The sequence below is a fragment of the Burkholderia sp. A2 genome, from assembly GCF_001729305.1.
In the GTDB taxonomy this organism is placed as follows: Bacteria; Pseudomonadota; Gammaproteobacteria; order Burkholderiales; family Burkholderiaceae; genus Burkholderia; species Burkholderia sola.
The window spans coordinates 56,466-108,092 of the sequence record NZ_LZXX01000088.1 but is presented as its reverse complement, the minus strand read 5'-3'; the positions used below and the strand labels follow the sequence as shown (position 1 = coordinate 108,092).

The window sequence follows — 51,627 nt, the reverse complement described above, 5'->3', positions numbered from 1 at the left end:
CGCCGCCGTAGCGCGCGACGATGTCGGCGGGCCGCCGCACCGCGCCGGCCAGTGCATTCGCGACGGCGATCAGGCACGCATCGCCCTTCACGTGACCGAACGCGTCGTTGTACGCCTTGAAGTGATCGACGTCGACCATCAGCAGCGACAGCGGTTCGCCCTGCCGCCGCGCCTGCAGGAACAGCGTGTGGAAATGATCGTTGAAGTGGCTGCGGTTGAACGCGCCCGTGAGCCCGTCGCGCGCGGACGAGCGGATCAGTGTCGCGTGCGCTTCGAACAACTGCTGATACAGCATCGTCACTTCCCACGCGAGCACGCACACGAGCACGCCGGGCGTGAACATGCTGAACACGCGCGCGACATACCAGCCGACCGTGAAGCGGTTGGTGCTCAGCAAGTTCAGCGTCGTATCGGTGAGACACGCGAGCACCGCGATCGCGAGCCACAGGTCGAGTGTCGTGCGCAGCCGGCCGGTGACCACGACGGCCACGAGCGCGAGCAAATTGAGGATCCACACGACGAGCGCAATGCCGTTGACGGGCAGCACGGCAGCGTCGCGGGGCGGATGGAACGCGGGCGGCAGCGAGACGTTCAGCGCGAGCGCGCACAGGAGCGCTGCGGTGATCGCCGGGCCGCCGACGAGCGCAATCGTCCAGCGGCGCGTCTCCTTTGCGCCGATCGGGGTGCGCGTCAGTCGCTCGCGAGCGAACAGCGCGGCCATCACGAAGCACGGAAAGCCGGCATGCCAGAAGATCCACATCCATGCGGCGCTTTGCGGGCGTGCGCCGAGCAGGCCATGCGGGGCGAACACGCCGGGAAAGGTGAGCAGTTGCAGCGCGACGGCGAGCGCGGTGAACGCATAGGCGCCGCCGAGCGCACCGAGCACGGGCTGGCGCGTGACGGTGAATTGCGCGCCGAGGAAGAACGCCGCGATGCTCGCGGTCGTGAACACGGTGAGCGCGCACATCGGCATGAACGGCTCGACGGGCGGCAGCGCGACGTTCGCGTGCGGCGCGGCGATCCCGAGGGTGAGCAGGATGACGAGCGCCGTCAGCGCGCCGAACCACAGCTGACGTTGCGTCGTGTGCTGGATCAGGATGCCTTCCATGGGGTCCCCCGGACACGCGTGCGAAGCACCCGATCTTGCGCCGGGCGGCACGCATCCCGATCGCGGCGCGACCGGTGCGGCCCGATCCTATCGCGTTATTGGCATCCGCTCAAATGCCGAGCCCCGGGCCGAAGTTGCCGGCGACGCAGCGCGTGACGGCATCGACGTCCGCGTAGTCCTGTTCGGGCAGGCCGTCGAGCATCGACAGCACCTCGTTACTGGCGCCGGCGTCGCGCGCGGCATCGACGATCGCATCCTTGTTCGCCGGATAGCGGACGGCCGCCAGCACATCGGCGATCTGCAGATCGATCGTTTCGTTCGGGATATCGTGCGGAGGAATGGCGGGCTTGTCGTTCACGTCGGTGTCTCGCGGGTTGGGCGGGAATCGGATCGCGCGCAAGGGCTGTACCTGCATCGCATATTACCGAGCCCAGGTGGCCCGGCCGGCGCGGGTAGCGAATCGCCGGTGATCGAAGTCAGTGCCCGCGTCGCACGCGGCGCCACGGATGCTTCCAGTCGATGTGCGGGGCGTTCTCGTCGCGCGGATGCTGGCGACGATGCTCCTGCCAGAGTTCGTCGGAAAACAGCGCAGCCACGATGACGAGCGGCAGCACGAGGAAAATTCCGAGGATGACTTGCTCGATCACGATAGCCTCCTTGCGGTGGCAGGAACCCTTGCTCCCATTCTAGGCTCTGAACTGCGCCCGCGTTCAAATTCTTACAGTGCGAAACGGGCCCGAACGCGGCCGCTCCGCGCGGGCGTTCCGCACGTGCGCCGGCCTCAAAAAGGACATGACCATGCAACTCCAGAACGACACCAACACGCTCGCGCTGCGGCCGCTGGAGCGCCAGGACCTGCGCTTCGTCCACGAGCTGAACAACGACGCGAAGATCATGCGCTACTGGTTCGAGGAGCCGTACGAAACCTTCTCGGAACTGTCGCAACTGTACGACCGCCACGTGCACGACCAGCGCGAACGCCGCTTCGTCGCGGTCGACGCGCAAGACGAACTGGTCGGCCTCGTCGAGCTGATCGAGCTCGACTACATTCACCGCCGCGGCGAGTTCCAGATCATCATCGCGCCGCAATGCCAGGGGCGCGGCTACGCGGGCCAGGCGACGCGCCTCGCGATCGAGTACGCGTTCAAGGTGCTGAACATGCGCAAGCTTTACCTGATCGTCGATACGTCGAATGCGGCGGCGATCCACGTGTACGAAAAATGCGGATTCCAGCACGAGGCCGAATTGAAGGAAGAATTTTTCGGGAATGGCGCGTATCACAACGCTTATCGCATGTGCATTTTCCAGCGCGATTATTTCGAGCGCCAGCAAATCGGGCTGAATAAGGCAGGGTAAACACCACGCGGACGAAAGGCGCTTGCGATAGGGCTTCAAGGCGCCGAATGGATGCGGGAACTACGGATAAATACGGATGCGCTTATACCTGGCATTTTTCTTGTATCGGGTAAATGCGATTCCGCACCGCGGTAAAGTCGAATCGTTTCGGACGACTTTATGTGCAACGCATCAAAATGATCCGGATAGCAAAATGGATTATCCAAACCGTTCAACCGCAGCATTGTAACTTTGATGAAAGCCTTGCCGGATAACGGTTTCCGCCCGGCGGCGAAGGCCCATCCGCAATTCGGTGGCGCTTGCCACTCGCGCGCGTCGCGCCAAAAGCAGCTTGCGCACGGGGTGCGACAATCCGCCGCTATTGCAGTCGCACAACAAATGTGCTTGCTATCGTTTGCCGGTCTTCTAAAGTGAAAAACGCGGGTTCACGATCACCTTTAAACACATAGCTAACCCAGCCTGGTGCCCGCAAGCCTGGAGACAGAACATGACGAAGCGTACCGGTGTCCTTTTTGCCCTTGTCGGCGCATTTTGCGCTGTGTCGATTGCCCAGGCCGGCGGCGATTCGGCCGTCAAGCCGAAGCAGGAAATCCAGCTGACGAAGAATGCATGGGGCTGCTTGTCGAAAGACAATCTGGACTCCGTATTGAGTCACGAACGTGACGGCAAGTCGCAGGCGAAGCAGCAGTACTTCGACGACTTCCGCTGTCTGTCGGTGCCGGAAGGCCAGCGCTTCCGCGTGGTGGCGGTCGACCAGGGCGACGTGCAATTCGTCAGCGCGGACAATAGCGACCAGCAAGGTCTCTGGACCGATTCGCGCTTCGTCAAGCAGTAACCGTCCATTCGCCGCGCCGTCGTACGACGCGCGAGCGCGCCGGCCCGACGAGCGGGCGGCGCGAACCGAACACGGCCCGGCGCATGCCGGGCCGTTGTGCTGTGAACGGCGCATGACGCACGCCGGGCGGCGCGCATTCGGTATCATCACGGCCCGACCGAACCGAATGCCCGCCCGGGCCGTATCCGCATGGCGCTGAAATCCACGATCTACAAAGCCGAACTGCAAATCGCCGACATGGATCGGCATTACTACGCCGATCACGCGCTGACGGTGGCGCGCCATCCGTCGGAAACCGACGACCGGATGATGGTGCGCATCGTCGCGTTCGCGCTGTTCGCGCACGAGCGGCTCGAATTCTGCAAGGGACTGTCGGACGTCGACGAGCCCGACCTGTGGCAGAAGGACCTGACCGGCGCGATCGACGTGTGGATCGAGGCCGGCCAGCCTGACGAACGGCGCATCTCGAAGGCGGCCGGCCGAGCCGGGCAGGTCACGGTGATCGCGTACGGCGGCAAGACGTCGGATATCTGGTGGCAGGGCGTGCGCAGCAAGGTCGAACGGCTGCGCAACGTGCAGGTGCTGTCGCTCGCCGACGGCGTCGCGGCCGCGCTCGGGCGGCTCGCGGAGCGCACGATGCGCTTGCAGTGCACGGTGCAGGACGGCGCCGCGTGGATCTCGAGCGCCGATCACGATCCGGTCGCGGTCGAATGGACGGTGCTGAAGGCGCGCGAGGGCGCGTAAGGGCCCGCGCGCCGGCCGCGGTCAGCCGAGCGCGGCCGGCGGCCCCTTGAATTCGACCATGTTCCCTTCGGGATCGAACAGGTAGATCGACGGCCCGTAGCCGCCGGCGCCGTAGCGTTCGGCCGGCGCGCCCGGCCGCGCGCCATGCGCGGCGAAATGGGCGATCAGTGCGTCGGGATCGAACGGCTCGACGCGCAGGCACAGGTGATCGAGATTGCGCCCGGTGCCGGGCGGGCCGCTGTCGGGACGGTCGATCGGGCCGCCGACCATCAGCAGGTCGATCAGCGCGTCGCCGGCGCGCAGTTGCACGAGGCCCAGGTCGGGCTGTTCCTTCTCCACATGACAACCGACGGCATCGCAGTAAAAGCGCGTCATCGCCGCCATGTCGGTCACGCGCAGCACGATGTGATCGATTCCGCGGATGGTGGGTTTCATGAGCGGGGGACTCCTTCGCAGTCGACGAGCATCGAGTGTAGACGCATCGCGCCTGCACTGCCGGCCGGCGCGCGGCACAATCGACGGACGAAAAAAAGCCCGTTCACGCAGTGCGGAACGGGCTTAATCCATATCAGGAGGAGACATGGAGGAGACAGTTCCAACTATACACACGGCGATGGTGCGACGCAATATTCCGATTGCAAAAAAACGTCAGGACGGCGATTTGTCGCATCCGCACTGCAGCAAAACGGTGACGGGACGATGACGAAAACCGCGCTGGAGCGGCCGCCGCGCGCGTTTCTTCGGCGCTATTTCGATCGATGCGACCCCGATTTTCCGGCACGAATCACAGAGCAAGATTCAGGGCGCGACGGCATATGCCGATGGCTAGAGTAGGCACCATCTACACTAGAGCGTGCGAGGTTCAGATGAAAACCGCCTATCCGACCGACGATGCCCGCTGGGGCGCCGTGACCAAGCGCGATCCGCATGCGGATGGCGCGTTCTTCTATGCCGTCAGCACGACCGGCGTGTTCTGCCGCCCGACTTGCGCGTCGCGGCAGCCGCGTCGCGAGAACGTGTCCTTTTTCGCCGATCCGGCGGCCGCGCGCGCGGCCGGCTTCCGGCCCTGCAAGCGTTGCCAGCCGGAAGGGCTGCCGCGCGAGCTGGAGATCGTCAATCGTGCGTGCGCGGTGCTCGACGCGCAGGCCGAGCGGCTCACGCTGCAGCAGTTGAGCGACGCCGTGCACGTGAGCCCGTTTCATCTGCAGCGGCTCTTCAAGCGCGTGGTCGGCGTGTCGCCGCGGCAGTACCAGGCCGCGCAGCGCGGCGCCGCGTTGCGGCAGGCGCTGCAAAGCGGGCAGCCGGTCACGCAGGCGGCCGTCGACGCGGGGTTCAACTCGCCGTCGCGGCTCTATGCATCGGTGCCGCGCGAGCTGGGGATGGCGCCGTCCGCGTTCCGCCGTCAGGGCGCCGGCCTGCGGATCGACTATGCGACTGCGTCGACGTCGCTCGGCACGGTGCTCGTCGCCGCTACCGAACAGGGCATCTGCCGGATCGCGTTCGGCGACGACGCGGCGTCGCTGGTCGGCGAGCTGAAGGACACGTTCGCGCGGGCCGAACTGGTCGAATCGTCCGCGCGGCTCGCGCCGTTCGTCACGCAGATCCGCGCGTACCTCGACGGCACGCGGCATGCGTTCGACCTGCCGCTCGACATCGCGCCGACCGCGTTCCAGCAGCGTGTATGGGAAGCGCTGACGCATATCCCGTACGGCGAAACGCGCAGCTATTCGGAGATCGCCGAGGCGCTCGGCTCGCCGCGCGCGGTGCGGGCGGTCGCGTCCGCGTGTGCGTCGAATCCGGTCGCGCTCGCGATCCCGTGCCACCGCGTCGTGCAGAAGGGCGGCGCGCTCGCCGGCTATCGCTGGGGCGTGCGCCGCAAGGCGACGCTGCTCGCGGCCGAGGCGCGTCATGTTCACAACGATGAAGCCGAGACGGAGGGCAGCGCGGTTTGAGCATCGAGAAAACAACGATTACGTCCCTCGCGAACGGCGGCCCTGTGCCGCCGTCCGCGCAGATGGAACTGCGCTACAAGGCGCCGTACGACTGGGCGCGCGTGCTGCGCTTCTTCAGCGGGCGCGCGATTCCGGGCGTCGAGCAGGTTGCCGACGGCGTGTATCGCCGCATCGTCGATCTGCACGGCGAGGCAGGCCGCCTCACCGTCAAGAAACATCCGCGCAAGCACTGCCTGATCGCGACCGTCGAAGGGGCGGTCGCGCGTCACGTCGACGATGCGTTCGCCGCGCGCGTCGCGACGATGTTCGACCTCGGCGCCGATCCGGCCGCGATCGGCGGCGGCCTCGCGCGCGATCCGTGGTTTGCGCCGCTCGTCGAGGCCGCGCCGGGGCTGCGCGTGCCGGGCGCGTGGTCGGGGTTCGAGCTGGCCGTGCGCGCGATCGTCGGCCAGCAGGTGAGCGTGAAGGCCGCGACGACGATCGTCGGCCGGCTCGTCGAACGGGCCGGCGAGCGCGTCATTCCGGAAGACGACGGCGCGCCCGCGTGGCGTTTCCCGACGCCCGACGCGCTGGCCGCGTGCGACCTCGACAAGATCGGGATGCCCGGCAAACGTGTGGCGGCGCTGACCGGCGTGGCGCGCGCGGTGGCGGCCGGCGACGTGCCGGTCGATCGCGCGCATGCCGACCTCGCGACGCTGCGCAGCGCGTGGCTCGATCTGCCCGGCATCGGCCCGTGGACCGTCGAATACATCGCGATGCGCGCCTGGCGCGACCCGGACGCCTGGCCGGCATCCGATCTCGTGCTGATGCAGTCGATCGCCGCGCGCGACCCGGCGCTCGACCGGCTCGCCACCCAGAAACGCCGCACCGAAGGCTGGCGGCCGTGGCGCGCGTATGCGGCGCTGCATCTGTGGAACGAAGTGGCCGACCGGGCAGGCGGCGCGCGCGGCGGGTAAGCGCGGCGGCCCGCGGCCGGGTGCGACCACGAGGCGGCCGTGCCGCAACCCGTCGCGCAAGCGGTGCCGGCCTGCGGCAAGCGTTGGCGTGACGCGGCCCGTCACGGCGCTTCCACGCCTCCGGCGCCGGCCGGACGTCGGGCGCGCGATGTCGGCGCACGCGTCGTTTCGCGATCCGTTCGGCCGCCCGTTGCATCTGCCGCCACGCGTTCGCCGTTCACGTTTCATCCGACGAATTCCGCCGACCTGCGGGCCGCTCGGCCTCGTCCGGAATCGGTGAGGCGGCCCGCGGCTACCGCGCCCGGCCCCGCCCGATCGCCCGCTCAGGCCCGCGCGCCGTGCCCGCGGCCACCTCAAGCGCGGCTTTCGGCGAGATGTTAAAGTGCCCGCTACCAACGAAGCGACCAACAATCCAGCCGGCCGCGCGCGGCATTCTGCGCGCGGCCGTCACGCACTTGCGTCTCCATGTCGAACACCATGACTCACCGCCAGTCCGAACTGCTGCTGAATCGCCTCGACGCGCTGAGCTCGGGCCCGACGCGGCAGCATCTGCCCGACGGCCTGCGCGGCATCGAAAAGGAAAGCCTGCGCGTGACGCGCGACGGGATGATCGCGTTCACGCCGCATCCGCGCGCGCTCGGCTCGGCGCTCACGCATCCGGCGCTGACGACCGACTATTCCGAAGCGCTGATCGAACTGATCACGCCCGCGGAGCGCGACGCCGCGCTCACGCTCGAGCGCCTCGACGATCTGCATCGCTACGTGTATGCATCGCTCGGCGACGAGATCCTGTGGAACGACTCGATGCCGGGCCTGCTGCCGGCCGACGACGAGATCCCGATCGCCAACTACGGCACGTCGAACATCGGCCGCCTGAAGACGGTGTACCGGCGCGGCCTCGCGTACCGCTACGGCCGCACGATGCAGTGCATCGCCGGCATCCACTACAACTACTCGCTGCACGAGGAAGTGTGGCGGCGCCTGCACGCGGACGAAGAGTCGACGGCAACGCTCGTCGATTACCAGTCGGAACGCTATCTCGCGCAGATCCGCAACTTCCGCCGCCGCAGCTGGCTGCTGATGTACCTGTTCGGCGCGTCGCCGGTGCTCGACACGAAGTTCCTGCGCGGCAAGCCGCACAAGCTCGACGCGTTCGACGCCGATACGCTGTACCGGCCGTATGCGACCAGCCTGCGGATGAGCGATCTCGGCTACTCGAACACGACGGCCCAGGCCGCGCTGCACGTCGACTACAACACGCTGCCCGGTTATCTCGACGCGCTGTCGAAGGCCGTGAGCGAGCCGTATCCGGCGTACGAGGCGATCGGCACGCATCGCGACGGCGAGTGGATCCAGATCAACACGAACGTGCTGCAGATCGAGAACGAGTTCTACTCGACGATCCGGCCGAAGCGCGTCACGTATTCGGGCGAGCGGCCGCTGCATGCGCTCGCGTCGCGCGGCGTGCAGTACATCGAGGTGCGCTGCCTCGACATCGATCCGTTCGAGCCGACCGGCATCGCGCTGGAGACCGCGCGCTTCATCGACGCGTTCCTGCTCGCGTGCGCGCTCGACGAAAGCGCGCCGCTCGACTGCGACGCATACAAGGAAGCGAACGCAAACTTCGGCAACGTGACGCTGGACGGCCGCAAGCCGGGGCTCACGCTGACGCGCGACGGCCAGCCGGTCACGCTGCAGCAGTGGGCCGACGAGCTGATGGCCGATATCGAGATCGTCGGTCGCCGGCTCGACGAAATCCGCGGCGGCGACGAACATGCGCGCGCGATTGCCGCGCAGCGCGAGAAGCTCGCCGATCCGGAGCGCACGCCGTCCGCGCGCGTGCTGCGCACGATGCGCGAGAACGGTCAGTCGTTCCTCGCGTTCGCGCTCGCGCAGAGCGAAGCGCATGCCGCGCATTTTCGCGCGCGCCCGCCGTCGGCCGAGACGCTGCGGACCGAGCAGGCGCTCGCCGCGAAGTCGCTCGCCGAGCAGGCCGAGCTCGAAGCGAAGGAGGCGGGATCGTTCGACGCCTTCGTCGCCGCCTATCGCGCCTATACGCTGAACCGCTTCAGCGTGTGACGATCGCGCATGCGGCCGGCGCCGGGTGCGCCGCGCCGCTGCCGCGTGATCCATCCGGTTCCGTCAGTGATCCGGTCAGTGATGCGCATACGTGCCGCGATCGACGGCGTGCGGCAGCGCCGGCTTGCCCGATGCCGTGTCGGCCCGCCCGTCGCTGCCGTAACCGGCGGCGTCATCCCCACCGCGCGCCTGCGCGGCACGCTGCATGACCGCCTGCATGTTCCGCGGAAAGTCGGGACTGCTTGCGAGGCTCGACCGGTAGCCGGCGGCCTGCAGTGCCACGAGTTCCTGACGGACCTGCGCGCGCGTGAGCGTCGACGCGGCTTGCGCGTGAGCGACGAGCGCCGCGCCCATCAGTACGCATGCGCATGCCGCGTGTTTCATCGTCTTCATCGTGTTGGCTCCGTGCGTTCCCGGTGCGCGCCATCGGCGGCGTGGGCGGAAACGATGCAGCCAGTCTAGGCTTCAGACGCCAAACGAAACATCCACGTGGCTGGCAGTCACCTTTTCCGGTCGCGCAACATTGCGCGCGCCGGTGAGCCGTCACGACGGGTTGCCTGTCGAACGCGACAGCGGCGCGCCATCTGCCGGCCATCGTGCGGCGGCCGGTTCGCATCGGCTCGCCCGCATCGGGCTTCTCCCCCTTGTACAAGCGCGTTGCGCCTCCTAACCTCTTTTAAGCGACCGATCGGTTGGCCGCGCAGCGTCGTTGCGTACGCAAGCGCCCGAGCGTGGTCGTGACCGCAGGACATCGCCTTGTACCGAATCCGGCGCATCGACACGCGAACCCGGGTCGACCGCACAAGGCATGGGCCCGAGTACGCGCTGAAGCGCCAACCCGGGTCGACCGCACAAGGCATGGGACCCGAGTAGGCGCTGAAGCGCCAACTCGGGTCGACATCTGGAGACACGATGAACCCCACCGACGCCCTCCCGCCCGGCATCGTCTTCGCACAACCGTTGACGCCCGTCGCGCACTCGCTGCTCCTGTCGTTCCTCGTCGCCGCGATCCCGATCGCGGTCGCGCTGGTCGCGCTCGGCGTGCTGCGCCGCCCCGCGTGGCAGGCGTCGCTCGCCGGGCTCGTCGCGGGCCTCGCGGTCGCGATCGGCGGGTGGGGGATGCCGGCCGGGCTCGCGTTCAACGCGGTCGGCGCCGGCATGGCGCTCGCGGTCGTGCCGGTGATGTGGATCGTCTTCAACGCGCTGCTGCTGTACAACATCGCGGTGAAGTCGGGCCGCTTCGACCAGTTCCGGCAGTGGATGCTCGACAACCTGCCCGACGACCGCCGCCTCGTGCTGCTCGTCGTCGCGTTCTCGTTCGGCTGTCTGCTCGAAGGGATCTCCGGATTCGGCACGCCCGTCGCGATCACGAGCGCGCTGCTGATCGCGCTCGGCTTCCCCGCGCTCGAAGCGCTCACCTATACGCTGCTGTTCAACACGGCGCCGGTCGCGTTCGGCGCGCTCGGCGTGCCGATCACCGTGCTCGGCGCGGTCACGTCGCTGCCGCCCGCGACGCTCGCGCAGATGGTCGGCCGCCAGTTGCCGTTCTTCGCGCTGCTGCTGCCGTTCTACGTGGTCGGCGCGTATGGCGGACTGCGCTCGATCGCGAAGCTGTGGCCGGCGCTGCTCGTGTCCGGCGGCAGCTTCGCGATCGCGCAGTTCGTCACGTCGAACTTCCTCGGCTACCAGCTCACCGACGTGCTGTCGTCGCTCTCGTCGCTGATCGTGACGATCGGCTTCCTGCAGGTGTGGAAGCCGCAGCCCGATCCGCAATACGCGCTCGCGCGCAGCGTGCCGGCCGCGGCTGGCGCCGCGCGCGCGGGCTTCGGCGGCTGGCTGCCGTGGCTCGTCGTGTCGGTGGTCGTGATCGTGTGGGTGCACGCGAACATCGCGGCGATCGGCGACGTGAAGATCAAGTGGCCGGGCCTGCACAATGCCGTGTACGTGTCGCTGTACCACAAGCCGTATGCGGCGATCTGGGATTTCCAGCCGCTCGGCACGGGCACCGCGATCCTGCTGTCGGCGATCATCACGGCCGCGCTGACGCGCACCGGGCCCGGCGCGTTTGTCGAATGCGTGGTGAAGACGTGGCGGCAGACGTGGATCGCGATCGTCACCGTGATGATGATCGTCGGCCTCGCGTACCTGCTGAACTACTCGGGCATCAGCTACACGCTCGGCACCGGCGTCGCGTCGACGGGCGCGCTGTTCCCGCTGGTGTCCGCGTCGCTCGGCTGGATCGCCGTGTTCCTGTCGGGCAGCGACACGTCGGGCAACGCGCTGTTCGGCAACCTGCAGGTCGTCGCCGCGCGGCAGCTCGGCCTCGATCCGGTGCTGATGGCCGCGACGAACTCGTCGGGCGGCGTGATGGGCAAGATGATCTCGCCGCAGAACATCGCGACGGGCGTGTCGACGACGGACCTGAAAGGGCAGGAAGGCGTCGTGTTCGCACGCACCTTCTGGCACAGCGTGATCCTCACGCTGCTGCTCGGCGTGCTGGTGTTCCTGCAGCAGCACGTGCTGACCTGGATGATTCCGGCGCTGCCGAAGTGACGCACGGCGCCACGACAGAAGGAAGGCACGAGGAAAACGACGGAAGGCGCGGGAAAAGCGCCCGTCAAGTGCGGAACCGGCGAACGCGCGGCAGTCAGCGTGCGTTCGCCCGCCGCGCCGGTTGTCCTTGATCGGCCACGTCGGCCGCTGCGCCGCCGCCCGGCAGGATGCACGCGAGGAACGCGTCGATCGCAGGGCTTTGGCGGCGCGCTTTCAGGTAGTACACGTATTCGTCGATCGTCGTGTCGACGCCGCGCAGCGCGATCACGCGCAAGTCCGGATGGCGTTCGGCCTCGCCGAGCGGAAAGAGGCTCCCGCCCACCCCGTGCAGGATCGCCTCGCGAATCGCTTCGCGGCTGCCGATCTCCGCGACCGACGCGGCCGCGACGCCGGCCGCTGCGAGGATCGTCTCCGTGCAGCGGCGCGTGACCGACCCTGCCTCGCGAATCAGCAGCCGCACGTCGGCGAGCCGCGCCGCGTCGATCGAACCGCGCGAGCGGATGATGGCGGTGCACGACGAGCACGAGCGGATCGGTCGAGATCACCTTGCGTTCGAGGCCGTCGGCATCGTTGCGCTGCGACGAGACCGCGAGATCGATGCGGAAATCCTGCAGCGCCTGCAGGATTTCGTCGGAGTTGCCGATCCGGCACGTGAGCGCGATCGACGGGTGCGCGCTCGAGAAGCGGCCGACCGCGTCCATGATGTAGTACGGGCCCGTCGCGCCGATCCGCAGATGGCCTTCGAACAGGCCGCCGACGTTGCGCAGCATGATGTCGGCCTGCGCCTCGAGCGCGATCATCTTCTCGACGAGCGGCAGCAGCTCGATGCCCGTCTCCGTCACTTCGAGCTTGCGGCCGCTGCGGTAGAACAGCTCGACGCCGTACACCTGCTCGACCTGCCGGATCTGCGCGGCGATCGTCGGCTGGCTCACGCCCAGGTGGCGCGCGGCGCGCGTGATGCTGCCCTGCCGGACGGTCGCGTGGAACGCCTTCAGCTGATCGAACACGACTCCGCTTCTCCCCCCTCTTCATCGCGCGTCAGCGTAGCGCGGGCGTGTGTCGGCCGGATGAAAGGCGCGTCGGGGGCGACTTCGAAAAAAAGCTGGGGGTGACCGCAAGAAACCTGCGGGAACCGGTCACGGCAGGGACATGCCGGTGCGGGGTAATAACGGCGACGCCAGATCGCCGGCCCGCTCGCCCGGCGCCCCTACTCCCACCGACCACAGGGTGCTCTTCATGTCCTCGAACAATCGACGCGATTTCCTGCGCCTCGCCGCGCAGTCGGCCGGCGCGATGGCCGCCTACGCGGGCTTCCCGCCCGCGATCCGCAATGCGCTGGCGATGCCGGCCGCCTATCGCACCGGCACGATCCGCGACGTCGAGCACGTCGTGATCTTCATGCAGGAAAACCGTTCGTTCGACCACTACTTCGGCGGGCTGCGCGGCGTGCGCGGCTTCGACGACCCGCGCCCGCACCTGCTGCCGAACGGCGCGCCGGTGTGGCAGCAGCCGCCGGCGTCGGTGTTCACGAAGAACTACCATTCGCGCGGGCTCGATCCGTCGGCGCCATACGTGCTGCCGTTCTATCTCGATCCGAAGCAGACGACCGAATTCCAGCCGGGCACCAACCACGGCTGGAGCAGCGGCCACCTGTCCTGGAACAACGGCCAGTGGGACCAGTGGGTGAACCAGAAGCAGGACGTGCTGACGATGGGCTACCTGAAGCGCCAGGATCTCACGTACCACTACGCGCTCGCCGACGCATTCACGATCTGCGATTCGTACTTCTGCTCCGCGCACGCCGACACGGCGCCGAACCGCATCTACCTGTGGACCGGCACGGTCGACTCGCGCAATGTCTACGGCAGCGCACCGAACGGCCCGGGCATCGGCGAGCGCAACGACGTGAACGGCTACACGTGGACGACCTACGCGGAACGCCTCGAGAACGCGAGGATCAGCTGGAAGGTGTACCAGGGCGGCACCGGCATCCCGGGCGACCCGACCGACAACTACACCGACAACTCGCTGATGTTCTTCAAAAGCTTCCAGGTGAAGGAAGGCGCGAGCGGCCCGCTGGTCGACAAGGGCGCGTCGGACCACACGCTCGCCGAGCTGAAGGCCGACGTGCAGGCCAACCGGCTGCCGCAGGTGTCGTGGATCGTGTCGCCGTACAAGTACAGCGAGCACCCGCAGGCGTCGCCGACCGACGGCGCGTTCTACATCAACATGGTGCTCGAGGCGCTGACGTCGAACCCCGAAGTGTGGGCGAAGACCGTGTTCATCCTGAACTACGACGAGAACGACGGGCTGTTCGACCACGTCGTGCCGCCGGTGCCGCCGGTCACGAGCGGCGTGGGCGGGCAGGGCATCGTGTCGTCGAACTTGCTGTCGAATCTCGGCGACGAGCTGCTCGACCTGAACAAGTACCCGGGCGAGATGAGCCCGCTCGTGCCCGGCGCCGACCCGGGCGGCATCCAGCCGATCGGCCTCGGGCCGCGCGTGCCGCTGATCATCATTTCTCCGTGGACGAAGGGCGGCTGGGTCTGCTCGGAGACGTTCGACCATACGTCGGTGCTGCGTTTCCTCGAAGCGCGGTTCGGCGTGAAGGAGCCGAACATCAGCGCGTGGCGCCGGTCGATCTGCGGCGACCTCACGTCGGCGTTCGACTTCTCCGCGCGGCCGGATACGCGCCCGGTGAGCTTCACGGTGCCGCAACACATCGCCACCGCCGGTCAGGCGTACCAGGTGCCCGCGCAGCAGTCGATGCCGACGCAGGAGCCCGGCACGCGCCCGGCGCGCGCGCTGCCGTACGAGCTGTTCGTGCACAGCCGCGTGGGCGCGCATGACGACACCGTGTCGCTCGACTTCGCGAACACCGGCGACGCCGGCGCCGCGTTCTACGTGTACGACCGCCGCAACCCGGCGACGCCGCCGCGCCGCTACGCGGTGTCCGCGCGCGACCGTTTCGTCGATACATGGAGCACGTCGGCCGCGCGCGGCGACTACCATTTGGCCGCCTACGGCCCGAACGGCTATCTGTGCGAATTCCAGGGCAACACGCGGCTTGCCGCGGATGGCCGCCACGCGAACCCCGAAGCGAAGATAGGCTACGACGTGCGCAATCGCCACGTGTATCTGCAACTGCGCAACAGCGGGCGCGCGACGTGCCGCGTGACGGTCGGCAACGCGTACAGCCATGCGCATGCGCGCACCTACACGCTGGAGCCGGGCGAGCGCGTCGAGGCGCACTTCGAGCTGTCGTCGAGCCACGGCTGGTACGACCTGACGATCACCGCGACGACGCTGCGCGGCGGCGGCGACAAGGTCGTGCGCCGCTTCGCGGGCCACGTCGAGACGGGCCGGCCGAGTCACAGCGATCCGGGGCCGGTGAAGCACACGGCCTGACGGCGGTGCAGGCGGCGCGCGACGTGGGAGGCTTCGCCCGCACCGCGCGACCGCCGCGTGCCGGTGGCGCTGCGATTGCGGAGCGGTACGCCGGATTGGCTTTTGGAAACTGAAAACTGTTGACGATTTGGCGGGGCGAGGGGTATACAACGATCATTCGCCGATATGGCGCCCGCGTTTTCACCTCTAGCCCGCTGCCAGCCCGCCCATGACTGCCCCGAACGCCCTCAGCGCCATCGAACTCCTGCAAAGCCAGTCGCTCGCGATGATCGTCCAGGACATGCTCGAGCGCGCAATCGTGTCGGGCGAATACGCACCGGGCGAAAAGCTCAACGAAGTCGATATCGCGACCAAGCTGAACGTGTCGCGCGGCCCTGTGCGCGAGGCGTTTCGCGCGCTCGAACAGGCCGGCCTGCTGCGCAACGAGAAGAACCGTGGCGTGACCGTGCGCATCGTGCCGCTACGCGAGGCCGAGGAGATCTACGAAGTGCGCGCGATGCTCGACGAGTCGGTCGCGCGCGCGCTCGCGAAGCGCATCTCGCCCGATACGCTGAAAGTGCTGAAGGGCATCATCCAGTCGATGAAGGATGCGGCGAAGACGCATGACGTCACGCGCTATACCGAGCTGAACGTGCAGTTCCACGACGCGATGGTGGTCGGTGTCGGCAATACGCATCTCACCGATACCTACCGGCGGCTCGTGCGCCAGCTCGGCTTGCTGCGCCAGGCGGCGATCGAGGCCGAGGAGGATGCGATCGCGGTGTCGGCGGCCGAGCACGACAAGATCGTGCAGGCGCTCGCGGCCGGCGACGAGGACAAGGCTGTCGCGCTCGTGCGCGAGCACGTCGCGCATGGTCTCGCGCGGATGCGCCGCATGCATGAGCAGGGGCTGCCGGTGACGAGCAAGGCGGCGCGGGAGAAGGCGGGGGCGTAAGGGGATACGGTGCGTGTCGTCGCATATCGTTCGGGTACGGGCCGTCCCCTCGTTATGCCGGGCGGGCTTAGCCTCGCTTCGAATCGACGTGGCCCGGGCCAAATGCAACGATCGCCCGCAGGCGATTATTTGCGGTGTCGTTTATCGAAGGCATCATCCAGCACCCAGCCCGTGCCGGATTTACAGTCCACTTGCGTGTATGCGTAGATTTTGGCGACACGATCCGTCAGTGGAACACAAGACTCGCCTTTCCTGATCGTAAAGATCGGCTGGGTCCTGTCGTCGTTAGGTTCGGCAAACGCAGGCATATCCTGAAGTGCCGTCCATTCCTCGTCTTTGTATTTCGAGCACGCGCTGATCATCACGGCGAGTGCGGCCAATAGCAGGAGGCGTGTCATTTCTTCGGATATCGTCGGATTCCAATCAGGCGTTTCGAATGGCGCAGACCGGTCATCAAATCCGCGGGGGGTATGATGCCCGGGAGTTGCCACCTTGGGTCGTAAGCCAGGATGCCAGCCTTGCCGAGTATTTCGGCTATGTTCGATGAGCAATTATTGTCGACGAGAGAGTATGGCCTGTTTTCGTGTCGCCGTCTTTCTATTTCGGAAACGATGATCCTTTTCTCGTCCTTGGATGTATGGAGGAGATAGCTGATCGTATCGCGTTGCATCTTGGTCTGCTGGCGGTTTAGGTCGTTCGCGATGTTATCGACGTCCCATCCTGGGTGCGCTCTGCCATATACGATTCCATCGACTGCAATCGCGGTATGTCCGAACTGCGACCCTCTTGAGATGGAGCGGGAGTCGCTAATCAAGATTTCAATGGTTGTTGATGCGTGCATGGAGGGAGAATGGGATTCCTGTTTTTTATGTCATTGAAATCCTATCATGTCGTTTCTTATAATAAAATCGAGATAATGAAATGACAAAAATAAAATGCGTAGTGCAGTATGCTGCTTTATAAGTTTTATTTTCGATGGAACTTGTCTTATTGGTACGTGATTGTTTCCGTGGGGAATGTCTAGTTTCGGAGCAAACGCGGCGTCAGGGATTGGACTTGTTCTATAGAAGCTGGCGACGTGATGGTGCGGGCGAGCCGCAGGCCTTTCCTGCCTCCCACCGCATTGCGCTCGCCAGTCACGCCTTATCCGCCTTCCCCGCCGCGCTCGCAAACTTCGCGAGCCACGTATCGATAGCCGACGGCTGCCGGCTCTCGTCCTCCGCGCGCTCCTTGCGACGAATCGCGTTGCGCACGACGTGCGCGCCGACATAACGGATCGGCTCCGGCGGGAAATGGCCGAGCGGGCCGCGCACGATCGGGCTGCGCGTCCACGCGTTGTCGAGGCCCAGCACCAGCGACGACAGGATCTGCCCGCCCATGTAGGTCGGCCCGACGCCGTTGCCCGAATAGCCGAAGCCGTAGAACACGTTCGGCGCGCCATCGAGGCGGCCGAAGAACGGGAAGCCCGTCACCGAGCGATCCGACGGCCCGTTCCAGCTCGCGGTGATCGGCACGTCCGCCAGCGACGGGAAGAATTCGCGCAGGCTGCGCGTGAGCTGCGCCTCGTACGGCGAGCGGCGGTCGAACACGGGCGCGATGCGGCTGCGCCACGAGAACGTGTTGCCGCCTTTGCCGAGCATCAGCCGGCCGTCGACGGTCGTGCGGTAGTAGTGCACGAAGATCCGCGAATCGAGCACCGACACGCCGTCCACCAGCCCGGTCTTCTCCAGTAGCTCCGGACATTTCTCGGTGATGACCATGTCGCTCGACACGACCGCGATCGTCCGTTCGAACTGCGGGAAGCGGCTCGCCATCCACGCGTTGATCGCGAATACGAGCCTGCCCGCACTCACGCTGCCGGACGGTGTGTGCACGACGGCCGGCTGGCCGGGCGTGAAGTCGAGCATCGGCGTGCGCTCGTAGATCCGGATCCCCATCGCAAGCGCGACGCGGCGCAGCCCGCGCACGAGCTTGCCGGGATGCACGGTCGCGGCGATCGGCGAATAGACGCCGTCGAGATTGCGCACGGAGCCCGAACGGCGCGCGACTTCGGCGGGCGGCAGCGGCTCGTAGCTGTGGATGCCGCACGCGGCCAATGCGTCGAGCACCGGTGCGAGCGTGCCGAGCTGCGCGCGCGACGTCGCGGTGTACAGCGTGCCGTCGAGCCGCAGCTCCGCATCGATGCCGTGCGCGCGGCAGAAATCGGCGATGTGCTGCACGGCCGCTTCCGACGCCTTCACGAGCCGGAGCGCCTCGGCTTCGCCGAACAGGCGCCGCAGCGTCAGGAATTTCGCGGACCACGTGAGCAGGCAGCCGCCGTTGCGTCCGCTCGCGCCGGCGCCGCACAGGTCGGCCTCGAGGATCGCGATGTCGAGCGCCGGGTGCTGCTGCTTTGCCTGGATCGCGGTCCAGAGGCCCGTGAAGCCGCCGCCGACGATACACACGTCGGCCTGCGTCGCACCTTGCAGCGCGGGGGCGAGGTCGCCGTCGTTGAACAGCGCTTGTTCGATCCAGAAGGGTCGCATCGGATGTCGTGCCAGTGAGGGTGAGGTTGCCGTGCCGCACACGGCGCGAAAAAGAAAACCAGTGCGAACGCGAAATCGGCACCGCCGCACCGCGATGCACGGCAGCGTCGCAGCGCGGCCCGATTCGTCGAGTCGGGCCCTCGCTTCCGCGAACATGCGGCGCACGCCCGTCGCCTTCAGCGTATCGACGATCGCTCCCCGAATACCGGCTTCGTCGAAGTGGCCGATGCAGCGGACGCGGAACGCGTCGACCTCGCGAGCTTGCCCGATACCCAATGTAGCCGCGCTTTTTGACCGCCTGATAAAAACCGCGCCGCGGCACGAGGCCCGCTGGGTGGTCCTCCTTTCGTGGACGTCAGCCGTCAGTCTTTGCTTGCTGTTCTCTGCATGTTGTTGACAATCTACAAATCATCCCTTTTAATGTCAAGCCTGGAAATACTTCCCATCGGCGCGGCGCGGGCGCCGACGGCTCACCCCTTCGATCGGAAAGGACTGAACGTCATGACTGAAATGCCGGTATCCGTGGAAGTGAACGGCCGCCGCTACAACTGGATGCGCCAGCCCGTGGTGGTCGTCTGCGTCGATGGCTGCGCATACGAATATCTGGAAGAAGCGGCCGCGGCCGGCGTCGCGCCGTTCCTGCGCACGCTGCTGAAGCCGGGCACGGCGCTCAAGGGCGAGTGCGTGGTGCCGAGCTTCACGAACCCGAACAACCTGTCGATCGTCACCGGCGTGCCGCCGGCGATCCACGGGATCAGCGGCAACTACTTCTACGATCGCGACACCGGCGCCGAGGTGCTGATGAACGATCCGAAGTACCTCGTCGCGCCCACCGTGCTCGCGACTTTCGCGGAACAGGGGGCGCGCGTCGCGGTCGTCACCGCGAAGGACAAGCTGCGCCGCCTGCTCGGCAAGGGGCTGAAGGGCATCTGCTTCTCGTCGGAAAAGGCCGACGAGGCGAACATCGCCGAAAACGGCATCGACCACGTGCTCGAGCTGGTCGGCAAGCCGGTGCCGAGCGTGTACAGCGCGGATCTGTCCGAGTTCGTGTTCGCGGCCGGCGTGCGCCTGCTCGAGACGCGCCCGATCGACCTGATGTACCTGTCGACCACCGACTACGTGCAGCACAAGTGCGCACCCGGCACGCCCGGCGCGAACGCGTTCTACGCGATGATGGACATCTACCTGCAGCGCCTCGACGAACTCGGCGCGATCGTCGCGATCACCGCGGATCACGGGATGAACGCGAAGCACGACGGCGCGACCGGCGAGCCGAACGTGATCTACCTGCAGGAGCTGTTCGACGAATGGCTCGGCCCCGATGCGGCGCGCGTGATCCTGCCGATCACCGATCCGTACGTCGTGCACCACGGCGCGCTCGGTTCGTTCGCGACCGTCTACGTGCCGGCGACGGCCGATGCCGAGGCGCTACGCGCGCGGCTCGCCGCGGTCGACGGCATCGAGGTCGTGCTGACGGGCGCCGAAGGCTGCGCGCGCTTCGAATTGCCGCCCGCGCGGATGGGCGACCTGATCGTGATCTCGAAGCACGACGTCGTGCTCGGCACGCGCCGCATCAAGCACGACCTGTCGGGCCTCGACGTGCCGCTGCGCTCGCACGGCGGGATCGCCGAGCAGATCGTGCCGCTGATCTTCAGCAAGCCGGTTGCGCCAGACGTCGCCGGCCGCGCGCGGCTGCGCAACTTCGACATCGTCGACATCGCGCTCAACCATCTGCAGTGACGCGGACGCATCCGCCAGGAGACAGTCATGAACGCCACTGCAGTATCGACGGATGTCCGCGAGCTTCGTCGCGAAGCACTGCGAATCGATGGTGAAAAGATCTACCGCGATGCGGTGATCGACGTGCGCAACCCGTACGACGGCGCGCGGGTAGGCACCGTGCCGAAGGCGACGCTCGACGACGTGCGCCGCGCATTCGCGGTCGCGCGCGCGTACCGGCCGGCGCTCACGCGTCATGAGCGCGCGGCGATCCTGCGCCGCGCGGCCGACATCGTGCGTGCGCGTACCGCGGCGATCGCGGCGTTGATCACGGCCGAGGCCGGGTTGTGCATCAAGGATTCGACGTACGAGGCCGGCCGCGTGGCCGACGTGCTGACCTTCGGCGCCGGCGAAGTGCTGAAGGACGACGGGCAGATCTTCTCGTGCGATCTGACGCCGCACGGCAAGAAGCGCCGCGTGTATACGCAGCGCGACCCGCTGCTCGGCGTGATTTCGGCGATCACGCCGTTCAATCACCCGATGAACCAGGTCGCGCACAAGATCGTGCCGTCGGTCGCGACCAACAACCGGATCGTCGTGAAGCCGTCGGAGAAGGTGCCGCTGTCGTGCTACCTGTTCGCGGACATCCTGTACGAAGCCGGCCTGCCGCCGCAGATGCTGCAGGTGATCACCGGCGACCCGAAGGAGATCGCCGACGAGCTGATCACGAACCCGGCGATCGACATGATCACGTTCACCGGCGGCGTGTCGATCGGCAAGTCGATCGCCGCGCGGATGGGCTACCGGCGCGCGGTGCTCGAACTCGGCGGCAACGATCCGATCATCGTGATGGAAGATGCCGATCTCGACGAAGCAAGCACGCTCGCGGTGTCGGGCTCGTACAGGAATTCGGGGCAGCGCTGCACGGCGATCAAGCGGATGCTCGTGCATGAGGCGGTGGCCGATCGCTTCACGGAGCTGGTCGTCGAGAAGACGCGCGCGTGGTCGTACGGCAATCCGTCCGATCCGTCGGTCGACATGGGCACGGTGATCGACGAAGCGGCCGCGAAGTTCTGCGAGCAGCAGGTGAACGACGCGATCGCGCGCGGGGCGCGGCTGCTGGCCGGCAACGTGCGCGACGGCGCGCTGTATTCGCCGACCGTCGTCGATCGCGTGACGCCCGACATGCCGCTGGTCAAGCACGAAACCTTCGGCCCGGTGTCGCCGATCATGCGCTTTCGCGACATCGACGAAGCGATCCGGATGTCGAACAGCACCGACTACGCGCTGTCGTCGTCGGTCTGCACGAACCGCTTCGACCACATCACGCGCTTCATCACCGAGCTGGAAGTCGGCAGCGTGAACGTGCGCGAGGTGCCCGGCTATCGGCTCGAACTGACGCCGTTCGGCGGCGTGAAGGATTCGGGCCTCGGGTACAAGGAAGGCGTGCAGGAAGCCATGAAGAGCTTCACGAATACGAAGACGTATTCGCTGCCGTGGTAAGCGATGTGTAAGGCGCCCGCGCCGGCATGGCGGCCGGTGCGGGCGTTATTCGATCGGCTCATATCGTTAGCCGATTTGCGTTTTTGCCGGGCCTCGACGCATCGGTAGAATTCGCGGACCTCTCGCACGGCGCAGGCGCGCAGGCGGGACGATCCTCTCCAATCATTCGGGGTCCGCACCATGAAATTCCTCCGCTCCATCCTGGTCGTCGCGCTACTGCAGGCCGTCGCGGCCACCAGTGCGCTGGCTGCCGACGACCTGTCGCAGATCAAGTCGTCCGGCGTGTTCCGCGTCGGCACCGAAGGCACCTACGCGCCGTTCACGTACCACGACGAGACCGGCAAGCTGACGGGTTTCGACGTCGATATCGCAACCGCGATCGCGCAGCGCCTCGGCGTGAAGCCGCAGTTCGTCGAAGGCAAATGGGACGGGCTGATCGCGGGCCTCGACGTGAACCGCTACGACGCGGTCGTCAACGAAGTGTCGATCACCGACGCGCGCAAGGCGAAATACGATTTCTCGACGCCGTACATCACGTCGCATGCTGTGCTGATCGTGCGCGCGGACAACACGACGATCCGCTCGTTCGACGACCTGAAGGGCAAGAAATCCGCGAACACGCTGACCAGCAATTTCGGCAAGCTCGCGGCCGCGCACGGCGCGGACGTGGTGCCCGTGCAGGGCTTCAACGAATCGATCGACCTGCTGACGTCCGGGCGCGTCGATGCGACGATCAACGATTCGCTGTCGTACCTCGATTTCCGCAAGCACAAGCCCGACGCGAAACTGAAGATCGCGGCGACCGACAAGACCGGCGCGGGCGATGCGTCCGGCGTGCTGCTGCGCAAGGGCAGCCCCGCGCTGGTGGCCGCGATCGACAAGGCGCTCGCCGACATCAAGGCGGACGGCACCTACGCGAAGATCTCGCAGAAGTACTTCGGCCGCGACGTGTCGCAGCCGTGACGCGAGACTGAACGATGCCGGCCTGGCTGCACCTGATGGTGGAATCGCTGCGTCCCCTGCTGGTCGCGGGGCTCGTGTTTACGGTTCCGCTCACGCTCGCGTCGTTCGCGATCGGCCTGTTGCTCGCGTTCGGCGCGGCGCTCGTGCGGCTGTTCGGGCCGCGCTGGGCGCAGGCCGTCGTGCGGTTCTATATCTGGCTGTTCCGCGGCTCGCCGCTGCTCGTACAGTTGTTCGTGATCTTCTACGGGTTGCCGAACGTCGGCATCGTGCTCGATCCGCTGACGGCCGCCGTGATCGGCTTCTCGCTGAACGTCGGCGCGTACAACGCCGAGGTGATCCGCGGCGTGATCGAGTCGATCCCGAAGGGGCAGTGGGAAGCCGCATACTCGATGGCGATGACGCGCGCGCAGGCGCTGCGCCGCGCGATCCTGCCGCAGGCCGCGCGCGTTGCGCTGCCCGCGCTGTCGAATTCATTCATTTCGCTCGTGAAGGACACGTCGCTCGCGGCCGTGCTGACCGTGCCCGAAATCTTCCAGGCCGCGCAACGCATCGCGGCCGTGACCTACGAGCCGCTGATCCTCTATACCGAAGCCGCGCTGATCTATCTGCTGTTCAGCTCGGTGCTGTCGTCGCTGCAACGCCGGCTGGAGCTTCGCTTCGGCCGCCACGCGCTGTTCCACGCGGAGCTGCGATGATCCGCCTCGAACGCATCGACAAGTCGTTCGGCGCGCATCGCGTGCTGAGCGGGATCGACCTCGCACTGCAGCCGGGGAGCGTGACGGCGCTGATCGGCCCATCCGGCAGCGGCAAGAGCACGCTGCTGCGCTGCGTGAACCTGCTCGAAGTGCCGGAGGCGGGTGCGCTCGTGGTCGGCGATGCGCGCATCGACTTCGTGCCTGCGTACCGGCCGTCGCGCGACGCGGTGTTCGCGGTGCGCAAGCAGACCGGCATGGTGTTCCAGAACTTCCAGTTGTTTCCGCACCTGAGCGTCGTGCAGAACGTGATGGAGGGGCTCGTGACCGTGCAGCGCTGGCCGCGCGAACAGGCGCGCCAGCGGGCGCTCGCGCTGCTCGACAAGGTCGGCATCGCGGACAAGGCCGACGCATGGCCGGCCACGTTGTCGGGCGGACAGCAGCAGCGTGTCGCGATCGCGCGGGCGCTCGCGCCGTCGCCGCAGGTGCTGCTGTGCGACGAGCCGACGTCGGCGCTCGATCCGGAGCTGTCCGTCGAAGTGGTCGAGGTGCTGCGCCAGCTGGCACGCGAAGGCACGACGATGCTGATGGCCACGCACGACCTGCGTCTGGCCGCGTCGATCGCGCACGACGCGGTGTTCCTTGCCGATGGCCGCATCGTCGAGGCCGGCGCATCGCGCGACGTATTCGGCCGGCCGCGCGACCCGCGCACCGCGAAGTTCGTCGCGACGCTCGCGCAAGGCGTGCCGGTGTTCTGACGCGATACGCGATGCGGTGATGCTCAGCCCGGTGCGTCCCCATCGAGCACGGCGGCGACGATCGCTTCCGGCGCATCCTCCTGAACCAGATGACCCGCGTTGGGGACCCGGATCAGCGTGCCGTTCGCGATGCGATCGGCCAGCGCCTGTCCTTGCTCGAGCGGAATCCACACGTCGTCCTCGCCCCACACGATGCGCACCGGAAAGTCCGGCGGCGCGTAGCGGGCCTCCGCTTCCTCGATGTAGCGCTGGCGCATCTGCGCGATCTGGCGATAGAACGCGGCTTGCCCGGCCGGCGTGAGCCACGGCTCGCGGTAGATCGACAGCACGTCGTCGCTCAACGGCCGCGCGACCGCCTGGCTGATATAGGCCGACAGGAGCGCGTGATGCGCGTACGCGGGCAAGCCGGTGAACGCGGCTTCGTGCTGCGCGACGTGACGCACGAACGGCGACCCTTGCGGCGCGATCGCGACCGGGTTCACGAGCGTGAGATCCGCATACGCGATGCCGTCGAGAAAGTGCGCGCGAAGCACGGTAGCGCCGCCGTAGTCGTGCGCGAGCACGCGCGGCCGCAACAGTTTCCATTCATTCAGCAGCGCGCCGAACAGCGCGTTCTGGCGGCCCAGCGACACGTCCGCGTCCGGCATGTCGGACTGGCCGTAGCCGAGCAGGTCGTAGAAATACACGCGATGGCGCCGCGCGAGCCACGGCGCGATCCGGCGCCATACCTGCGACGAAAACGGCGTGCCGTGCACGAGGACGAGTGGCGGGCCTTCGCCGAGCGTGCCCCATGCAATCCGGTGGCCTTCGAAGTTGAGGCGGTTCGCGAGTTCGAGCATCGGCTTCTCCGTGATAACCTGTTTCGGTTGTTAACAGGTTACGCCGGATTGTCCGGATGTGAAACCGATAGGTGAAAATAAATGGTTACTCGATCCCACCCGGCGCGACATGAGCACGAATGGAGCGCGGCCGATTTCGTCGGCGGTCATCCGGCGCTCGACTTCCTCAACACGGTGGCCGACACGGGCAAGACACGCGACGAGGAGAAGCTTGTCGACTGGCCGGCCGTGCGCGCTTGGGCAGGGAAGGCGGGATTGCTGACGCCGGACGATCTGGCGCGGTTGCTGCGTCATCCTCGGCAGGACGGCCCCGACGAGCTGGCGGCGCTGCACCGCTTTCGCGACGACGCGTACGCCGCGATCACGCACCTGACGACCGAAGGCGGCGGCAGCGCGGGCGCGCGTGCGGCGGACCGGCTCGCGGTGGCGATCCGCGAAGCGATCGGCCGCAGCGCGTTCGACGCGGTCGGCGGCCGCTTCGCGTGGCGGCCCGACGCGCGTGTCGCGTCGCGCTGGATCGACGCAGTCGCGCTCGGTTTCGAGCATCTGATGCGCAGCGACGATTTCGCGCGCGTGCGGCAGTGCGGCCGGTGTACGTGGTTCTTCGTCGACCGCGGCCGCGGCGTCGGGCGGCGCTGGTGCGACATGCGCACGTGCGGGAATCGCGCGAAGGTGGCGGCGTTCAGGGAGCGGTGACGCGCGCGTCGCGACGGTTGCCGCGCCGCGCGTGCGTCATTGAGCGGCTTCGTGCGGCCGCTGGTGGTCGGGCCATAACGTCGCGGCGATGAACAGCCCCGCTGCAAGGAACGGCGCACCGATCGCGAACAGGATGGCCGTGAGGCCCCAGCGATCCCAGAAGCGATCGACGAGCGCACGCTCGGGGGTGACGGGGTCGTACAGCACGTTGACTGCGTCGCCTTCGTGCAGGCCCGGGCGCGACGACGCCGAGCCTTGGGCGAACGTGATCAGCCGCCCGCTGTCGGTGGTGAACGCGACGACGGCCGAATACGGCGTCGTGCGCGACCGCGACGACCGCCCGTTTTTCGCGATCTCGACCACATGGCCGGTCGAACGCGCATAGTGGTGGACGATCTGCCACTGACGCAGGCCGGCCGCGCCGGCGCCGGCGAGAAAGCCCGTGCCGATCGCGATCGGAATCAGCACGACCGCCACATCCCAGCGGCGCCGAGCCGGCTTGCGTGCGGTGCGGGGCGGTGCCGGGTCCGATTGCCGGCGGCGACGCTCGCCGGCAATCAGCAGGCCGCCGATCGCGAACGCCGCGACGGCGAGCAGCGCGGGCACGGCCACCGGAAACCAGCGTTGCGTGAAATCGTCGATCAGCGCGGGGCGCTCGGGGTGGTCGGGGTCGAGCAGGACGTCGACGTTTTCGCCGATGTCGTAGGCGGGAACTGGCGATGCGGTATTGCCGGCGACTTCGCGGCGCTGGCCGTCGTTCGCGAGGTACGCGACGATCGGGCGGTACGCGCGCATCGCATCGCTGTCCTGGACGATGCGCACGACCGTGCCCGGCGCGCGGACCAGGTGGCCGGGTTCCCGGCTTGCGGTGATGGCCAGTACGCCGGCCAGCACGAACAGGACGACACCGATCATCAGTGCGACCCGCGCGCCCTTACCCGGCATGACGCGATCCGGTTCGTGCGTCGCGCGGATTCGGGTGTGCCCGGGTGAGCGGCCTATCGCGACGGACGGGCCGATATTGGCGCAACCGTGCCCTCTGAATGGTCGCGCGTCGTTCACATGCTTCCATGTCTGACGTCCCATGCTCTCTCAGTGCCGGCGGGCCAACGACGATGCTTGGCGCCGGTCGTGTGATATTTGTCGGACGATTCTAGCGGAAACGATGCGCGCCGGGCGTGCGGTCGTGTACCGCCGTGAAAGGCGCACGCCACGAATGCGGCGCGCCAGAACGGAAAAAGGCCGGTCAGCTTTCGCTGACCGGCCTTTGGAATTCCTGGTGGGGCGTGAGTGACTCGAACACTCGACCTACGGATTAAGAGTCCGCTGCTCTACCAACTGAGCTAACGCCCCCAACAGAAGAAAGATTATGCCGGTGTTTTCAGGACATGGCAAGCCCTTTCTGCAGATTTTCTTAAAATATTTCGTCAAGGCAAAGGCGGCCGTCCGCGCCGTAACGAGCGGTCGTAGTTTGCGCGCTCCCGGTATGATGACGCCACACGCGTTGCGCGGCGGTCGCGCAACGTTTTCTGGACATTCGAAGATGGACGAAAACGCAGTCCGCGAATTGCTGGATCGCCTGCTGGCCCCGTGGGTCCGCTCGCTGGGTCTGGTCCCCGTGTCGATCGGCGACGACAGCGTCACGCTGCGCCTGCCGTTTTCCGGCGAGTTCCGTCATTCGGGCGGCGTGATCTGCGGCCAGGTGTTCACGGCGGCCGCCGACACCGCGATGGTGGTCGCGATTTCGGCCGCGCTCGGCGAATTCCGGCCGATGACGACGGTGTCGCTGAACACGAACTTCATGCGTCCGGTGCGCAAGGGCGACGTGCTGGTCACCGCGCGCGTGCTGCGGATGGGCCGCAACCTCGTGTTCGGCGAAGTCGAGCTGTTCGACGAGGACGGCAAGATGGCCGTCCACGCGACGTCGACCTACGCGCTCATCGGCTGAGCGGCGCGATGTTCGACCAGATCGTCTTTGCGGGCGGCGGCAATCGCTGCTGGTGGCAGGCCGGCTTCTGGGACGTCGCGCAGCCGGCCCTCGGCCTGCGCCCGCGCGTGATCACCGGCATCTCGGCCGGCGCGGCCACCGCATGCATGCTGTATACGCGCGACGCCGCGTGGGTGATGCGCTATTACGAAGAGGCGCTGCGCCACAACCGGAAGAACGCGTACTGGGGCAACCTGTTCGGGCGCGAGCCGGTGTTTCCGCATTACCGGATCTACCGTCAGGCGCTGCTCGACATCTACGGCGAGCCGTTCGCGAAGCTCGCCGCGGCGCCGGAGATCCGCATCGGCGTGTCGCACGTGCCGCGCTGGCTCGGCGCGCGTAGCGCGGTCGCCGCCGGCCTCGTCGCATACAACATCGAAAAGTACGTGCGCAAGACGCTGCACCCGACGCTCGGGCGCACGCTCGGCTTTCGGCCGGAATTCGTGCGCGCGCAGGCCTGCACGCAGGTCGACGAACTCGCCGACCTGATCCTGCAGTCGTCCTGCACGCCGCCGTTCACGCCGGTGCTGCGGCGCGGCGGGCGGCCGGTGCTCGACGGCGGGATGGTCGACAACGTGCCGGTCGATGCGCTCGATCCGTCGCCGGGCGACGTGCTGGTGCTCGTCACGCGGCTGTATCCGCGTCCGCAGATGTTCACGGTCGCGCATGGCGAGCAGCGGCGGCTGTATGTGCAGCCGTCGAGCAAGGTCCCGATTTCGAGCTGGGATTACACGAGCCCGTCGCAGATGCGGCATGCGTACGATCTCGGGCGGCGCGACGGCGAGCATTTCCTCACGCGCGTCGGCGCGATGACGGGCGGCCGCCCGGCCGCCTGACCAAAGGGGGCCGCGCGACGTGCGCGGCCCGTGCGATCAGCGCTTGCGGATCGGCGTCAGCGCTTCCGGGTTGGCGACGCTCGACATGTCGCCGTCGTCGAACGCGAGAATGTTGCGGAATGCGGCACTGAAATACAGCTCGTAGCTTTCGCGTTCGACGTAGCCGATGTGCGGCGTGCAGATGACGTTTTCCATCCGCAGCAGGCTGTAGCCCTGCAGGATCGGTTCACTTTCGAACACGTCGATCGCGACCATCCCCGGACGGTTGTGCGACAGCGCGTTGACGAGCGCGTTTTCCTCGAGCAGCTCGGCGCGGCTCGTGTTGACGAGCAGCGACGTCGGCTTCATCCGCATCAGGTCTTCCTGCTTCACGATCCCGCGCGTGTCGTCGTGCAGGCGCAGGTGCAGTGACAGCACGTCGCTCTGCTCGAACAGCGCTTCGCGGCTCTCGGCGGCCGTGTAACCGTCGGCGCGCGCGGCTTCGAGCGAATGCTCGCGGCCCCAGACCAGCACGTTCATCCCGAACGCCTTGCCGTAACCGGCGACGAGCCGGCCGATCTTGCCGTAGCCCCAGATGCCGAGCGTCTGGCCGCGCAGCACCTGGCCGAGGCCGAAGTTCGGCGGCAGCGCCGACGTCTTCAGGCCCGACTGCTGCCACGCGCCCTGCTTCAGGTTCGCGACGTATTGCGGAATGCGGCGCTGGGCGGCCATCACGAGCGCCCAGGTCAGTTCGGCCGGCGCGACCGGCGAACCGGTGCCTTCGAGCACCGCGATGCCGCGGTCGGTACACGCGTCGAGATCGATGTGACTCGACACGCGGCCGGTCTGGCTGATCATGCGCAGGTTCGGCAGCTTGGCGAGCAATTGCGACGTAATCGGGGTCCGTTCACGAATCAGCACGAGCGCCTCGACTTCCGCCAGACGGCTGGCGAGCTGTCCCAGGCCGCGCACCGTATTGTTGAAGACCTTCACGTCGTGGCCGGCGAGCATCTCGAAGCAGTTCAGCTTGCGGACGGCGTCCTGGTAGTCGTCGAGGATGGCAATTTTCATGGTGAACGGGGTGTCGCGCGTTGAAAGCGGCAGGGGCGGCGGCGCAGCTTGCGCGGCCGTCTCGCCCGGCCGGGGCCGACATGATGCAACGTCGGCCGCCTTCATGGTGTCTTTTTAACAGGTTGTTACGCTCCGCCGCAATCGGCCCCCGCCATCCCGGGCGCTCCTCCCGCGCCGTGCGAAGGGGCGCGCTGTTGTGTCGCATCAAATACGTCTTTCCTGATTCGGCCGCTTACTCGACGAGGTTCACCCAATTGTTGCTTCAAGCAGAATAATTGGATCAAGTATCCGCAGAAGGCGAGGATTTTTGACTATTTTTATCGTCAACCGGCCCCTTGTTGAGCAACTCTGCATCATTTCCGCTGTCGTAGGAGAATTACGCATTTGCTTCATCTTTTTGAAGTTGTAACAGCGGCAGGAGTCGTTTATGGATCATTTGCAGTCGATGCGCGTGTTCGTCAAGGTTGCAGATCTCGGCAGTTTCGCGCGGGCCGCGAGCGCAATGGATATCTCCAACGCGGTCGCGACGCGCCACGTCGCCGATCTGGAGGGCCGGCTCGGCACGCGTTTGCTTAACCGCACCACGCGCAGCCTCTCCCTGACGGAGTCGGGTCAGGTCTATCTGGAGCGTGCCCGCCAGATCCTCGACGAGCTCGAGGATGTCGAACAGATGGTCGTCGCGCGCAATCACGAGCCGGTCGGCACGCTGCGCATCGTCGCGCCGGTCGTGTTCGGCCTGCACAACCTCGCCCCCGTCCTGCAGTCGTACACGGAGAATTTTCCGAAAGTGGTGCCGGATCTCACGCTGGTCGACCGGCAGGTCGATCTGGTCGAGGAAGGCTTCGACGTCGGCATCGTCGTCACGCGCCAGATGCGTAGCGCGAGCATCGTCACGCGGCGCCTGACCACCGGCTGCATGACCGTGTGCGCGACGCCCAGCTATCTGGAGAAGCACGGCGTGCCGATTCATCCGGAGCAACTCGCCGAACACCCGGCCCTGAGCCTGCCAACCGAATACTGGGGCGACGAGCGCGTGTTCACGGGGCCGGACGGCGAAGTGCGCGTGCGCCCGACCAACGTGATCGTCGCGAACAACACCGCGATGCTGCGCCAGTTCGCGTTGCTCGGGATGGGCGTCGCGATCCTGCCGAGCTACCTGATCGGCAGCGACATCGCGCGCGGCGCGCTCGTGCGGCTGCTGCCGGATTTCCGGCTGCCGCAGGTCGAGATCAACATCGCGTACCCGAGCCGGCGCCATCTGCCGGCGAAGGTGCGGACGTTCATCGACCACCTCGTCGAGCATTTCAGCCACTCGACCGACGCGACGATGGGCGAACAATGGGCCGCGCAGAGCGCGACGGTGCCGCCGATCGGCGTCGAGATGCGTGCCGAGCAGCCCCCCGAATCGACCGGTCCGAACCTGCAGCCGCGCGTGGCGCGCTCGCCGCGCCCGCGCGTGGCGGTGCCGTCGCCGCTGTAACGGGGCGGCGCCCGGTAGCATTACGGCCGGCGCAAATAAAAAACGCGGATCGATCGATCCGCGTTTTTTTATGGCTGCGTGCCGGCGCCGGGCACGCCCGAAGCGGCGCCCGGCGGTCGGGCCGTCACGAACCCGTCTTGCGCGCCGTCGTCTTGCGGGCGGCGGTCTTGCGCGCCGGCGCCGGTTTCTCTTCGGCGCCTTCGGTCACGGTTTCGGCATCCTTCGTCGCCGATTTGGCCGTCTTCTTCGCCGCGGCCGCCTTCGGTTCCTTCTTCTCGAACTCGAAGCCGATCTTGCCGTCCGGCTGCTTCACGAGGAACGCCTTGAAGTTGCGGCCGGTACGCGACGACTTGAAGCCCGGCAGCAGATCCGTGCGGCCGTCGGCCAGCAGCTTGCCCATCTGCTCGCGCGTGATTTCCTGCTGCAGGATCACCTTGCCCGAGCGGAAGTCGCAGGTCTTCGGGTTCGCGACCGAGTGCTCGCACACGTAGCTCATCCCGTGCTCGAACACGCGGCCCTTGCACTTCGGGCACGCGCCGACCGGTTCCTGCGCGGAGAAGTCGGGCGCTTCGCCTTCCTCGCCGCCCTGGTCCTGGCCGAAATCGAACTCGAGCTTGTAGTTCTTCGTCTCGTCGTCGAAGGACAGCTTGAGGATCGCCGAGAACGGGCGGCCCATCTTGCTGCGGAACCCGGACAGCGGCCCGATTTCCTTTTTCTGCAACAGCTCCTCGACTTCCGGGATCTCGAACTGCCGGCTACCCGGGATCTTCGAGATCGAGAAGTCGCACTTCGTGCACGCGAAGCGGCGGTAGTTTTCCTTCACCTGGCCGCCGCAATTCGGGCACGGCGTCTGAAGGGTCGCGTAGTCGCCGGGAATCGTGTCGGAATCGTATTCCTTCGCGCGCTTGACGATCTGCTGCGTCATGCGGGCGATTTCCTGCATGAACGCGTCTCGGCCGAGATTGCCGCGCTCCATCTGCGACAGCTTGTATTCCCATTCGCCGGTGAGCTCGGGCGCGGTGAGTTCCTTCACGCCGAGGCCGCGCAGCAGCGTCATCAGCTGGAACGCCTTCGCGGTCGGGATCAGTTCGCGGCCTTCGCGCAGCAGGTACTTCTCGCCGAGCAGGCCTTCGATGATCGCCGCACGCGTCGCCGGCGTCCCGAGGCCCTTCGCGGCCATCGCCTCGCGCAGCTCGTCGTCCTCGACCAGTTTGCCGGCGCCTTCCATCGCGGACAGCAGCGTCGCTTCCGAGTAGCGTGCGGGCGGCTTGGTCACGAGCGCGACGGCGGCGATTTCGTCCGTCTTCACCTTCTCGTCCTTCTGCACCGGCACGAGGTTCGCGTCCGCGCCTTCGGCATCGCGGCCGTACACCTGCAGCCAGCCTGGCTCGACGAGCACCTTGCCTTCGGTCTTGAAGTGATGGCCGGCGACTTCGGTGATCCGCGTGGTGACGCGGAATTCGGCTGCCGGGAAGAACACCGCGAGGAAACGCTTCACGACCAGGTCGTACAGCTTCTGCTCCGGCTCGGACAGCGATTTCGGCGCCTGCAGCGTCGGGATGATTGCAAAGTGGTCGCTGATCTTCGAGTTGTCGAAGATCCGCTTGTTCGGCTTCACCCAGCCCTTGTCGAGCACCTGCTTCGCATGCGGCAGGTAGTTGTGGCTCTCCTTGAGCATCTCGAGCGTGGACTCGACCGTCGACAGGTAGTCTTCCGGCAGCGCGCGCGCGTCGGTACGCGGGTAGGTCAGCACCTTGTGCTTTTCATACAGCGCCTGGGCGAGGCCGAGCGTGTTCTTCGCGGAGAAGCCGAAGCGGCCGTTCGCCTCGCGCTGCAGGCTCGTCAGGTCGAACAGCAGCGGCGACAGTTGCGTCGACGGCTTCGATTCCTCGGATACCGTGCCGACCTGGTCGCGGCAGGCGGCGACGATCGTTTCGGCCGCCGGCAGGCTCCACAGGCGGGAGTCGCGTTTTTCCGGATCGAACTCGTCGCGCTTGAATTTCGGGTCGTACCACTTGCCTTCGTAGAAGCCGGCCGCGCACGCGAATTCGGCTTTCACTTCCCAGTAGTCGCGCGGGACGAAGCGGCGGATTTTCTCCTCACGTTCGACGACGATCGACAACGTTGGCGTCTGAACGCGGCCGACGGTGGTCAGGAAGAAGCCGCCGCCCTTGCTGTTGAACGCGGTCATCGCGCGGGTGCCGTTGATCCCGACGAGCCAGTCGGCTTCCGAGCGGCAGCGTGCGGCGTCGGCGAGCGGCTGCATGTCCGAGTCGCTGCGCAGGTTCGCGAAACCGTCGCGGATCGCCTGCGGCGTCATCGATTGCAGCCACAGTCGTTGGACCGGCTGCTTCGCCTTCGCGTGCTGCGCGATCAGGCGGAAAATCAGCTCGCCTTCGCGCCCCGCGTCACATGCGTTGATCAGGCGGTCGACATCCTTGCGCTTCATCAGCTTCGTGAGCACCTTGAGGCGCGACTCGCTTTTTGCGATCGGGTTCAGGTCAAAATGCGGGGGGATGACGGGCAGATGCGCGAAGCTCCATTTCCCGCGCTTGACCTCGTATTCCTCCGGGGCGGCGATTTCCAGCAGGTGGCCGACAGCGGACGAAAGGACGAAATCGTCGCTCTCGTAATACTCGTCATGCTTGGTAAAGCCGCCCAAAGCGCGTGCGATGTCGTTCGCGACAGAAGGCTTTTCCGCAATGATCAGTGCTTTGGACATGACAGGTGTGTGTTGGTAGACCGGGTTCGCCGGTGTGGGTCCCTTTTACGACCGCTTTATAGCACACGCCGCAGCGACGGCGGCTCAGCGTGTAAAAAGCGGCTCATCATAGTGGGGGGCCGCAACGGCGGCAAGCGCCGGGCGCGGCGGGGCGCGCAAACCTGCGCCAAACCGCCGCGCCGGCCCGCGAATTCAGGCTTCGACGTTCAGGACGTCGCGCAATTTCGGTGCGTGCGGCGCACCGGGCACCGCGCTCAGGTCGGACAGCATGCGCTCGACGATCGCCGCGTGCGGCAGCACCGTGCCGAAGAAGCGTGCGGTGTGGGCATCCTCGATCAGGATGGTCGGGAAGTTCTCGACGTCGAGATCGTCGAGCCGGTCGGCATGGGTTTCGATGTCGATCCACGCGAAGCAGGCGTCCGGATGCGCGTCGGCGAGCCGGTCGAACGCGGTCCGGTAGTCGCGGCACGTGCCGCACCAGTCGGCGCACAGGCACGCGACCAGCAACGTGCCGGGATCGGCGAGGCGCTCGGCGATCCGATCTGCGTCGGTGTCGAGATTCAGCGCGGGCATGGCATTCCTTGAGTAGCGTCGGCGGCCGGGCCGCCCCTATGCCGGGGAATGTAGCACGCCCCGCGCGGACGGGGTGGGCGCCGCGTCAAGCCGCGCGAAGCGTCCGCCGGGGACGCTCGCGACGCGGCCGGCGAGTTCCAGCGCGAGCAGCGCGCCATGCAGCACGTCGTCGGACAGGCCGCTGTGCTCGGCGAGCCATTCGTACGTCACGGGGCCGTATCCCAGCGCCGCGAGCACCGCCTGTTCCGACGAGTTGCCCGGTGGCGGGGCGTCGATGCGGGGCGGTGCGGCGGGCGCGACAGGGCGATCCGGTTGCGCGACGCCGTTAGCTTCGGGCTGGCGAATGTCACCCACGTTCGGGCCAGGGTTGCCGGCCCGCGCCGCGCCGCTCATCGTGCGCGCGGCCGGCTCGCCCAGCCCGTATTCCTCGAGCACGTCGAGCGGCGCCGCGGTGAGCTTCGCGCCGTCGCGGATCAGCGCGTGGCAGCCCTGCGCGAGCGGGGCGTGGATCGAACCGGGCATCGCGAACACATCGCGCCCCAGTTCGTTCGCGAGCCGCGCGGTGATCAACGAGCCCGAGCGCGGGGCGGCCTCGACGACGAGCACGCCGATCGCGAGCGCGGCGATCAGCCGGTTGCGCTGGGGGAAATGCGCGGCGCGGGCCGGCGTGCCGAGCGGCCATTCCGACACGATCGCGCCGTGCGCGGCGATCTCGTGGGCGAGCGCGCGGTGCCGCGCCGGATAGACGAGATCGGCGCCCGTCGCGATCACCGCGACGGTGCCCGAGCGGCCATCGAGTCCGCCACGATGCGCGGCGCCGTCGATTCCGAGCGCGAGGCCCGAGACGATCGTGAGACCCGCGTCGGACAACGCGTGCGCGAAATGCGTGGCGTCGGCGAGCCCCTGCGGCGTCGCATGGCGGCTGCCGACCACGGCGAGGCCGCCTGCGTGCAGCAGGTCGAGCCGCCCCTTTACATATAGCAGCGGAGGCGGATCGTGCAGGTCGCGCAGCCGCGGCGGGTAGGCCGGGTCGCTCAGCGTGACGAGCACGTTGCCCGGCCCGTCGAGCCACGCGAGCGCGGCGCTCGTGCGCGTATCGAGATCGTCGCGCTCGCTCGCGCGCACGGCCTGCGCGGCGGCGGGGCTGCTCACGGCGGCGATCGCGTCGCCGGGCGCGCACAGCAATGCCGCCGGGGAGCCGAATGCCGCGAGCAGCGCCTGCAGCACGGCGGCCGAGAGGCCGGGCGCATGCGCGAGCTGCAGCCATGCGCGCAGCGCGGCGGGCGTCAGCGCTTGCGGGGACATGAGGCTGCCCTCGAATGCGGCGTCCAGCGGAGCGCGTGGCGCCATGATAAAATTTTCATCATCCGAAATACTCGACAGGGCCGTGCGCACAGGCGCCCGGCCGATTGCAGGAGGCGCGATGCGCGGCATTGATATGCCACGCATCCGCCTCATCTTCATTGCATCCCGGCGGCGGCGCCAGCCGGCCGGATGGCCGATGCGGCGCGCCGCTCCACCGAATACCGAACACCATGGCTTTGCTCAATATTCTTCATTACCCCGACAAGCGGCTGCACAAGGTCGCGAAGCCCGTCGACAAGGTCGACGACCGGATCCGCAAGCTCGTCGCCGACATGGCCGAGACCATGTACGCGGCGCCCGGCATCGGCCTGGCGGCCACGCAGGTCGACGTGCACGAGCGCGTGATCGTGATCGACGTCTCCGAGGAAAAGAACGAGCTGCGCGCGTTCATCAATCCGGAAATCGTGTGGTCGAGCGACGCAAAGCAGACCTATGAAGAAGGCTGCCTGTCGGTGCCCGGCATCTACGACGAAGTCGAGCGCCCCGACCACGTGCGCGTGCGTGCGCTCAACGAGCAGGGCGAGACGTTCGAGCTCGACTGCGAAGGGTTGCTCGCGGTGTGCGTCCAGCACGAGATGGATCACCTGATGGGCCGCGTGTTCGTCGAATACCTGTCGCCGCTCAAACAGACGCGTATCAAGACGAAGATGAAGAAACTCGAACGCGCGATGTGATGCGCGTGCGCCCAGCCCGACTCCGAACGCTGTCATGACCCATACGTTGCGCGTGATTTTTGCCGGCACGCCGGAATTCGCCGCGGCCGCTCTTGCCGCGATCCATGAGGCCGGTTTTCCGGTGCCGCTCGTGCTCACCCAGCCCGATCGCCCGGCCGGGCGCGGGATGAAACTCCAGGCAAGCGCCGTGAAACGCTACGCCGTCGAGCACGGGATGACCGTCGCGCAGCCGCCGTCGCTGCGCCGCGCGGGCAAGTACCCGGCGGAGGCGGCCGACGCGATCGAACTGCTGCGCGCGACGCCGCACGACGTGATGGTGGTGGCCGCGTACGGCCTGCTGCTGCCGCAGGAAGTGCTCGACATTCCGCGCGCCGGCTGCATCAACATTCACGCGTCGCTGCTGCCGCGCTGGCGGGGCGCCGCACCGATCCATCGTGCGATCGAAGCCGGCGACGCCGAGACGGGCGTCACGCTGATGCAGATGGACGTCGGTCTCGACACCGGCGCGATGATCGAGGAGGCGCGCATCGCGATCGCGCCCGACGATACGACCGCGACGCTGCACGACCGCCTCGCGGCCGACGGCGCGCGGCTGATCGTCGACGCGCTGGTGCGGCTCGAGCGCGACGGCACGCTGCCGGCGACGCCGCAGCCGGCTGACGGCGTGACCTACGCGGAAAAGATCGGCAAGCACGAAGCGGCGCTCGACTGGCGCAAGCCTGCCGACGTGCTCGCGCGCCAGGTGCGTGCGTTCGATCCGTTCCCGGGCGGCGTCGCGACGCTCGACGGCGCGGCCATCAAGCTCTGGGCCGCGGAGCCCGTGGCGGCGCGCGGCACGAATGCCGACGCAGCCCCCGGCACGATCGTCGAAGCCGCGCCGGAAGGCGTCGTGGTCGCATGCGGCAGCGGCGCGCTGCGCGTGACCCAGTTGCAGAAACCGGGCGGCAAGCGGCTGCCCGCGCGGGAATTCCTCGCCGGTTCGCCGCTCGCCGCCGGCCAGCGTTTCGCGCTGCCGGACGCTGACTGACACGGCCCGAGCGGCATTCGACCCGGTCTGCCGGCCCGGCGCAACCGGCCGGACGGCCGAGTCGCGCGGGGCCCCAGCCGCGCGTAGAATTTCCCTGCGCTCTCCGGTTTCGAGGTTTTCATGTTCGGCATCACCCATTTCGGCTTCTTCGTGTTCGCGGTTTTCCTGCTGAACATCACGCCCGGTCCCGATACGGCCTACATCGTCGGCCGCAGCGTCGCGCAGGGGCGCGGTGCCGGGCTGATGTCGGCGTTCGGCATTTCGGCCGGCTGCTGCGTCCACGCGCTCGCCTGCGCGTTCGGCCTGACCGCGCTGCTGGCGGCGTCGGCAACCGCGTTCACGGTGATCAAACTGGTTGGCGCCGCGTACCTGATCTATCTCGGCGTGCGGATGATCATCGCGAAGCAGGCCGCCGCGCCGTCGGGCGCCGAAGCCGCGCAGGCCGCGGCCGCCAAGCCGCTGCGCCAGCTGTTCATGCAGGGTTTCTGGACCAACGTGCTGAATCCGAAGGTCGTGCTGTTCTTCGTATCGTTCTTTCCGCAATTCGTGTCGGCCGACAGCCCGCACAAGGCTTGGGCGTTCCTGACCCTCGGCGCGGTGTTCGTCGCGATGAGCACGGTGTGGACGAGCCTGGTCGCGTGGGTGGCGGGCAGCGTCACGCAGCGCTTTTCCGGCAAGCCGGGCGTCAAGAAGTGGCTCGACCGTACCGTGGGCAGCGCTTTTGTCGGCCTCGGCCTTCGTCTTGCAGCTTCGCAACGCTGAGATTGAATTTTTCCGGCGAGACCTTATCTAACAAATCGCTTACAATTTTCCGCCGTGCGCTGCGATGCGCGGCGGGTCCCCTGACGGATAAGGAGTGGGTATGTTCAATTGGGTCAAAACGGCGATGCTGATGGCCGCGATCACGGCCCTGTTCATCGTGATCGGCGGGATGATCGGCGGCTCGCGCGGCATGACGATCGCGCTGCTGTTCGCGCTCGGCATGAATTTCTTCTCGTACTGGTTCTCGGACAAGATGGTGCTGCGCATGTACAACGCGCAGGAAGTCGACGAGAACACGGCGCCGCAGTTCTACCGGATGGTGCGCGAGCTCGCCACGCGCGCGAACCTGCCGATGCCGCGCGTCTACCTGATCAACGAGGACGCACCGAACGCGTTCGCGACGGGCCGCAACCCCGAGCACGCGGCGGTCGCCGCGACGACGGGCATCCTGCGCGTGCTGTCGGAGCGCGAGATGCGCGGCGTGATGGCGCACGAGCTTGCGCACGTGAAGCACCGCGACATCCTGATCTCGACGATCACCGCGACGATGGCGGGCGCGATCTCGGCGCTCGCGAACTTCGCGATGTTCTTTGGCGGGCGCGACGAGAACGGCCGGCCGGCCAACCCGATCGCGGGGATCGCGGTCGCGCTGCTCGCGCCGATCGCCGGCGCGTTGATCCAGATGGCGATTTCGCGGGCCCGCGAGTTCGAGGCGGACCGCGGCGGCGCGCAGATTTCCGGCGATCCGCAGTCGCTCGCCACCGCGCTCGACAAGATCCATCGCTATGCGGCGGGCATCCCGTTCCAGGCGGCCGAGGCGCACCCGGCCACCGCCCAGATGATGATCATGAACCCGCTGCACGGCGGCGGCCTGCAGAACCTGTTCTCGACGCACCCGGCCACCGAGGAGCGCATCGCGCGCCTGATGGAGATGGCGCGCACCGGCCGCTTCGAGTGACCGTCGGCGACCCGTGCGGCCGTTGCCGCGCGGCGTTGCTCGCCACCCCGCATGCTTCGCGCTGCGGGGTGTTTCATTTGTGCGCGCCGTAAAGGGGCCAAAGGCGCGGCATGGCTGCACGCTACAATGCGCGGTTTGGGATCGCCGGGCCATCTGGCGGTTGCGATCCCGCCGTTTGCCGCATTTCTTTGCCGCACCCGATTGCCGCGCCTGTTTGCCGATTCCGCACCGATGACACGACCCCGTTCTTCCGCTCCGACCTCCTCCGGCCGCCCGGCGCGCCTGGCTGCGCTGCACCTGGCGCCCGATTCGCTCGGCTTCGCGCTCGACGCGGCCGCGCAGGCGGTCGATGCGGTGCGACGCGGCACCGCGTTGCCGGCGGCGCTGTCGGCGGTATTCGCGCAGATGCCGTCCGGTGCGCAGGCACTCGCGCGCGGCGCGACGCAGGACGTCGCCTACCGGACGATGCGCCGCCTGGGCAGCGCGGACTGGCTGATCGGCAAGTTCGTCAGCAAGGCGCCGCCCGCGCACGTGCACGCGGTGCTCGCCGGCGCGTTCGCGCTGCTGCTCGACCCGGCGGACGAGGCCGCGTACCCGGCGTTCACGGTGGTCGACCAGGCCGTCACCGTCATCGGTGCGCGGCGCGAATTCGCGTTCGCGAAGGGAATGGTCAATGCGGTGCTGCGTCGTTTCCTGCGCGAGCGCGACGCGCTCGTCGCCGCGATGCAGGACGACCCGGTCGCGCGCTGGAATTACCGCGAATGGTGGGTCGATGCGGTGAAGCGCGCATGGCCCGGCGCGTGGCAGGCGATTCTCGCGGCGGGCGAGCGTCAGGGTCCGCTGACGCTGCGCGTGAACGCGCGCCGCGCGAGCGTCGACGCGTATCTCGACACGCTGCGTGCGAACGGGATCGACGCGACCGCGATCGGCCGGCATGCGGTGCGGCTCGCGTCGGCGCTGCCGGTCGAACGCATTCCGGGATTCGCCGACGGCGTGGTGTCGGTGCAGGACGCGGGCGCGCAGCTCGCGGCCGAGTGGCTCGGCGCGCGCGACGGCATGCGCGTGCTCGATGCATGCGCGGCGCCCGGCGGCAAGACGGGCCATATTCTCGAACTCGCCGATGCGGACGTCGTGGCGCTCGAAAGCGACCCGACGCGCGCTGCGCGGATCGGCGAGAATCTCGTGCGCCTGTCGCTCGCCGCGAACGTGTGCGTCGGCGACGCGGGCGCACCTGACGCGTGGTACGACGGACGTCCGTTCGATCGCATCCTGGCCGACGTGCCGTGCTCGGCGTCCGGCATCGTGCGGCGGCACCCCGACATCCGCTGGCTGCGCCGCGAGGCCGACATCCCGGCGCTGGTCGCGGAGCAGCGTCGCATCCTGTCGGCGCTGTGGCCGCTCGTGAAGCCGGGCGGCGAACTGCTTTACGTGACCTGCTCGATCTTCCCCGAGGAAGGCGAATTGCAGGCCCGCTGGTTTGAAGCGGCCTGTGAAGATGCGGTACGATTGGACGCCCCCGGCCAACTGCTGCCGGGCGGCGTGCAGGGACGGGCGGCCGCCGGCGCACTCGACCAGAACACCGATCACGACGGATTTTTCTACGCGCGGTTTCAGAAACGGTGACGATCAAACACCTTTTTCCCCTTCGGCTCGCGGCCGTCTTGCTGGTCGCGTTGACGCTGTGTCTGGCCGTCGTCCGGCCGGCGCATGCCGAATCGATCGCCGTGCAGCGCGCGTCGCTCCAGTCCGACGGAAGCGGCTGGAGTCTCGACGCACGGTTCGACTTCGAGCTGAATCCGAACCTCGAGGATGCCGTCAACAAGGGCATCCCGCTTTACTTCACGACCGACTTCGAGCTGAGCCGCGCGCGCTGGTACTGGTTCGACGAGCAGCCGGTGGCGGTCACGCAGACGATCCGCCTGTCGTTCCAGCCGCTCACGCGCGAATACCGCGTGTCGACGGGCGGCCTGCAGCTCGGCTTCCCGTCGCTGAAGGATGCGCTCGCGGTGGTCCGGCACATCACGTCGTGGCATGTGATCGACCGCAACCAGGTGCGCGCGGGCGAAACCTACACGGCGTCGGTGCGGATGCAGCTCGATACGGCGCTGATGCCGAAGCCGTTCCAGGTCGATGCCGTGAACAACCGCGACTGGACGCTCGGGTCGGACTGGAAGCGCTTCAACTTCACGGTGACCGAACGTGCTAAATAAAGTGCGCCGCGCGGCCAGCGGGAAGAGTCTCCTCATCCGCGTGATCGTCTCGACGGTCGCGCTGACCGCGCTGCTGCTGCTCGTGCTGCTCGCGGCCGCGAGCGCGAACACCGAATTCTTCGACCGCTACTACTCGTGGCTGTACGCGACGAACATCGTCGTCGCGCTCGTGTTCCTGCTCGTGGTGCTCGGGCTGATCGGGATGATCGTCGTGCGCCTGAGGAAGGGCAAGTTCGGCACGCGGCTGCTCGCGAAGCTCGCGGTGTTCTTCGCGCTCGTCGGCGTGGTGCCGGGCGGGATCATCTACATCGTGTCGTACCAGTTCGTGTCGCGCAGTATCGAATCGTGGTTCGACGTGAACGTCGAGACCGCGCTGACGGCCGGCCTGAACCTCGGCCGCGGGATGCTCGATGCGTCGCTGTCCGATCTGCAGACGAAGGCGCGGCTGATGTCCGACCAGCTCGCGAGCGTCGATGCGAACACGAACGGCACGACGCTCACGCTGCTGCGGCTGCGCGACCAGTTCGGGGTGCAGGACGCGACGATCGTCGAGCCGAGCCGCGGCGGCTCCGGCGCGGCGCCCGACCTGCACATCGTCGCGCAGGCATCGGGCAATTTCGCGGCGCTGATTCCGGACGATCTGCCGACGCCGCTGATGCTGAGCCAGGCGCGCGAACACGGCGCGTATGCGGCGATCGAGGGCGAGGTCGACGGCGACCCGCGTGCGCACGGCGCGAAGGGCGCGCTGCGGCTGCGCGTCGTGCGGCCGATTCCCGACGCGACGACGTCGCTGCTGCAGCCGGCGGAGCGGTTCCTGCAGCTCACGCAGCCGGTGCCGTCCGGGCTCGCGCACAACGCGGACGCCGTGCAGCGCGCGTACCGCGAGTACCAGGAAAAGTCGCTCGGCCGCACGGGCCTGCGCAAGATGTACATCGGCACGCTGACGCTCGCGCTGTTCCTCGCGACTTTCATCGCGATGATGCTCGCGCTCGCGCTCGGCCAGCAGCTCGCGCGGCCGCTGTTCCTGCTCGCGCAGGGCACGAAGGAGATCACGGAAGGCGACTACACGCCGAAGCGCGAGATCAAGACGCGCGACGAGCTCGGCTTCCTCACGCAGTCGTTCAACGCGATGACGCGCCAGTTGTCGGAGGCGCGGCTCGCGGTCGAGAAGAACCGCATCGCGCTCGAGCATTCGAAGACGTATCTCGAGAGCATCCTCGCGAACCTGACGGCCGGCGTGTTCGTGCTCGACCGCCAGTTCCGGCTGACGACGGCCAATCGCGGCGCCGAGCGGATCTTCCGGCAGCCGTTCAACTCGCTGATCGGCACGACGCTCGACCGGATCGGCGTGGCCGCCGGGTTCGGCGCGATGGTGCGCAAGGCGTTCGCCGATCGCGAGGCGGCGTCCGACGGCGGCAGCGGCGATCGCGGCCACTGGCAGCAGCAGTTCGCGATCGAGGTGCCGGGCGAAACCGATCCGCTGACGCTGCTCGTGCGCGGCACGCGGCTCGTGTCGACGGTCGAGGGCCAGGCCGACGATCCGCAGACGTCCGGCTACGTCGTCGTGTTCGACGACATCTCCGACGTGATTTCCGCGCAGCGTTCGGTCGCGTGGGGCGAGGTCGCGCGGCGGCTCGCGCACGAGATCAAGAATCCGCTGACGCCGATCCAGCTGTCGGCCGAGCGGCTGCAGATGAAGCTGTCGGACAAGCTTTCACCGCCCGACGCGGACGTGCTCAAGCGCGGCGCGACGATGATCGTGAACCAGGTCGCCGCGATGAAGCGGATGGTCGACGATTTCCGCGAATACGCGCGCACGCCGCCGGCGGTGCTCGCGAACCTGCAGTTGAACGAACTGGCGAGCGAGGTGCTCGGGCTGTACGGCGTCGGCGAAGGCAAGAACCCGATCGTCGCCGAACTCGCGCCGTCGCTGCCGGTGATTCGCGGTGACGCGACGCAATTGCGCCAGGTGATTCACAACCTGCTGCAGAATGCGCAGGATTCGGTTGCGGAGTCCGCGCATCCGCGTGTGTTGATCGAAACCAAGACAGTAGAATATGGCGACCCAGACGCCGAGGGCAAAACGCGCGTCGCGGTACGTCTGACCGTGTCCGATAACGGGCCCGGTTTTCCGGCACGCATCCTGACCCGCGCGTTCGAGCCTTACGTGACGACGAAGGCGAAGGGCACGGGGCTCGGGCTGGCCACGGTCAAGAAAATCGTTGACGAGCACGGCGCGCGGATCGATCTGCGCAATCGCATGCACGGCGAGACCGTCGAGGGTGCGCAGGTGTCGATCCTGTTCCTGCAGATGGCGAGCGATACGCCAGGCGCCGAACCCGGTGCGCAGGACGGGGCGACTCCCGCCAAGACAAAAGCAAGTGAGCAGACAAAGGCAGCGTAAATGGCAACCATCCTGGTGGTAGATGATGAAATGGGCATCCGGGAATTGCTCTCGGAGATCCTCAGCGATGAAGGACATGTCGTCGAGGCGGCGGAGAACGCGCAGGCCGCGCGGGAATACCGGCTGAATCAGGCGCCCGATCTCGTGCTGCTCGATATCTGGATGCCCGATACCGACGGCGTCACGCTGCTCAAGGAATGGGCGGCGCAGGGGCTGCTGACGATGCCCGTGATCATGATGTCCGGGCACGCGACGATCGATACCGCCGTCGAGGCGACGAAGATCGGTGCGCTCGATTTCCTCGAGAAACCGATCGCGCTGCAGAAGCTGCTGAAGTCGGTCGAGCACGGTCTTGCGCGCGGCGCCGCGCCGGTGTCCGCGAACACGGCGGCGAAGGCGGGCGGCGGGCAGGCCGCGGGGCCGGCGGCGGTCGCGTCCGCGGCGGCGCTGCCGACGCTCGGCGACGACATGGCGTCGGCGCTCGGCCTCGCGGGCCAGACGGCCGCGATTCCGTTCGACATCCCGTTGCGCGAGGCGCGCGATGCGTTCGAGCGCGCGTACTTCGAATATCACCTCGCGCGCGAGAACGGCAGCATGACGCGCGTCGCGGAGAAGACGGGCCTCGAGCGCACGCACCTGTATCGCAAGCTCAAGCAGCTCGGCGTCGAGCTCGGCAAGAAGCCGTCCGAAGGCGCGCTGTAAAATATTTCGCGAAAGCACTTGCTCGGGGGCGAATAGCTCGATATACTTTCATTCTTCGTTGGCCCGGTAGCTCAGTTGGTAGAGCAGCGGATTGAAAATCCGCGTGTCGATGGTTCGATTCCGTCCCAGGCCACCAGCATTTAAAACCCCAAGAATCGGAAGGTTCTTGGGGTTTTTCGTTTGTGGTGGATATCGCGCGTCGTGATCGGCGGGCCCGGCAGCATTCGCCGGGGCATGATAAAATCCGTGCCCGCTCAATGACTTAGCGCATCGCTTCATGCGCATGGCAGGCTGCCCGCGGCGCGCCTGCCGTGGCGCGCGGCAACGATGCCGCGCGATGAGCGGTATAAGCGCGCCGCCGCATTCGCGGCCCACCGCGCTGCCTATACTGGTCGGGCCGGCGCAGGCCGGCCGCGTCGGCCGCCCGGCGGCAGCCGGCCTCGGGGCGCAGTGCGACGCGAGCCTACACATTCACGGAGTATCACGGTGATTCGGACAGACGCTAAAGACGGCGCGCTCGTGTTGTTTTCCGGCGGGCAGGACTCCGCCACGTGCGTGGCATGGGCCCTCGAACGCTACCAGACGGTCGAGACGCTCGGCTTCGACTACGGCCAGCGTCATCGCGTCGAACTCGAGTGCCGCGAAGGCGTGCGCGAAGCGCTGAAGCACAAGTTTCCGGCGTGGTCGGACCGGCTCGGCGACGATCACATGATCGACCTGTCGGTGCTCGGCGCGATCAGCGATACCGCGATGACGCGTACGATCGAGATCGAAACGACGGCGAACGGCCTGCCGAACACGTTCGTGCCGGGCCGCAACCTGATGTTCATGACGATCGCCGCGGCGATCGCCTATCGCCGCGGGCTGCGCGTGCTGGTCGGCGGGATGTGCGAAACCGATTTCTCCGGCTATCCGGACTGCCGCGACGACACGATGAAGGCGCTGCAGGTCGCGCTGAATCTCGGGATGGATACGCGCATGGTGCTGGAGACGCCGCTGATGTGGCTCGACAAGGCGCAGACCTGGCAGCTTGCCGAACAGCTCGGCGGCGACGCGCTTGTCGAACTGATCCGCGTCGAGACGCACACGTGCTACGTGGGCGAGCGCGCGGAGCTGCACGACTGGGGTTTCGGCTGCGGCGAATGCCCGGCCTGCAAGCTGCGCAAGCGCGGCTACGAGGCCTACCTGAAGGGCGAGCGGGTGACCGAAGCGCCGCTGTGACGCGGCTCGCGCGGGCAGCGCTTGATGGACAACGGATTCTGATCGACAACGAGCGGCGCGAGCCGGACGAAGCACGATGACTTACGCGGTCAAGGAAATTTTCTACACGTTGCAGGGCGAGGGCGCGAATGCGGGCCGGCCGGCCGTGTTCTGCCGGTTCGCCGGCTGCAACCTGTGGTCGGGCCGCGAAGAGGATCGTGCGGAGGCCGTGTGCCGCTTCTGCGATACGGATTTCGTCGGCACCGACGGCGAGAACGGCGGCAAGTTCAAGGATGCCGCCGCGCTCGTCGCGACGATCGCCGGCCTGTGGCCGGACGGCGAAGCGCACCGCTTCGTCGTCTGCACGGGCGGCGAGCCGATGCTGCAGCTCGACCAGCCGCTCGTCGACGCGCTGCATGCGGCCGGCTTCGAGATCGCGATCGAGACCAACGGTTCGCTGCCGGTGCTCGACACGATCGACTGGATCTGCGTGAGCCCGAAGGCCGATGCGCCGCTCGTCGTCACGAAGGGCAACGAACTGAAGGTCGTCGTGCCGCAGGACAACCAGCGGCTGGCCGACTACGCGAAGCTCGATTTCGAGTATTTTCTCGTGCAGCCGATGGACGGCCCGTCGCGCGACCTCAACACGAAGCTCGCGATCGACTGGTGCAAGCGTCATCCGCAGTGGCGGCTGTCGATGCAGACCCACAAATATCTGAACATTCCCTGAGCCACGGCTTTTGACATCGTGCTGATTACCCGAAAACTCGAATTCGACGCGGGCCACCGCATCCCCGATCACCGCAGCCAGTGCAGGAACCTGCACGGCCATCGCTACGTGCTCGAAATCACGCTGCGCGGCGATCTCGTCGATACCGAGGGCGCGCCCGACCGCGGCATGGTGATGGATTTCGCCGACGTGAAGGCGCTCGCGATGGAGCACCTCGTCAGCAAGTGGGACCACGCGTTCCTGGTCTATGCGCGCGACGACGTCGTGCGCTCGTTTCTCGAGCAGATGGCCGACCACAAGACGGTCGTGATCGACCGGATCCCGACCGTCGAGAACCTCGCGGCGATCGCGTTCGACCTCCTCGCGAACGTGTACGACGCGCACTACGGCGTGAACCTGCGCCTCGAGCGCGTGCGCCTGTACGAGACGCCGAACTGCTGGGCCGACGTCGAGCGCCAGCCCGGCCGCTGATCCTGCCTGCCCCCCCCGGCAGCCCCGCCGTCCGGCGCGGGCTGCCCGTCACCGCGTCTGGCGGCGTCGCTTCCCTTGGTCCTGCGCCGGCACGGCTTCCCCCGTCTGTTCCCGCATCGAGCACCCGCCGCGCTATGATCGTCGTGCGGCACCGAAACGCGCTCGCGTGAGCCATCGCGCGGCCCGCGCTGTCAGATCGGCCGTCCCGCCCCGACTCACGTTCTCCGGCGCGCGGTCTGCCGCCGCCGCCGTGCTTCGATTGCCCGGCGGGGTGCGTTTCGCCGCGCCTGTTGCTTGTCCCGTTCGATTGCCGTTCCGTCCCGGAGGCCGTATCGATGAGCACGCTCACCAATTCCCTCAAACAACGCCTGCGCGACGGTGACGAGCCGCTGTACGGCCTGTGGCTGTCGCTCGGCAGCGACTCGGCCGCGGAAGCGCTCGCGCATGCCGGTTACGACTGGCTCTGCATCGACATGGAGCATGCGCCGAACGACAGTCGCGACGTGGCGTCGCAACTGCGCGCGATCGCCGCGGCGCATCTGCCGAGCGAGCCGGTCGTGCGCGTGCCGGCGCGCGAGCCGTGGCTCGTGAAGCGCGCGCTCGACGCCGGCGCGCGCACGCTGATGTTCCCGTGTATCGAGACGCCCGACGACGCCGCGCACGCGGTGCGGCTCACGCGCTTCCCGTCGCCCGAATCGCCCGACGGGCTGCGCGGCGTGGCGGGCATGGTGCGCGCGGCGGCATTCGGCATGCGCCGCGACTACCTGCAGACGGCGAATGCACAAGTCGCGGTGGTCGTGCAGGTCGAATCGGCGCGCGGCGTCGCCGAAGTCGAGCGGATCGCGGCGACGCCCGGCGTCGATTGCCTGTTCGTCGGCCCGGCCGATCTCGCGGCGAGCCTCGGGCATCTCGGCGATATCCGCCACCCGGACGTCGAAACCGCGATGGCGCGCGTGCTCGCGGCCGGCAAGCAGGCGGGTGTCGCGGTCGGCATCTTCGCCGGCGATACGGCGGCCGCGCGCCAGTATCGCGACGCCGGATACCGGATGATCACGGTATCGGCCGACGTGAGCTGGCTGTTGCGCGCGACGCGGCAGGCGTTGCAGGAGGTACGGTCATGAACGGAGGAGGCGCTGTGTGCCGCAGGCGAGTGCGGATCGGGGCGATGGTCGGGCTGTGGACCGTGTGGGCGGCGGCCGCTGCGCAGGGCGCGCCGCAAGCGAAGCCCGATCCGTCGCACGAGACGCAATCGGCGGTCGCCGACTACAACGCCGGCGACTATCGCGCGGCGCTCGTGCAGTTCCACGATGCGGCGGAGCGCGGCGATCGCCTCGCGCAGTTCAACTACGCGATGATGCTGCTGACGGGCGAAGGCGTGACGGCGAACGTCGACGAAGGACTGCGCTGGCTGAAGCGCGCGGCGGAAGCGAACATGTCGCATGCGCAGTACGTGTACGGCCGGATGTTCGACGACGGCGAGTTCGTCGCGCGCAACCCGACTGAAGCGCATCGCTGGTTCCTGCGGGCCGCGAAGCAGGGGCACGTGCAGGCCGAGCTGTCGCTCGCGAACCAGTTCCTCGACGGGCGCGGCACGCCGCGCGACAACCGGCAGGCGTTCGTGTGGTACAAGCAGGCCGCCGACGCGGGCGAGCCCGTCGCGCAGTACGTGACCGCGTCGTTCTACGAGCGTGGCGGCGACGGCGTCGCGCAGAACCTGAACATCGCGCGCGCGTATTACGCGGCGGCGGCCGCGCAGGGCGACGAGACGGCCGGGCTGAAATTCAAGGAGCTGAGTGCGCGGCTGAAGGCGCCGACGCCGGCATCGGGCGCCGGCGCGGCGCAGCAAGGCAAGGCGCACGCGCCGCCGCAGTAAGCGGCCCTCGCCCAATGAAAAACGGCGCCGGGGCGCCGTTTTCGCGTATCGCGGTGCAGGCCGCGCGGTCAGCTCTTCATCAGCCGCCGCTGCCGCCCGACGCTCATGATCATCCCGATCGCGATGCCGAGCGTCGTGAGCGCGGTGCCGCCGTAGCTCATGAATGGCAGCGGCACGCCGACGACCGGCAGCACGCCGCTCACCATCCCGATGTTGACGAACGCGTAGACGAAGAACGCGAGCGTGAGCGAGCCCGCGAGCAGCCGGCCGAACTGCGTCGCGCCCTGCGCGGCGATGTAGAGGCCGCGCGCGATCAGCGCCATGTACAGCGTCAGCAGCACGAGCCCGCCGGCGAGCCCCCATTCCTCCGAGAACACCGCGAAGATGAAGTCGGTGTGCTTTTCCGGAATGAATTCGAGGTGCGCCTGCGTGCCTTTCAGGTAGCCCTTGCCGAGCGCGCCGCCCGAGCCGATCGCGATCACGGCCTGGATCGTGTGGAAGCCCTTGCCGAGCGGGTCGGACGTCGGGTCGAGCAGCGTGCACACACGGTGCTTCTGGTAGTCGTGCATCAGCGGCCACTGCACTTCGGGCTGGCAGATGCGTTCCTCGAACACGGCGATCGAGCCGACCGCGATCACGCCCGCGACGAGCACGGGCACGATCAGCTTGAACGACAGGCCGGCGAGGTAGATCACGAAGAAGCCGGCCGCGAACACGAGCAGGCCCGTGCCGAGGTCGGGCTGCTTCGCGATCAGCCCGACCGGCACCATCAGGATCCCGAACGCGGCGACGAAGTCGTACCAGCGCAGCCCGCCTTCGCGGCGCTGGTAGTACCACGCGAGCATCAGCGGCGTCGCGATCTTCAGGATTTCCGACGGCTGGATCACGACGCCGACGTTCAGCCAGCGCTTCGCGCCCTTCTTGGTCATCCCGAACAGCGCGACGGCAATCAGCAGCGCGACCCCGAACGTATAGAGCGGGACCGCGAAGCGCATCAGCGTGGTCGGCGGGATGTTGGCGATCACCCACATCAGCACGAACGTCAGCAGGATGTTGCGCAACTGGTCCTCGACGCGGCCCGGCACGTCGATCGACGCGCTGTACAGCGTGACGATGCCGACGCACAGCAGCAGGAACACGATGAGGGCGAGCGGGCGGTCGAAGCCCGCGAACATCTGCTTGATCTTGTCGAGCCAGGCGCGCTTGTCGAATTGCATGCCTTTCTCCGTTAATGAGCGGTGCCGGCGTCCGCCGCTTTCGCGGGGGCCGTCGCACGGTGGTTGTCGTCCCGCGGCGTGGCGACGGCCGGCTGTGCGTCGCTGGCGGACCGGCGCGGCCGGTGCGGTCGCCGGATCGGCGGCAGGCTCGCGGCCATCGGCGCCGCGGCGCTCGCGTCGGCCGGCGCGGTGGCGCTGGCCGCTCCCGAGGCCCCCAACGCCCCCGACGCGGCCGATGCCGCGTCGGCCGCGCTGGCCGGCGACGGCACGACCGGCTGCGGCAGCGCGGTGAAGCCGGCCGCGATCGTGGCCGGCTTCGACGTGTCGCCGACCACGGGCGCGCTCACCGGCTCGGTGGCCGATGCCGCGGCGGCCACGGCCGCGGCTTCGTTCTTCGGGTTCTGGCGCTCGACCAGGTAGTAGTCGAGCACGCGGCGTGCGATCGGGCCGGCGGCCTGCGCGCCCCAGCCGCCGTTCTCGACGACCAGTGCGATGGCGATCTGCGGATGGTCGACCGGCGCGTACGCGATGAACAGCGCGTGGTCGCGCAGGTGTTCGGCGAGCAGATGGCCCTTGTAGTTCGACCCCTGCAGCGAGAACACCTGCGCGGTACCGGTCTTGCCGGCCGCGAGGTACGGCACGCCGCGGAACACCTTGTACGCGGTCCCGGACGGGTTCTCGATCACGTTCTCCATCCCGCGCTTCACGACGTCGATGTCGGCCGCCTTCAGCGGAATCACGTCGCTTTCCTTCGGCACGGTCAGGTGGCGCGCCCGCGAGATCGGATCCTCGACTTCCTTCACGAGGTGAGGCTTCATCACGACGCCGTTGTTCGCGAGCGTTGCCGTGGCATGCGCGAGCTGCAGGATCGTGAACGAGTTGTAGCCCTGGCCGATCCCGAGGCTGATCGTCTCGCCGTCGAACCACTTCTGCTGCGCCGCTTTCTTGAACGCCTTCTTCTTCCAGTCGGTCGACGGCAGGATCCCGCGCGCCTCGCCCTGGATGTCGATCCCGGTGATCTGGCCGAAGCCGAACGGCTTCATGAAGTTCGCGATCGCGTTCACGCCGAGGTCGCGCGCGAGCATGTAGAAGTAGGTGTCGTTCGACACCATGATCGCCTTGTTCATGTCGACCCAGCCCTGGCCCGAGCGCACGTCGTTGCGGAACGTATGGCCGCCGAACGTGAAGTAGCCGGGATCCTGGAAGCCCCAGCCCGGCGTGCGCTTGCCGAGCGTCAGGCCCGCGAGCGCCATGAACGGCTTGTACGTCGAGCCGGGCGGATAGGTGCCGTGCAGCGGGCGGTTCAACAGTGGCTTGTCGGGCGAGTTGTTCAGCTCGTCCCAGGTCTGCTGGTCGATGCCGTCGACGAACGAGTTCGGGTCGAAGCTCGGCGACGACACGAACGCGAGCACGTCGCCCGTCTTCGGCTCGATCGCGACGAGCGCGCCGCGCTTGCCGGCGAACGCCTGCTCGGCGACCTGCTGCAGCCCGATGTCGAGCGACAGCACGAGATTGTTGCCGGGCGTCGCCTGCGTGCGCGACAGCGTGCGCACCGGCCGGCCGCCGGCGGTCACCTCGACTTCCTCGAAACCCGTCAGCCCGTGCAGCTCGGTTTCGTAGCTCTGCTCGACGCCGATCTTGCCGATGTAGTCGGTGCCCTTGTAGTTGTTCGCGTCGCGTCGCGGATCGTAGTGCTCCTGATCGCTGTCGTTGTCGTCGCTGATCGCGTCGATGCGATCCTGGTCGCGCTTGGAGATCCGGCCGAT

The 51,627-nt window shown here is 67.5% G+C and carries 47 protein-coding genes, 2 tRNA genes and 1 pseudogene (1 of these 50 cut by a window edge); 32 read left to right on the top strand and 18 right to left on the bottom strand.

Features of this window, described 5'->3' with window-relative positions:
* The 3 genes from A9Z05_RS11935 to A9Z05_RS36885 all read right to left on the bottom strand — a co-directional run.
* Positions 1-1,108 (bottom strand): sensor domain-containing diguanylate cyclase (locus A9Z05_RS11935; protein WP_069618261.1); only part of this gene is annotated, 1,108 nt, incomplete at its 3' end.
* A gap of 109 nt (positions 1,109-1,217) precedes the next feature.
* Positions 1,218-1,466, bottom strand: coding sequence for a DUF2795 domain-containing protein (locus A9Z05_RS11930; RefSeq protein WP_050011093.1), 249 nt, complete (start codon positions 1,464-1,466; stop codon positions 1,218-1,220).
* 118 nt (positions 1,467-1,584) lie between these two features.
* Positions 1,585-1,755, bottom strand: a complete 171-nt coding sequence (locus tag A9Z05_RS36885; protein WP_006489933.1) for a hypothetical protein — start codon at positions 1,753-1,755, stop codon at positions 1,585-1,587.
* Between the two features lie 151 nt (positions 1,756-1,906).
* Here A9Z05_RS36885 and speG point away from each other — a divergent pair, with 151 nt between their 5' ends.
* The 3 genes from speG to A9Z05_RS11915 all read left to right on the top strand — a co-directional run bounded on the left by speG (position 1,907) and on the right by A9Z05_RS11915 (position 4,043).
* Positions 1,907-2,464, top strand: coding sequence for a spermidine N1-acetyltransferase (gene speG, locus A9Z05_RS11925; protein ID WP_069618260.1), 558 nt, complete (start codon positions 1,907-1,909; stop codon positions 2,462-2,464).
* Between the two features lie 487 nt (positions 2,465-2,951).
* Complete coding sequence (gene sap1 / locus A9Z05_RS11920) at positions 2,952-3,299, top strand: surface attachment protein Sap1 (RefSeq protein ID WP_069618259.1); 348 nt, start codon at positions 2,952-2,954, stop codon at positions 3,297-3,299.
* A gap of 189 nt (positions 3,300-3,488) precedes the next feature.
* Positions 3,489-4,043: a YaeQ family protein gene (locus A9Z05_RS11915; RefSeq protein WP_069618258.1), complete on the top strand. Its 555-nt coding sequence runs from the start codon at positions 3,489-3,491 to the stop codon at positions 4,041-4,043.
* Between the two features lie 21 nt (positions 4,044-4,064).
* Here the strand turns inward: A9Z05_RS11915 and A9Z05_RS11910 are convergent, their stop codons facing one another.
* The gene (locus A9Z05_RS11910) at positions 4,065-4,478 is read right to left on the bottom strand and encodes a VOC family protein (protein ID WP_069618257.1); all 414 of its coding nucleotides are present in this window, start codon (positions 4,476-4,478) and stop codon (positions 4,065-4,067) included.
* Between the two features lie 431 nt (positions 4,479-4,909).
* Here A9Z05_RS11910 and ada point away from each other — a divergent pair, with 431 nt between their 5' ends.
* From ada to gshA, 3 genes are all read left to right on the top strand, one after another.
* Complete coding sequence (ada, locus tag A9Z05_RS11905; RefSeq protein WP_069618256.1) at positions 4,910-5,995, top strand: bifunctional DNA-binding transcriptional regulator/O6-methylguanine-DNA methyltransferase Ada; 1,086 nt, start codon at positions 4,910-4,912, stop codon at positions 5,993-5,995.
* Complete coding sequence (locus A9Z05_RS11900; RefSeq protein ID WP_069618255.1) at positions 5,992-6,951, top strand: DNA-3-methyladenine glycosylase; 960 nt, start codon at positions 5,992-5,994, stop codon at positions 6,949-6,951. Before ada ends, A9Z05_RS11900 begins: the two co-directional genes overlap by 4 nt.
* A 465-nt stretch (positions 6,952-7,416) precedes the next feature.
* Positions 7,417-9,030, top strand: coding sequence for a glutamate--cysteine ligase (gene gshA, locus A9Z05_RS11895; protein ID WP_069618254.1), 1,614 nt, complete (start codon positions 7,417-7,419; stop codon positions 9,028-9,030).
* Between the two features lie 75 nt (positions 9,031-9,105).
* On the opposite strand, the gene A9Z05_RS11890 is transcribed toward gshA, so the two are convergent.
* Positions 9,106-9,423, bottom strand: coding sequence for a DUF4148 domain-containing protein (locus A9Z05_RS11890; RefSeq protein WP_069618253.1), 318 nt, complete (start codon positions 9,421-9,423; stop codon positions 9,106-9,108).
* A 519-nt stretch (positions 9,424-9,942) separates the two neighbouring features.
* Here A9Z05_RS11890 and A9Z05_RS11885 point away from each other — a divergent pair.
* Positions 9,943-11,583 carry an L-lactate permease gene (locus A9Z05_RS11885; protein WP_069618252.1) on the top strand — a complete coding sequence of 547 codons (1,641 nt, stop codon included), beginning with the start codon at positions 9,943-9,945 and terminating at the stop codon, positions 11,581-11,583.
* 94 nt (positions 11,584-11,677) lie between these two features.
* On the opposite strand, the pseudogene A9Z05_RS11880 reads toward A9Z05_RS11885, so the two are convergent.
* A pseudogene (locus A9Z05_RS11880) lies at positions 11,678-12,590 on the bottom strand (LysR family transcriptional regulator).
* A gap of 229 nt (positions 12,591-12,819) precedes the next feature.
* Between A9Z05_RS11880 and A9Z05_RS11875 the strand changes: the two are divergent.
* Both A9Z05_RS11875 and A9Z05_RS11870 read left to right on the top strand, forming a co-directional pair.
* Positions 12,820-14,991 carry a phosphocholine-specific phospholipase C gene (locus A9Z05_RS11875; RefSeq protein WP_069618267.1) on the top strand — a complete coding sequence of 724 codons (2,172 nt, stop codon included), beginning with the start codon at positions 12,820-12,822 and terminating at the stop codon, positions 14,989-14,991.
* 208 nt (positions 14,992-15,199) lie between these two features.
* Positions 15,200-15,925, top strand: coding sequence for a phosphonate utilization associated transcriptional regulator (locus tag A9Z05_RS11870; protein ID WP_069618251.1), 726 nt, complete (start codon positions 15,200-15,202; stop codon positions 15,923-15,925).
* Between the two features lie 125 nt (positions 15,926-16,050).
* Here the strand turns inward: A9Z05_RS11870 and A9Z05_RS11865 are convergent, their stop codons facing one another.
* The 3 genes from A9Z05_RS11865 to A9Z05_RS11860 form a co-directional block, all read right to left on the bottom strand.
* Positions 16,051-16,323 (bottom strand): hypothetical protein, encoded by a 273-nt coding sequence (locus A9Z05_RS11865; protein ID WP_069618250.1) that lies wholly within the window; start codon positions 16,321-16,323, stop codon positions 16,051-16,053.
* Positions 16,320-16,595 (bottom strand): DUF4105 domain-containing protein, encoded by a 276-nt coding sequence (locus tag A9Z05_RS38420; RefSeq protein ID WP_218077808.1) that lies wholly within the window; start codon positions 16,593-16,595, stop codon positions 16,320-16,322. Before A9Z05_RS38420 ends, A9Z05_RS11865 begins: the two co-directional genes overlap by 4 nt.
* A gap of 466 nt (positions 16,596-17,061) precedes the next feature.
* Positions 17,062-18,450 (bottom strand): FAD-dependent oxidoreductase, encoded by a 1,389-nt coding sequence (locus A9Z05_RS11860; RefSeq protein WP_069618266.1) that lies wholly within the window; start codon positions 18,448-18,450, stop codon positions 17,062-17,064.
* Positions 18,451-18,951: 501 nt separating this feature from the next.
* Between A9Z05_RS11860 and phnA the strand changes: the two genes are divergently transcribed.
* From phnA to A9Z05_RS11835, 5 genes are all read left to right on the top strand, one after another.
* Entirely contained in the window at positions 18,952-20,190 is a 1,239-nt protein-coding gene (gene phnA / locus A9Z05_RS11855) for a phosphonoacetate hydrolase (protein ID WP_069618249.1), read from the top strand.
* Positions 20,191-20,217: 27 nt separating this feature from the next.
* Positions 20,218-21,672 (top strand): phosphonoacetaldehyde dehydrogenase, encoded by a 1,455-nt coding sequence (gene phnY / locus A9Z05_RS11850; protein ID WP_069618248.1) that lies wholly within the window; start codon positions 20,218-20,220, stop codon positions 21,670-21,672.
* A 180-nt stretch (positions 21,673-21,852) separates the two neighbouring features.
* Complete coding sequence (locus tag A9Z05_RS11845) at positions 21,853-22,635, top strand: amino acid ABC transporter substrate-binding protein (RefSeq protein ID WP_069618247.1); 783 nt, start codon at positions 21,853-21,855, stop codon at positions 22,633-22,635.
* 14 nt (positions 22,636-22,649) lie between these two features.
* Positions 22,650-23,330 (top strand): amino acid ABC transporter permease, encoded by a 681-nt coding sequence (locus A9Z05_RS11840; protein WP_069618246.1) that lies wholly within the window; start codon positions 22,650-22,652, stop codon positions 23,328-23,330.
* Positions 23,327-24,085: an amino acid ABC transporter ATP-binding protein gene (locus A9Z05_RS11835; protein ID WP_069618245.1), complete on the top strand. Its 759-nt coding sequence runs from the start codon at positions 23,327-23,329 to the stop codon at positions 24,083-24,085. Before A9Z05_RS11840 ends, A9Z05_RS11835 begins: the two co-directional genes overlap by 4 nt.
* Positions 24,086-24,108: 23 nt before the next feature.
* Here the strand turns inward: A9Z05_RS11835 and A9Z05_RS11830 are convergent, their stop codons facing one another.
* Positions 24,109-24,924 carry an alpha/beta fold hydrolase gene (locus A9Z05_RS11830; RefSeq protein WP_069618244.1) on the bottom strand — a complete coding sequence of 272 codons (816 nt, stop codon included), beginning with the start codon at positions 24,922-24,924 and terminating at the stop codon, positions 24,109-24,111.
* An 81-nt stretch (positions 24,925-25,005) separates the two neighbouring features.
* Between A9Z05_RS11830 and A9Z05_RS11825 the strand changes: the two genes are divergently transcribed.
* A complete protein-coding gene (locus A9Z05_RS11825; protein ID WP_069618243.1) occupies positions 25,006-25,620 on the top strand; it encodes a CGNR zinc finger domain-containing protein in 615 nt (204 codons plus the stop codon).
* A gap of 36 nt (positions 25,621-25,656) precedes the next feature.
* Here A9Z05_RS11825 and A9Z05_RS11820 read toward each other — a convergent pair whose 3' ends face one another.
* Positions 25,657-26,706 carry a DUF3592 domain-containing protein gene (locus A9Z05_RS11820; RefSeq protein WP_069618242.1) on the bottom strand — a complete coding sequence of 350 codons (1,050 nt, stop codon included), beginning with the start codon at positions 26,704-26,706 and terminating at the stop codon, positions 25,657-25,659.
* A 191-nt stretch (positions 26,707-26,897) separates the two neighbouring features.
* Positions 26,898-26,973: transfer RNA gene (locus tag A9Z05_RS11815), tRNA-Lys, on the bottom strand.
* A gap of 190 nt (positions 26,974-27,163) precedes the next feature.
* On the opposite strand from A9Z05_RS11815, the gene A9Z05_RS11810 reads away from it, so the two are divergent.
* Positions 27,164-27,568, top strand: coding sequence for a PaaI family thioesterase (locus A9Z05_RS11810; RefSeq protein WP_069618241.1), 405 nt, complete (start codon positions 27,164-27,166; stop codon positions 27,566-27,568).
* Positions 27,569-27,576: 8 nt separating this feature from the next.
* The gene (locus A9Z05_RS11805) at positions 27,577-28,443 is read left to right on the top strand and encodes a patatin-like phospholipase family protein (RefSeq protein ID WP_069618240.1); all 867 of its coding nucleotides are present in this window, start codon (positions 27,577-27,579) and stop codon (positions 28,441-28,443) included.
* A 36-nt stretch (positions 28,444-28,479) separates the two neighbouring features.
* On the opposite strand, the gene A9Z05_RS11800 is transcribed toward A9Z05_RS11805, so the two are convergent.
* The gene (locus A9Z05_RS11800; protein ID WP_069618239.1) at positions 28,480-29,493 is read right to left on the bottom strand and encodes a D-2-hydroxyacid dehydrogenase family protein; all 1,014 of its coding nucleotides are present in this window, start codon (positions 29,491-29,493) and stop codon (positions 28,480-28,482) included.
* A 427-nt stretch (positions 29,494-29,920) separates the two neighbouring features.
* Here A9Z05_RS11800 and A9Z05_RS11795 point away from each other — a divergent pair, with 427 nt between their 5' ends.
* Positions 29,921-30,973, top strand: a complete 1,053-nt coding sequence (locus A9Z05_RS11795) for a LysR family transcriptional regulator (protein WP_069618238.1) — start codon at positions 29,921-29,923, stop codon at positions 30,971-30,973.
* A 124-nt stretch (positions 30,974-31,097) separates the two neighbouring features.
* On the opposite strand, the gene A9Z05_RS11790 is transcribed toward A9Z05_RS11795, so the two are convergent.
* The 3 genes from A9Z05_RS11790 to dprA all read right to left on the bottom strand — a co-directional run bounded on the left by A9Z05_RS11790 (position 31,098) and on the right by dprA (position 35,618).
* Positions 31,098-33,695 carry a DNA topoisomerase III gene (locus A9Z05_RS11790; protein WP_069618237.1) on the bottom strand — a complete coding sequence of 866 codons (2,598 nt, stop codon included), beginning with the start codon at positions 33,693-33,695 and terminating at the stop codon, positions 31,098-31,100.
* Between the two features lie 192 nt (positions 33,696-33,887).
* Positions 33,888-34,268 carry a thioredoxin family protein gene (locus tag A9Z05_RS11785; RefSeq protein ID WP_069618236.1) on the bottom strand — a complete coding sequence of 127 codons (381 nt, stop codon included), beginning with the start codon at positions 34,266-34,268 and terminating at the stop codon, positions 33,888-33,890.
* A gap of 36 nt (positions 34,269-34,304) precedes the next feature.
* Entirely contained in the window at positions 34,305-35,618 is a 1,314-nt protein-coding gene (dprA, locus tag A9Z05_RS11780; RefSeq protein ID WP_069618235.1) for a DNA-processing protein DprA, read from the bottom strand.
* 185 nt (positions 35,619-35,803) lie between these two features.
* Here dprA and def point away from each other — a divergent pair, with 185 nt between their 5' ends.
* The 14 genes from def (at position 35,804) to A9Z05_RS11710 (ending at position 48,644) form a co-directional block, all read left to right on the top strand.
* Positions 35,804-36,307, top strand: coding sequence for a peptide deformylase (gene def, locus A9Z05_RS11775; RefSeq protein ID WP_006485794.1), 504 nt, complete (start codon positions 35,804-35,806; stop codon positions 36,305-36,307).
* Between the two features lie 34 nt (positions 36,308-36,341).
* Positions 36,342-37,334, top strand: a complete 993-nt coding sequence (gene fmt, locus A9Z05_RS11770; RefSeq protein ID WP_069618234.1) for a methionyl-tRNA formyltransferase — start codon at positions 36,342-36,344, stop codon at positions 37,332-37,334.
* 120 nt (positions 37,335-37,454) lie between these two features.
* The gene (locus A9Z05_RS11765) at positions 37,455-38,096 is read left to right on the top strand and encodes a LysE family translocator (RefSeq protein WP_069618233.1); all 642 of its coding nucleotides are present in this window, start codon (positions 37,455-37,457) and stop codon (positions 38,094-38,096) included.
* A gap of 100 nt (positions 38,097-38,196) precedes the next feature.
* Positions 38,197-39,054, top strand: a complete 858-nt coding sequence (htpX, locus tag A9Z05_RS11760; protein WP_011546484.1) for a zinc metalloprotease HtpX — start codon at positions 38,197-38,199, stop codon at positions 39,052-39,054.
* Positions 39,055-39,285: 231 nt separating this feature from the next.
* On the top strand, positions 39,286-40,677 hold the full coding sequence (gene rsmB, locus A9Z05_RS11755; protein WP_069618265.1) for a 16S rRNA (cytosine(967)-C(5))-methyltransferase RsmB: 1,392 nt from the start codon (positions 39,286-39,288) through the stop codon (positions 40,675-40,677).
* Positions 40,674-41,264 carry a DUF4390 domain-containing protein gene (locus A9Z05_RS11750; RefSeq protein WP_069618232.1) on the top strand — a complete coding sequence of 197 codons (591 nt, stop codon included), beginning with the start codon at positions 40,674-40,676 and terminating at the stop codon, positions 41,262-41,264. The genes rsmB and A9Z05_RS11750 overlap by 4 nt, the downstream gene beginning before the upstream one ends.
* Positions 41,254-43,668: a sensor histidine kinase EsaS gene (esaS, locus tag A9Z05_RS11745; RefSeq protein WP_069618231.1), complete on the top strand. Its 2,415-nt coding sequence runs from the start codon at positions 41,254-41,256 to the stop codon at positions 43,666-43,668. Before A9Z05_RS11750 ends, esaS begins: the two co-directional genes overlap by 11 nt.
* A complete protein-coding gene (gene esaR / locus A9Z05_RS11740; protein WP_069618230.1) occupies positions 43,669-44,370 on the top strand; it encodes a response regulator transcription factor EsaR in 702 nt (233 codons plus the stop codon).
* A gap of 60 nt (positions 44,371-44,430) precedes the next feature.
* A tRNA-Phe gene (locus A9Z05_RS11735) sits at positions 44,431-44,506 on the top strand.
* A 350-nt stretch (positions 44,507-44,856) separates the two neighbouring features.
* Positions 44,857-45,591, top strand: coding sequence for a 7-cyano-7-deazaguanine synthase QueC (gene queC / locus A9Z05_RS11730; protein ID WP_069618229.1), 735 nt, complete (start codon positions 44,857-44,859; stop codon positions 45,589-45,591).
* A 76-nt stretch (positions 45,592-45,667) separates the two neighbouring features.
* Complete coding sequence (queE, locus tag A9Z05_RS11725; RefSeq protein ID WP_050011126.1) at positions 45,668-46,300, top strand: 7-carboxy-7-deazaguanine synthase; 633 nt, start codon at positions 45,668-45,670, stop codon at positions 46,298-46,300.
* Between the two features lie 18 nt (positions 46,301-46,318).
* Positions 46,319-46,771 (top strand): 6-carboxytetrahydropterin synthase QueD, encoded by a 453-nt coding sequence (gene queD / locus A9Z05_RS11720; protein ID WP_006477472.1) that lies wholly within the window; start codon positions 46,319-46,321, stop codon positions 46,769-46,771.
* Positions 46,772-47,106: 335 nt separating this feature from the next.
* Entirely contained in the window at positions 47,107-47,892 is a 786-nt protein-coding gene (locus tag A9Z05_RS11715; protein WP_069618228.1) for an HpcH/HpaI aldolase/citrate lyase family protein, read from the top strand.
* Positions 47,889-48,644 (top strand): tetratricopeptide repeat protein, encoded by a 756-nt coding sequence (locus tag A9Z05_RS11710; protein ID WP_069618227.1) that lies wholly within the window; start codon positions 47,889-47,891, stop codon positions 48,642-48,644. Before A9Z05_RS11715 ends, A9Z05_RS11710 begins: the two co-directional genes overlap by 4 nt.
* 68 nt (positions 48,645-48,712) lie before the next feature.
* Here A9Z05_RS11710 and rodA read toward each other — a convergent pair whose 3' ends face one another.
* Both rodA and mrdA read right to left on the bottom strand, forming a co-directional pair.
* Entirely contained in the window at positions 48,713-49,861 is a 1,149-nt protein-coding gene (gene rodA / locus A9Z05_RS11705; RefSeq protein ID WP_050011130.1) for a rod shape-determining protein RodA, read from the bottom strand.
* An 11-nt stretch (positions 49,862-49,872) separates the two neighbouring features.
* Positions 49,873-51,627, bottom strand: partial view of a penicillin-binding protein 2 gene (mrdA, locus tag A9Z05_RS11700; RefSeq protein ID WP_069618226.1) — the 3' portion only. Its footprint extends 528 nt past the window's final position; 1,755 of the gene's 2,283 nt are visible here — the last part of the coding sequence; the start codon falls outside the window, past its right edge; the stop codon is at positions 49,873-49,875.

Bases quoted from the DNA above. Each gene is read 5' to 3' on its own strand.
- A9Z05_RS11715 (WP_069618228.1), top strand. From the start codon at position 47,107: ATGAGCACGCTCACCAATTCCCTCAAACAACGCCTGCGCGACGGTGAC.
- dprA (WP_069618235.1), bottom strand. From the start codon at position 35,618: ATGGCGCCACGCGCTCCGCTGGACGCCGCATTCGAGGGCAGCCTCATG.
- A9Z05_RS11765 (WP_069618233.1), top strand. From the start codon at position 37,455: ATGTTCGGCATCACCCATTTCGGCTTCTTCGTGTTCGCGGTTTTCCTG.
- A9Z05_RS11710 (WP_069618227.1), top strand. From the start codon at position 47,889: ATGAACGGAGGAGGCGCTGTGTGCCGCAGGCGAGTGCGGATCGGGGCG.
- fmt (WP_069618234.1), top strand. From the start codon at position 36,342: ATGACCCATACGTTGCGCGTGATTTTTGCCGGCACGCCGGAATTCGCC.
- A9Z05_RS11785 (WP_069618236.1), bottom strand. From the start codon at position 34,268: ATGCCCGCGCTGAATCTCGACACCGACGCAGATCGGATCGCCGAGCGC.
- phnY (WP_069618248.1), top strand. From the start codon at position 20,218: ATGAACGCCACTGCAGTATCGACGGATGTCCGCGAGCTTCGTCGCGAA.
- htpX (WP_011546484.1), top strand. From the start codon at position 38,197: ATGTTCAATTGGGTCAAAACGGCGATGCTGATGGCCGCGATCACGGCC.
- def (WP_006485794.1), top strand. From the start codon at position 35,804: ATGGCTTTGCTCAATATTCTTCATTACCCCGACAAGCGGCTGCACAAG.
- A9Z05_RS11870 (WP_069618251.1), top strand. From the start codon at position 15,200: ATGACTGCCCCGAACGCCCTCAGCGCCATCGAACTCCTGCAAAGCCAG.
- A9Z05_RS11800 (WP_069618239.1), bottom strand. From the start codon at position 29,493: ATGAAAATTGCCATCCTCGACGACTACCAGGACGCCGTCCGCAAGCTG.
- A9Z05_RS11860 (WP_069618266.1), bottom strand. From the start codon at position 18,450: ATGCGACCCTTCTGGATCGAACAAGCGCTGTTCAACGACGGCGACCTC.
- sap1 (WP_069618259.1), top strand. From the start codon at position 2,952: ATGACGAAGCGTACCGGTGTCCTTTTTGCCCTTGTCGGCGCATTTTGC.
- rodA (WP_050011130.1), bottom strand. From the start codon at position 49,861: ATGCAATTCGACAAGCGCGCCTGGCTCGACAAGATCAAGCAGATGTTC.
- A9Z05_RS11885 (WP_069618252.1), top strand. From the start codon at position 9,943: ATGAACCCCACCGACGCCCTCCCGCCCGGCATCGTCTTCGCACAACCG.
- phnA (WP_069618249.1), top strand. From the start codon at position 18,952: ATGACTGAAATGCCGGTATCCGTGGAAGTGAACGGCCGCCGCTACAAC.
- ada (WP_069618256.1), top strand. From the start codon at position 4,910: ATGAAAACCGCCTATCCGACCGACGATGCCCGCTGGGGCGCCGTGACC.
- A9Z05_RS11810 (WP_069618241.1), top strand. From the start codon at position 27,164: ATGGACGAAAACGCAGTCCGCGAATTGCTGGATCGCCTGCTGGCCCCG.
- A9Z05_RS11890 (WP_069618253.1), bottom strand. From the start codon at position 9,423: ATGAAGACGATGAAACACGCGGCATGCGCATGCGTACTGATGGGCGCG.
- A9Z05_RS11825 (WP_069618243.1), top strand. From the start codon at position 25,006: ATGGTTACTCGATCCCACCCGGCGCGACATGAGCACGAATGGAGCGCG.
- A9Z05_RS11910 (WP_069618257.1), bottom strand. From the start codon at position 4,478: ATGAAACCCACCATCCGCGGAATCGATCACATCGTGCTGCGCGTGACC.
- A9Z05_RS11835 (WP_069618245.1), top strand. From the start codon at position 23,327: ATGATCCGCCTCGAACGCATCGACAAGTCGTTCGGCGCGCATCGCGTG.
- A9Z05_RS11845 (WP_069618247.1), top strand. From the start codon at position 21,853: ATGAAATTCCTCCGCTCCATCCTGGTCGTCGCGCTACTGCAGGCCGTC.
- A9Z05_RS11820 (WP_069618242.1), bottom strand. From the start codon at position 26,706: ATGGGACGTCAGACATGGAAGCATGTGAACGACGCGCGACCATTCAGA.
- A9Z05_RS11790 (WP_069618237.1), bottom strand. From the start codon at position 33,695: ATGTCCAAAGCACTGATCATTGCGGAAAAGCCTTCTGTCGCGAACGAC.
- A9Z05_RS11915 (WP_069618258.1), top strand. From the start codon at position 3,489: ATGGCGCTGAAATCCACGATCTACAAAGCCGAACTGCAAATCGCCGAC.
- queE (WP_050011126.1), top strand. From the start codon at position 45,668: ATGACTTACGCGGTCAAGGAAATTTTCTACACGTTGCAGGGCGAGGGC.
- esaR (WP_069618230.1), top strand. From the start codon at position 43,669: ATGGCAACCATCCTGGTGGTAGATGATGAAATGGGCATCCGGGAATTG.
- A9Z05_RS11840 (WP_069618246.1), top strand. From the start codon at position 22,650: ATGCCGGCCTGGCTGCACCTGATGGTGGAATCGCTGCGTCCCCTGCTG.
- A9Z05_RS11875 (WP_069618267.1), top strand. From the start codon at position 12,820: ATGTCCTCGAACAATCGACGCGATTTCCTGCGCCTCGCCGCGCAGTCG.
- rsmB (WP_069618265.1), top strand. From the start codon at position 39,286: ATGACACGACCCCGTTCTTCCGCTCCGACCTCCTCCGGCCGCCCGGCG.
- A9Z05_RS11805 (WP_069618240.1), top strand. From the start codon at position 27,577: ATGTTCGACCAGATCGTCTTTGCGGGCGGCGGCAATCGCTGCTGGTGG.
- A9Z05_RS11830 (WP_069618244.1), bottom strand. From the start codon at position 24,924: ATGCTCGAACTCGCGAACCGCCTCAACTTCGAAGGCCACCGGATTGCA.
- A9Z05_RS11865 (WP_069618250.1), bottom strand. From the start codon at position 16,323: ATGACACGCCTCCTGCTATTGGCCGCACTCGCCGTGATGATCAGCGCG.
- A9Z05_RS38420 (WP_218077808.1), bottom strand. From the start codon at position 16,595: ATGCAACGCGATACGATCAGCTATCTCCTCCATACATCCAAGGACGAG.
- gshA (WP_069618254.1), top strand. From the start codon at position 7,417: ATGTCGAACACCATGACTCACCGCCAGTCCGAACTGCTGCTGAATCGC.
- speG (WP_069618260.1), top strand. From the start codon at position 1,907: ATGCAACTCCAGAACGACACCAACACGCTCGCGCTGCGGCCGCTGGAG.
- A9Z05_RS11795 (WP_069618238.1), top strand. From the start codon at position 29,921: ATGGATCATTTGCAGTCGATGCGCGTGTTCGTCAAGGTTGCAGATCTC.